Raw genomic sequence first — 53,176 nt, forward strand, 5'->3', positions numbered from 1 at the left:
GCCGCCCACAACACCTACGCCGACGACGGCGCCATGATCGACAAAGGCGTCGCCTTCGCCTCCAGCCACCTCGACGCGGGCACCAGCAGCCCGGCGCAGGTTAGGGGTTTTTCCGGCTGAGCGATTGCTCAGCCGCCCTTGGCATTCAGGAAGGCCACGATCCCCTGGGTGACCGCATTGGCATAGCGCACGCGGCCGTCCGGGCTTTCCATCCGCGCGGCGTCCTCGGCGTTCTTCATGTTGCCGAGTTCGACGAGGATCGCGGGGTATTGGGCCAGGTTCAGCCCCGCGAGGTCGTCGCGGCCGTAGAGGCCGTTCGAGCCGATGTAGTTCGCCGGCTGGAAACCCGCCTGCGCCAAGGCATCCCGCATCGTGGTGGCCAGCTGGACGGCGGGGCCGGCCTGCGCGTCGTTCAGCGGCGGGCTGGAGTAGTTGACGTGGAATCCACTGCCGGCGGGTGGTCCGCCGTCGGCGTGGACGCTGACGATCGCGTCGGGGCGCATCGCGTTGGCCGCCGCGGCGCGGGCATCCACGCAGGGGCCGACGGAGCCATCGTCACCGCGCGACAGCTGGGTGCGCACACCCTGCTGGTTGAGCGACTGGTTGATCAGCGCCACGACCGCCCAGGTGAACGCGTGCTCGGGATAGCCGTCGTTAGCGGCCGCGCCGGACGTCTGGCACGCCTTAGTCCCGCCGCGGCCGTTGGGGACCTGCTGATTGATCGACGCGTCATTGACGGCGTTGTGGCCGGGGTCCAGGAAGACGGCCGACCCGGCGACGCCGGCGGCGGCGCGGGGCGCGGCCATGACTCCTCCCGCGCCGAGCAGCACCGGCGCCAATCTCAGCACGTCGCGGCGGGAAATGGCTTCCAGCCGAGCCGGGCGGTCAGTCACCGCGCGATGGTAACAATCGCGGTTGGTGCCGGGCTCAGACGTCGGTCAGCGCCCGGGCCGCTTCGCGGAACATGGTCTGCTTGATCGCGCCGAGCGTGCCGGGATCCTTGCCGCCCAGCGGACGCAGCAGGTCGGTCGCCGCGGCCGTCACCTCGGCCTCCGGGGCGGTCGCGTCGACGATGCCGAATTCGGCGGCCTCTGCCCCACCGAACCGCCGCCCCGTCGTCATGGAGGCCACCGCGGCGCGGGGCGTGAGCTTGGCCTGGATCAGCGCGGCCATGCCGTCGGTGAACGGGATGCGGATGTCCACCTCGGGGAAGCAGAAGAATCCGCGGTCGGCGCGCATCACCCGCACGTCGTGGGCCATGGCGAGCATGGCGCCGGCGCCGAAGGCGTGCCCGGTCACCGCGGCGGCGGTCGGCATCGGGAAGGTGAGGACGCGGGCCAGCAGGGCCTGCACCCGCGCGACGTAGGACTGGGTCTGGTCGGCGTGCGCGCCCAGCCAGTCCAGGTCCAGTCCGTTGGTGTAGAACTTGCCGGCCGCGGTGGTGACCAGCCCCTGCGCGCCGGTCTGCTGGATTTCGTCGAGCTGCTCGTTGATCGCGTCGAGAAACTCTGGGGAGAACCGATTCTCGTCCTCGCCAAGGCCCAGGATCGCGATCTTGTCGTCCCAGCGCAACGTCGGTGTCATGTCGTGGCCCTTTCTTTGGTTCTGCGTGGGGGCGCGCCGGCGTCGAGCACCGCGGTGACCGCCGCGCGCAGCCGTTCGCGCGCCTCGGGGTCGTCGATCCGGTTGCGGCGCAACAGGATCACGGTCGGCAGGTCGACGACGCAGGTTGTGATGACGTCGACGGCCGCCGCGTCCTTGCGGTCCCAGAGGCGGCGGGCCAGTCGGATCATCGTGTCGACCAGTAGCCGGTCCAGGTCGCGCAGTTGTGAGTCGATGTCGGGCGGTGTGTCCGGACCGAGCAGCTCGTCGCGGCGCACGGTCAGCAGGAGTTGCGACGATTCCGGGTGGGTTTGGGCGAAGACCGCCGGCGCCTCGGCGGCCGCCACCACGGCCGCGACGCCGTCCAAGTCCGCGACGGAGTCGATCAATTCGCCTTGCGCACTAAGGAATCGGTGGCCGGCCCGTATCCAGGCGCGCCCGACGAGCCCCGCCCGTGAACCGAACGTGTGGTAGAGCGCGCCATTGGATACGCCGGTCGCCTCTCCGACGGCTCGGATCGTGACCGATGCCGGGCCGGACCGCACGGCCAGCCGTTCGACGGCGTCCAGGATCTGATCCTGGTCGTGAACCCGGGGGCGCGGCATGCGGACATAGTAACAGAGCGATTGCTCTGTTATAGATGTGCGGGCCCGTTCACGCGATCGCAACGCCCTGTTAGCGGGATAGCGGCCAGAACCCGTTTGGCGGCACGCGGTGATCGGGAACCCCGTGCTCATGGGCAAGGTCACGCAGGTCAACGAAGAAGCGCTGTTAGCGGACCTCGGCCGGCAGCTCACCGGTGAGTTCCCGCGAATCCCGTCAGAGGTCGTCGACGCCCTCATCCGCGAAGGGCATGCCCGGTTCGCGCACAGCCGCGTTAGGGACTTCGTTCCGTTGTTCGTGGAAAAGCACACGCGCGAGGAGCTGAGGGCGCGGTCCAACTAGCTACTTCAGGTTGTATGCCTCGCGCGAGAGGCGGAAGAAATGACCGGTGCCAGAGTCGGCAGCCCGGTGCCGCGGGTGGTGTCCGTGGGGCAGACCATCGCCGGCAAGCTCCCCTGTACGAGATCGACCTGATCGCCGATGGCCCCCACGCAGGACCGCGGGCGCTGCAGTCCTTTCGGATGCCGGGTGAAGGCGCTCGCGCAAACTTATTTCGGGATTATCCGTCCGGTCCAGCGTCGCAAGAGCTTACGCTCAGCAAATGATCGGGCGGGTACCCTTGGTTGTCATCGCCGTTACGGCTGTTGCCGCGGCGCCGACCGCACGCGCGGACGCCCAGGACTTCCAGTCCCCGTCCGGGAACATCTACTGCGTCCTGCGCAGCTTCGGCGTCGCGTGCGACATCAGCGACTTCGATTACCAGCCGCCGCCGCCCCCCGAATGCGGCAAGCACCTGCCCGGGGGCAACCGCTTCGTACTGAACGCGGGTGAGCTCGCCACCATCCACTGCCACGGCGACACGCTGCGCGTCGACGGCGAGCCAACCCTCGACTACGGGCAGACCATGTCCGCGGGCACGGTCCGCTGCGAAAGCGAGCCGTCGGGCATGACGTGCACCGACAGCAGCACCGGCCATTACTTCCGCGTGTCGCGGGATTCTTACGACCTCGGTTGAGAGTCGTTCCGCTCGAACCGGTTACGCCCGTCCCGGGTGAATTCCTCCCGAACATGCGGCGAACCGGTGGGTCTGACTACGGCATGCGTGTAATGTCCGAGTTTGCTAGCCGAGAAATTCCTGTTAACTCTTGGTCGCTTTGCTCGGCCAAAGGATCAGGGGGTGCCGTGACCGACGTGTCCGAGCTGTCGGCGGCGATCGAGGCCGACGAGGTCGTGGTGTCGTTGCAGGACGAGTCTTTGCTGCTGGGCGGCGACCCCACCGCCGTCGAGTCCTACCTGTGTCGGCTGCGCGCGACCGCTGGGCACGGCTTGCGGGTCGCCGGCATCGACAGCGCCGCGCTGGCGAACGCGGCGATCGCCGGGCTGGCCTCGCTGCTGGCCGACTCCGGCAAGTACGTGCAGCTGCATCGCGACGCCGTCGCCGTGTTGAGGGAAGGCAACCTGGTACCCGTCGCCGACGGTTTCTTCCGGCTGACGACGGGCGTCGACGCCGGCGAGATCTTGGCGCAGCTGCAATGGCGACCGGAACTGCTCGGCCCGGAGGTGATGCTTTCGGCGCAGATGCTCGCGGTGCAGATGGCGTTGAAGTCCGCGGTCGCAGAGGTCGAGGACGCCGTCCAGCGGGTGGAGGACAAAGTCGAAGCGGTGCTCGAGGTGGCCCGGGCGCAGCGCGCCGGCGACGTCCTGGGCAACAGCCTGACGGTCTCGCGCATGGTCGACTCGTTGGACAAGTATGGGTCGCTGCCCGACGCCTACTGGGATTCGGTGGCCCCCCTGGGGCCGGCGCTCAACGTCGCCGTCGAGCAGCTGCGCAACCATGTCGGCCGCATCCTGTCGTCCTTCGACCATGAGTTGCCCGTGCATCAGCGCGCCGGAAAGCTGCGAAATGCCATAGACGACAACCGGCTTGGCGACACGCTGAGCCTGCTAGTGATCGCCGAGGAGGCGCTGCACAAGTGGCAGCGGCTGAACCTCGCGCGCATCGAAGCCACGGAGCCCGAGCAGCTGCTGCGGGCGATCGACGAGGCCCGCGAGCTCGTCGACCACCATCTGCGCGAGGACCTCGACATCTATCGGAGCGCGAAGGACGTGCTCGACCGGTTTGGGCAGTCTAAGGCGGTTGACGGCTTCCGGTTCTGGGCGGTGCGCGAGCTGGCCAAGCAGCGCGTCGCCCTCCGCGACGAGTTCGATCGTTTCGCCAAGGCCCGCCAGCACCAGGTCGAGATCTGGGAGGACTTCCACATCCCGAGTGTGCTCGACGCCGCCGTCGCCACGTTGGGAGCCGTCGGAAGCGTGACTGGCCAGGCACTTGTAGGCGTGGGCCGCGGGATCGTCTGGTTGGGCGGGCAGGTCGTTCGGCCGTTTCGGGGTGTAGATGGCGAAGAAGCGTCTCAAGCAAGCAGCTCGGCAGCCGGCCGGCATGATCACGACGCGGTCGCGTATTGCAGCACCGGTTCCGACGAATCGACGTGGCTGCCACTGATGATCCGCAGCCGGTTTGGCCGCACCTCGTAGAGGACGCCATCGACTGGGTTGGTGACATCGAACCCGTCTCCCGCGCGCTCGGCATTGGAAAGCTCGATGTGCGCGCCGTCGCTGATGCGCTCGCCGCGGTAGTAGTAACTGCCGCTGAGGTTTTGGCACACCACGGCCAGCGACTTGGCGGTCCGCACCACGGCGGCCGGCGGGTTCCCCGGATCGCAGCGGGCTGTCTCGCCGACGAACCCCAGCCCGTCGGCGCCCCGCACCGGAGCCGAGAGCGTCGGCGTCTTCGGCGGCGGCGGACTCGACGGCGGGGGCGATGGCGCCTGGGCCGTCCGAGCAGGCGGCGGACCGCCACCCGTCAACGCCGACACCAGCGCCACGATCAGCCCGGCGATCACCAGCACCACCGCCGCCCCGGTCGCCACCAGCGGCGCGCGGCCGCCAAAGGGACGGGAAGGCGTCGCAGGCTCCGGATCGACGACCGGATACGGCCTGTAACCGGTGTCATCCGGGTTCGGGTAGACCGCCTCGAACGGCCGGGTGCGCAGGGGCGCCGCGCCGGCGCCGACAGCGACCGACTCGTAGGCCGCGTTCACGGCCTCGCTGGCCGCCCGGGCGAGTTCACCGGCGGAAGCGAACCGCGCCGTCCGCTGTTTGGCCATGCCGAGGGCGATCACGTCGTCGAAGGCCCGGCCCACCCCGCGGCGCATGATGCTGGGTCGCGGCGCAGGCGACAACATGTGCACGCGCTTCAGCTCGTCGGGGTCGGCGCTCTCGAACGGCGGTTGGCCGGTGAGGCATTCGTAGAGCAGGCAGGCCAACGAGTACACGTCGGTCTGCGGGCCGACCCGGCCGGTGGTGAACCGCTCGGGCGGCATGTACACCCGCGACGGCTCGGCGCCCGCAATGCCGAAGTCGACCAGATACGCGAAGTGATCGGGGGTCAGCAGCACGTGCTCCGGCCGGACGCCCAGGTGCAGCAGCCCGGCGGCGTGCGCGGCATCCAGCGCCCGCGCCACCTGCGCGACGATCGACGCGGCGCGCGACGGTTCCAGCGGCCCCCGTTCGCGCAGCAAGTCCTTCAGACTTCCGCCCTCGACCAGGTGCATGTCGACGAAGAACACCTCGTCGATCGAACCAAAGTCGTGCACCGGGATAACGTGGGGTTCCTGCAGTCGCGCGGCGATCCCACACTCGCGCTGAAAGCGTTGCTGGAAGCCGGGATCCGCGGCTATCGAGGCAGGCAATAGCTTGATCGCGACCGCCCGGTCCTTAACCATGTCGTACGCCCGGTAGACCTCGCCCGTCGCGCCCGCGCCGATCAGCGATCGCAGCTCGTAAGGCCCAAACCGAGTGCCAAGCCGCGAGGTCAATGGGCAGTCCTTCCGCTAGGTCGATCGTGTCCAGCCCGCCGGGTTCCCACATTCGCCGCCGACCTAACGTGCGGCGGCTCACGCGTGCGGCGGCACGGGCATCAGAACAGGCCGCGGTTGAAGCTGGGCGGGCCAGCCGGCGGCGTCCGCCGCCCGCCCCACGCCGATGCCGGCCGTCAGCAGCGCGCCGGCCATCCACTTCTTATTCATGCCGCAAGCACACAACGGGCGGCGGGCTACCGATCCATATCGGGCTCAGCCGCCGTGCCCGCCCTTGTGGTTGTTAGTCGGGCGACCTGGGAGCGGCATCGGCTGCGGGCGCTGCGCTCAACGGTCGAACTACTGCCCGCCTTTCAGTGACTCGGCCAGTTTTTCGCCCTCGGGCGTCAATTGGAACCAGACCGCCAAATCCCACAGCGCGGGCTCGTCGTAGTGGCCGACGAAAAGATCGCGAAGGCGCTCCATGGCGGCATCGATCGAGAGATCCCAAGGCACCACTCGTTCATCGGAAGCGCCCAGTATGTCCCCAATCTTCATGAGGCCGTCGTCGAGCAGGGATTGAATCGTGCGCAGCACCAAGTTTTGCTCGTCCTCGACGGTATCGGCGAGGTGGTGACGTCTCATGATGGACGTGACCTGCGCCATCGGGACACACATTGCCGTCCCGTCGAGCAGCAACTCCTTGCGCAGGAACTCTTCGGCGTTAGTTCCGGGCTTGGTGTGCCCTAGATGCCGGTCATCGGGCTGGGTCATCATTTTCTCCGACGTAGCAGTTCTTTAGGTTGTTAGCTTCGGTCGTCATTCTTGTGGGCCTTCGAATTCTTCGGGGATCTCGCCTAGCAACGGCCACTTGTGATCCAAGGTGTGCGGGATATGGATCGGGTGAGGACCTGTTGCGGGCGAATTAGGCGGCAGCCCGCCGAAACCTGGCATTGCTCCCCCGCCCTCTGGGGCGCCGGGGGCGGGCTTAACAGCGGGCGGGGCTTCGACGGGCGCACGGACCGGTGCCTGCGGGGTGACAGCAGGTTCTCCGGACGCAGGGCCAGCAGGACGCGGTGGGGAGGGCGCTATTTCCGGTACACCACCTCTCGGGTTGATGTGAACTTTTGTATAGCCACCTTGACCGGGAATGTTGATGTCCACAACCGGTTTTCCGTTCGACTCGGCGGTCCAGCGCTGTCCGATCGTCGTGCCGTCGGGTAGCCGGTATCGAATCCCTTTTTTGGGGTCGCCGTACCCGTTCGGCATTTCGACTCCGTGCTGTTTGGCCCAATTCCACAGGTTCTCGAGATCTTGCGGAGAACGCACTTCCCTGACGTCGGGTCGGTCTCCGACCGGGAGTTTGTCAAGCACCCGACGGATATCGTCACCGCCGGGGGCGCCGGTGGGCCCGGGATTCGGTTCGCCGTTGCCACCGTCTTGTTTCCAAACGCGATCGACGGCGTAGATATGGCCATTGCGGGCTGGCGGAGGGTCGATAGAGGCGGGAGGTTGCGGGAACGTGTCGCGGATTCCGGCCACGGCGGCCGTGATTTTGCTGGCGACTTGCTGATCCAGACGAACCAGTTGCGCGGCGCTTTGACGGACTTCGCCGGCGAAGGCCTGTGCTGCGGCGTGCCGGGCGGCCCGCTCCGCGACTGACCCGCCACCCACGCGGTCGATAACCGAAAGGTCCTCGCCCACTTCGAATCCCGCCGAACGAGCGTCATCGACCGCGTAGCGAACTCGGGATCGGGCCGCATACAGATCCGAGGCCCCGCTGCGAGCGACCCGCGATGCCGCCTGTAGTTGGTCGACGGCTGCGCTCGTGGCTTGTAGGTCGGCATGCGTCGCGCTACGTAACGCGTCGGCGGCTTCGCCGCGCCAATCGACCGAGACACCGTCGCGCCAGACCTGGTGGACCACCCCATAGCTACGCTCGCCAACGGCCTCCCACTGAGCGGCCGCCTCGGTGAGATGGTCGGTGGGCCAGGCCAACAACGCCGACAGATTAGGAGCCCCTCCAACCGCCATTGCTACACGCTGGTCACCGAGAGAGCCACCGCAGCGAAGTCGGTGGCAGATTCAGCTTCGTTGGCAATGTAGCGCGTATCGGCTTGCCCGACGCCGATGGCGCGTGCACGCACCTGCGCGGCCAGCCTGGCGGTGAACGCCGCGACATCGACATGGGCACCGTTGACGGCGGCCGAGCTGGGCTGACACGACAACCCCAGCCCCGTCGCCGCGGCCGTGCTGTCTAGACCGTCCACCAATACACCCCAGCGGGCCGCCATAGCCTTGACACCGGCGCTGTCCACACGCATCGTTTGCCGCACAGTGCGACCTTAGGTTGCACGTCAGGCGCCTGCCAGTCACTCAGATGCCCCCTGGCATCCAACAAAATCACCCCACCGACAAGGGTCCACAACTCTTGTCTCGCAACGCATGTCGACCTCAGCCGCCGTGCCCGCCCTTGTGCTTTTTCCCGGGAGGACCCGGCGGGGGCGCCGGCTGCGGGGTGCTGCTGGCTGCGGTGGTCGTGGTGGCGGTGGTCGGCGCCGGCGTGGTGGTCGTGGTCGTGGGCGCCGGCGGTGGCGCCGAGAACGGCCGATCGATCGCGAAAAGCAGCAGCGCCAGCAGGAACGCGGCGACGATCGCCGCGATCCACCACTTAGGCCGCGGACTGTTCGGCTCCAGCCGCGCGGGCGTATACGTCAGGACGGCGGGCGGCGGCGCCTCCATGACCCGGGTGTGGGTGGGCCTCGCCGGCGGTGCGGCGCCCACCAGCGCGGCTCGCATCGCGGCTGCCCGGTCGAACCGCCACGCGGGGTCGCGCGCCATCGACCGTTCGATCGCGACGGCGAGGAGCGGTGGCACGTCCGGGCGCAGCGCGGCCAGCGGCGGCGGCGACTCGTTCAGGATCGCGTGCGCAAGCGGGCCCAAGTCCTCCTGCGGGAACGGCCGCCGCCCGGTCAGCGCCTCGTAGCCCACCACGCCGACGGCATACAGGTCGTCGAGCACCGTGGCCGGCTTGGACGTCAGTCGCTCGGGGCTCAGATAGGCCATGCTGCCGACGACTTCGCCCGCCCTGGTGTAGGCAGCGCCGGACGTCTTGGCGATGCCGAAGTCGGCGAGCTTGGGTTCGCCCGCGGCGGTGAACAAGATGTTGCCGGGCTTGACGTCGCGGTGCAGGATGCCGGCGTGATGCGCCTCCGCCAGGGCGTCCAGGACGCCGTCGAGCACGGCGTGCACGAACCGCGGGGGCAGCGGCCCGCGGGCGATGTGGTCGGCTAGCGTCACGCCCGGCAGCCGCTCCATGACGATGAACGGCAACCCGTAATGCTCGCCGACGTCGTGCACCACCACGACGTGCGGGCCGGTCAGCCGCGCGGCCACCCGCGCCTCGGTGTCGAACCGCACGCGGCTGTCCGGCCGGTCGGCCACCCCGGGACAGAGCAGCTTGATCGCGACGGGACGGTTCAGCTTCCGGTCCCACCCGTCGCGCACCTCCGCCATCGCACCGCGGCCCAGGACACCCCCCAGCTCGTACCGGCCGTCACCAAGGAGACCGCCCGGCACCAGGAGCACTCCGTTACTGCCCTGGCCGCGGTAGGACTGAGTTCCTTGGAGGTCCGTGTCGATCTCCTGTCAGAAAGCTGACTTACCTGCTGACTCCGGATAGCCAGGCAATCGGGGATCGAAACCCGCTACTCGACAGGCGTCGAACACCCGCCCGGCGTCGAGGTCACCACGGGTCCCCCGACGATTGCGGACCGATCGTTCGAGGTCGTATGCGAGCACCCGTCGATCACCTCACCCCGGCGATAGGCTGAATCTTCATGAGCTCCATGACGGCACGCTTCGCCGAGATCGTCGGCCAGCACAACCTGCTGGCCGGTGACGCCATCCCCGAGGACTACTGGCACGACGAGGTGTTGACGAAGCCGGCGCAACGGCCGGCGTACGTCGCGAAACCCGCTTCCGCGGAGGCGGTTTCGCAGCTGCTGAAGGCCGCCTCGGACAACCGCGTGCCGGTGACGGCCCGCGGCTCGGGCACCGGCCTATCGGGTGCGGCGATCCCGCGGACCGACGGACTGCTGATCTCCTTCGAGCGGATGAACGCCGTCCTCGAGGTGGACACCACCAACCAGGTCGCCGTCGTGCAACCCGGGGTCACGCTCACCGAGCTGGACGCCGCGACCGCCGACAGCGGCCTGCGCTACATGGTGCACCCCGGCGAGCTGTCGTCCAGCGTCGGCGGCAACGTCGGCACCAACGCCGGCGGCATGAACGCGGTCAAGTACGGGATCGCCCGCCAGAACGTGCTCGGGTTGCAGGCGGCGCTGCCGACCGGCGAGCTCATCCGCACCGGCGGCAAGATCGCCAAGATCTCCACGGGTTACGACCTGACCCAGCTCATCGTCGGCTCCGAGGGCACCCTGGCACTGGCCACCGAGGTGACCGTCAAGCTGCACCCGCGGCTCGACCACAACGCCGCTGTGCTCGCCCCGTTCGCCGACTTCGATCAGGTCATGACGGCGGTGCCCAAGATCGTCGGAAGCGGCCTCGCGCCCTACATCCTGGAGTACATCGACAACGTGACGATGGCCGCGCTCGTGCACACCCAAAATCTGGAGCTGGGCATCCCCGACAACGTCCGCGACAGTTGCGACGCGTATCTGGTTGTGGCGCTTGAGAACCGCACCGCGCAGCGGCTGGATGAGGATGTGGAGAAGGCCGGCGAGCTGCTGGCCGAGCTGGGCGCCGTGGACGCCTATGTGCTGGAAGGCGGTTCGGCGCGCAAGCTGATCGAGGCGCGCGAGAAGGCGTTCTGGACGTTGAAGGCAGTCGGCGCCGACGACCTGATCGACACCGTGGTGCCACGCGGCGCGATGCCCAAGTTCTTGTCCGCCGCGCGGGGCCTGGCGGCGGCCGCCGGCGGCGCCGCGGCGGGCTGCGGGCACGCCGGCGACGGCAACGTGCACCTGGCCATCTTCTGCAAGGACCCCGACACGCGCAAGAAGCTGATGACAGACATCTTTGCGCTGGCAATGGAATTGGGCGGGGCGATCTCCGGCGAACACGGCTTGGGCCGCGCCAAGACCCCCTACTTCCTCGAGCTCGAAGACCCGGTCAAGGTCAACCTGATGCGGCGCATCAAGCGGAGCTTCGACCCGGCGGGCATCCTCAACCCCGACGTCGTGTTCGCGGGATCCTAACCGAAAACCGGAAAGTGTCGTTGGGCGGCAAGGGCTTTGAGCCCTTTCTGCATCGTCCAGCGTACGTGCGCGTCGAGCCTCTTGATGTCGGGTGCGTCGCCGAATCTGTGAAGTTCGATCGGCCGCAACACCTCGGTGACGATCTTGGTGGGCAACGGCATGTTGACCGGCGCGAGGACGCTGAGCCCGAACGGGAAACCGAACGTCACCGGCATGATGTTCGTTCGGAAGAACCTGCGCTCGAACTTGGTGAGCCGAAGCAGGCGCGCCAGCCACTGCCCGCGCGTCAGGAACAGCTGGCTCTCCTGCCCACCGATCGAGACGGCGGGCACGATCGGAACGTCTGCCTCCAGCGCGGTGCTGATGTAGCCGGTCCGGCCGTCGAAGTCGATGACGTTCTCCTGCAGCGTCGGCCGATACACGTCGTAGTCACCGCCCGGGAAGACCAGCACGACACCGCCGGATGCCAACGCCTTCGCCGCGTTCTCGCGCGTCGCCCGGATCACCCCGGTGCGCCGGAAGAACTCGGCGGCCGGCCCGGAGAAGATGGTGTCGAAGGCCAGCGCGTAGAGCGGCCGGTCGTAGCCGAAGGTGTCGTAATAGTCGACGGCGAACACCGACAGGTCGAACGTCAGCATGCCGCCCGAATGGTTACCCACCACCAGCGACGGGCCTTCGGGAATGTTGTCCAGGCCGCGCACCTCGGACCGAAAATACCGTTTGACGATCGGCCGGGTCAGCCCGATGACGTGTTCGGTCAGGTCGCGGTCCCACTTGTCGACGTCGGTCAAGTCGGTATGGGTGTCGTTCATGTCTTTGCCCTCGCTCACCGTTGAGCGTGAGCTGATGGTACGCCCACCGATCCACGGCGACGTCCGTTTCGCGGCACGGAGTTCCGCCGGCGAATTGGGAGGATATGGCGAAGTGCCCGCCTCGCAGCGACAACCGTCCGCTGAGCTTATCCGGCGGCGCGGCCACCGCACGTTGTCGCTGTGAGGCGGGCACTTTGGACACCTCTCCCGGGCCGGGGACTCCTGTGGCGCGTGTGACGTCGCCGGCGACCCCTCACATCCCGAAGTGCGTGCGACGCACCGCGGCGACGGCCTCGGGCGGTCCACTCACCGCGACCTCTGCCGCGCCGACGCGGCCAAACAGGTACAGCAGCAGCTCACCGGGCGCACCGCTGAGCACAGCCGCCGGTGCACCCGGCCGCACCGTCGCCAGCTCGCCGGCGCCCACCCACTCGACCGCAAGACCGCAACCAGAAAGCCGCCGCCCCAAGAACCGACCGCCGCGCCGCACGTTGCGCCACAACGCGGCGTCCAGCTCGGGCGCCAGACGGCGTGGCCCGAGCCCGTTCGCCCGGCGCAGATCCTCGTGGTGGACGAAGAACTCGTTGAGATTCGCCAGCGCCCGAACCCAGCCGACGCGGAAGAACCCAGGGGGCGGCCCGGAGCGGATCGTCGAGACGAGCGACGCGAAGTCCTTGCGCCGGGCCAACATAACCCGGTGCCGCTCGGCGAACCGTTGAAAGCGGCCCGGCAGCACCAGGCACGGGCCGGCCACCAAATCGTGTTCCCGTAACACGAGGTGGGCGGCGAGATCGTGAGCGGTCCAGCCCTCGATCAGGGTGCGAGCAGACGGGCCGAGCTCGGCGAAAAGGTCACACAGCGCAGCGCGCTCCCCGGCGTCTAGCGAAGGCCCAGCCACACCCGCAGGCTACTGCAATCACGCTGCGCGCCAAACCAATAAACGTGAACCGGCACACACAACCAACGGTTGTGCCCTCACAACGGTGCGACCTCTACTCCCCTATGCCTGATCCCGGCACTATGAAGCGATGAGACGTGGGTGCAACGGAGCGCCCGCGCTCACCTCTGACTGACAACATCATCGCGTCGATGCCGCGGCCCGCAGCCCCAGAGCCGTCCCCGCACCGCGAAGGAGATATCAATGACCACAGCACGTCCCGCCAAGACACGCAGCGAAGGCCAGTGGGCGCTGGGTGATCGCGAGCCGCTCAACGACACCGAGAAGATCAAGAACGACGATGCGCCGCTGAACGTGCGCGACCGCATCGTCAACGTCTACGCCAAGCAGGGCTTCGACAGCATCGACCACTCCGACCTGCGCGGGCGCTTCCGCTGGATGGGCCTGTACACCCAACGCGAGCAGGGCTACGACGGCAGCTGGACCGGCGACGACAACACCGACAAGATCGAAGCCAAGTACTTCATGATGCGCGTCCGCACCGACGGCAAGCCGTTGACGGCGCAATCGATGCGCGTCCTCGGCCGGGTTTCGACCGAATTCGCCCGCGACACAGCCGACATCAGCGACCGGGAAAATCTGCAGCTGCACTGGATCCGCATCGAGGACGTCCCCGAGATCTGGCGCCGCCTGGACGAAGTGGGCCTGCAGACCACCGAGGCCTGCGGCGACTGCCCACGTGGCATCCACGGTTCGCCGCTGGCCGGCGACGCGCTCGACGAGGTGCTCGACCCGACACCCGCGATCGACGAGATCGTCCGGCGCTCCCTGAACAACCCCGAGTACGCGAACCTCCCGCGCAAATACAAGACCGCGGTGTCCGGCCTGCAGGACGTCTCTCACGAGACCCACGACGTCGCGTTCGTCGGCGTCAACCACCCCGAGCACGGCCCCGGCCTGGACCTGTGGGTGGGCGGCGGCCTGTCGACCAACCCGATGCTGGCTCAGCGGGTCGGCGTGTGGGTTCCGCTCGACGAGGTGCCCGACGTCTGGGAGGCCGTGACCCGGGCCTTCCGTGACTACGGCTATCGGCGGATGCGCGCCAAGGCGCGGCTGAAGTTCCTGATCAAGGACTGGGGCGTAGACAAGTTCCGTGAAATTCTTGAGACGGAATACCTCAACCGCCGGCTCATCGACGGCCCCGCCCCCGCGCCGGTCAAGCACACCATCGACCACGTCGGCGTGCAGAAGATCAAGAACGGGCTCAACGCGATTGGCGTCGCCCCGATCGCCGGACGCGTGTCGGGCGCGACGCTCTCGGCGGTGGCCGACCTGATGGAGAAGGTCGGCTCCGACCGCGCCCGGCTGACCCCGTTCCAGAAGCTGGTCATCCTCGACGTGCCCGACGCCAAGGTCGACGAGACGGTCGCCGCGCTGGACGCGCTGGGCCTGCCGTCGCGTCCCTCCGCGTGGCGCAAGAACACCATGGCCTGCACCGGCATTGAATTCTGCAAGCTGTCCTTCGCTGAAACCCGAGTGCGCACACAGACTCTGGTGCCCGAGCTGGAACAGCGCCTGGCTGACGTCGACTCCAAGCTCGACGTGCCGATCAGCGTCCACCTCAACGGATGCCCGAACTCGTGCGCCCGCATTCAGGTCGCCGACATCGGCTTCAAGGGCCAGTGGATCGACGACGGCCAGGGCAACTCCGTCGAGGGCTTCCAGGTCCACCTCGGCGGCGGCCTCGGCGAGGCCAGCGGGTTCGGTCGAAAGTTGCGTCAGCACAAGGTGACCAGCGACGAGCTCGGCGACTACATCGACCGGGTGACCCGCAAGTTCCTCGAGCAGCGCGACGGCGACGAGGCTTTCGCGTCCTGGGCGCTGCGCGCCGACGAGGCCGACCTGCGATAGGAGCTGAGAACCACGCCATGGTCGCGATCAACTTCACCGAAGGCCAGCCGCGCAAAGTGGCGCAACGCGGCGCGGCCGAAATGGCAAACGCCACCCGCGCCAACGGCCCGCTGGTGGGGACGAAACAAGATCGAATGCGGGTTACACGCGTCATGAGCACGCTCGTACTCACCGCCCACGGCAGCCGGGATCCACGTTCGGGTGCCAACGCGCGCGAGCTGGCCGACAGGCTGGCCTCGATGCGCCCCGACCTCGACGTGCGGCTGGCGTTCCTCGAGCTCAACGAACCGAATTTGGTCGACGTCCTGGCCGGCCTCCCGGACAGCCGCCAGGCGGTGGTGGCCCCGTTCCTGCTGGCCAGCGCCTTCCACGCACGCCTGGACATCCCCCAGCAGATCGCCGACGCCGGGGCCCACGGCACCCGGCAGGCCGACGTGCTCGGCGAAGACGAGCGGCTGGTCTCGGTACTGCGCGAACGCCTGGCCGAGGTCGGGGTCTCCCCGGACGACGGCGAACTCGGGGTGATGGTCGTCGCGATCGGCTCGTCCAACGCCGCGGCGAACGTGCGCACCGCGAAGGTGGCGTCCAGGCTGGCGGTCGGCACCCGGTGGGCCGGGGCGACGACGGCGTTCGCCACCCGGCCCGAGGCGTCGGTGCACAAAGCCGCCGCACACCTGCGCCGCCGGGGAGCGCGACGGCTGGTCATCGCGCCGTGGTTCCTGGCGCCGGGCCTGCTCACCGACGGCGTCTCAACCTTCGCGCGGGACAACGGCATTCCGATGGCCGCGCCGCTGGGCGCGCATCGCCTGGTGGCCGAGACGGTCCTGGACCGCTACGACGAGGCGCTGGCAGCCGACGCCGCCGCCTGAACGTCGATGTGTTGCGGGTAAACCTCGCGGGAACTCGACGTTCGCGGAAGAGTTACGTCCGGGTGCGACTGACGACGTGGCTCAACATGTCTCGCACGGCCCCGGCCGGCGGGTTGCGCCCACCCACCCAGATGGCGCGAAACTTGCGGCGCAGGTCCAACTTCGGGATCGTGACCGCGCTCAGCCGCCCTACCGCCAGGTCGTCGGCCACCGCGAGCCGGCTCATCGCCGCAGGTCCCGCACCGGCGAGCACGGCCGCGCGCATCGCGGCCGCCGACGTCAATTCCAGCACCGGCGCAGCCTGCTCCATGTCGTCGCCCAGCACCCGACGCAGCGCCACCGTCAGCGAATCCCGAATGCCCGAATGCGGTTCGCGCGCAACCAAAGGTGTTTGCGCGAGTTCCCGAGCACTCACGCTACGTCGCGTCCACTTGTGGCGCGGCGGCACCACGATCACCAGTTCATCCTGCCCCACCACGCAGGTGCCCAATCCCGTTGGAGTTCCTGGGTTTTCGACGAAACCCAGATCGACGCTGCCGTCGCGGACCGCGGTGATGGCGTGCTCGCTGTTGGTGGCGGTCAATATCACCTGCGGCGCCGAGCCGCCGCGCCGCGTCGCCTCGGCCTGCAGGGACAAGAGCCAGTGCGGCATCAGCTGCTCGGAGATCGTCTGACTCGCCGCAACCCGTACCCGCTCACGGCCCTCCTTGCGCAGCGAGCCCATGCCGGCGTCGATCTCGGTGGCGACCTCAAGCAATCGTCTCGCCCAGTCCGCGACGATCAGGCCCGCCGGCGTCAGCTGCGAGCCGCGCGTCGTACGCACTGCCAGTGTGACCCCGATCTGGGCCTCCATCGACGCCAGCCGCCGCGAAATTGCCTGCTGCGTCAACCCGAGTTCGCGCGCGGCTCGGCCCAGGCTGCCGGTCTCGGCGATCGCCAGGAACACCTCCAACGAGGCGAGCTCGGGCATCCGGGGGCTGAGCGGCATGGCTGATCACATCACAATCAATTCGTGTGACACAACGATAGCTTGTGACTCCACAACACCGCGTGCCCTACTGGCGCCCGGTTGCGACTAGAACGATGGAAGCGATGGCCCTGGCCGGTAGCGCGCGTCTGCCGCGCTAAATTAGCCAGCCGGACAAGGAAGGACAACGCTCGTGGCTTATGTGATCGCCGAACCCTGCGTCGACATCAAGGACAAGGCGTGCATCGAGGAATGCCCTGTCGACTGCATCTACGAGGGCGCGCGGATGCTCTACATCCACCCAGACGAGTGCGTCGACTGCGGCGCCTGCGAGCCGGTCTGCCCGGTTGAGTCCATCTACTACGAAGACGACGTGCCCGCCGAATACGGCGCGTACACCCAGATCAACGCCGACTTCTTCGCCGAACTCGGCTCCCCCGGCGGCGCGACCAAAGTCGGGCTGACCGAGAACGACCCCGCCGCGGTCAAGAACCTGGAAAGCCGGGCCGAGGCCACCTAGGCCGACTCACGCCAGCAACGATGCGAATTCGCCACGCGGTACCGAGAGCCGCTGGGGGCCGTCGACCTGGGCGAGCCCTGGCCCTGGTTGAAGAAGATGATCACGCCGTCGTATATGCATTGGCGTCGTCGGCGGCCGCGGCTGTCGTCGGCATAGCCGCCACACCTCGTAAGGTGAGCCCATGCAGACAGGTCGAATCATGCATGTCATCCGGCAGATAGGTTCGCTCGTAGTCACGGCGGTGACCGCGGCATCCACGCTCAACGCCTACCGGCCGCTGGCGCGCAGCGGGTACGCCTCGCTCTTCTCCTTCATGTTCGGTGTCGTGGTCACCGAGTTGCCGCTGCAAACGCTCGTCAGCCAGCTCGGCGGTTTGGCGTTGACGGCCCGGCGGCTCACCCGGCCGGTGCGATTTGCGGCGTGGACGGTGGCGGGCCTGTCCGCGCTGGGCCTGCTGAACTTCAGCCGCGCCGGGCACAAAGCCAATGTTCCGCTGACCGAGGCGTTAGACCAGGGCCTGGGCGCATCCCGGCTCACCGAATCGGGAGACCTGTGGCGCCGGCCGGCCGGGCCCGGCATCGCCAAGGCGCCGGGCTTGTTGCGGATGTTCCGGATCTACCGCGACTACGCCCACGACTCCAACATCAGCTACGGCGAATACGGCAGCGCCAACTACCTGGATATCTGGCGTCGTCCCGATCTGGACCCCGCCGGCAAGGCCCCGGTGCTCTTTCAGATCCCGGGCGGCGCCTGGACGACGGGAAACAAACGCGGGCAAGCCCATCCGTTGATGAGCCACCTCGCTGAGCTGGGCTGGGTCTGCGTGTCGATCAACTATCGGCACAGCCCGCGCAACACCTGGCCCGACCACATCGTCGACGTCAAACGCGCCCTGGCGTGGGTCAAGGCGCACATCGCCGAGTACGGCGGCGATCCCGAATTCATCGCCATCACCGGCGGTTCGGCCGGCGGCCACCTCTCGTCGCTGGCCGCGCTAACGCCCAACGACCCGGAGTTTCAGCCCGGCTTCGAGGACGCCGACACCCGGGTGCAGGCGGCGGTGCCGTTCTACGGGATCTACGACTTCACCCGGTTCAACGACGCGATGCACCCGATGATGCCGGCGCTGTTGGTCAAATCCGTTGTCAAGCAACGGCCGTCGACCAACATGCAGCCGTTCATCACCGCGTCTCCGGTCAATCACATTTCGGCCGACGCTCCCCCGTTCTTCGTCCTGCATGGCCGCAACGACTCGCTGGTGCCCGTCGAGCAGGCGCGCGCGTTCGTCGAACGCTTGCGCAAGGTCAGCAACCAGCCCGTGGTGTACGCCGAATTGCCGTTCACGCAGCACGCTTTCGACATCTTCGGTTCGGCACGCGCGGTGCACACCGCGGTCGCCGTCGAGCAATTCCTAGCCGAGGTGTACGCGACGCGCCAGCAGGCCAATGTGGCCTAGCCGCCGAGCATTTGGGCCACCACACCGGCGATGATGGCCTCGGGTTCCTGCTCGATGCCGACGGCTTGTAGCTCGCCGCCGATCGCCAGGGACGCGACGCCGTGTACCAGTGACCACAGCGGTGCGGCGAGTTCGCCCGGGTCCCGACCTTTCACGACGCCCGCCGCCTGACACGCCGCGATCGCGTCGATCAGGTCGCCGAACGCCTGCTCGCCGGCGGCGGCCAGGTCTGGGTGGTCGGCCTTCGACAGTTCGGCGCCGAACATCACCCGATAGTGGTCCGGGTGGGCGACCGCCCAGCGCACGTAGGCGCGGCCCAGGTCGACCACCCGGTCCTGGGGCTGCTTGGCGGCGGCAGCTTCGGTCAGTTCGTCGTGCAGGTCGCGGAAACCCTGCTCGGCCACGGTCGCCAGCAGCGCCGCCTTGTCGGCGAAGTGCCGGTAGGGGGCGGCGGCGCTCACCCCGGCGCGCCGCGCCGCCTCGGTCAGCGTGAAACCCTTCGGCCCCTTCTCGGCCACCAGCGACAGCGCGGCGCTGGTTAGCGCCCGTTTCAGGTCCCCGTGGTGGTAGCGGTCCCGACGCTTTACGCCGGTCGGCGATTTTCGCTCGCGGCCCATGTTGACGAGATTAACATTCCGGGCTATGTTAAGGCCATTCACATGTTGGGGAAGGGGACGAAATGGACCAGCAACTCATGGCCCCCCGCGTCGGCGACCGCGACCGGGAGAGGGCGGCCGCACGCCTCGGCCAGGCCCTCGCGCAGGGCTACCTGGATCTGGGTGAGTACGACCAGCGGGTGCAGGCCGTGTTCGGTGCGCACACCACCGCCGAGCTCCGAGAGCTCCTCGCCGACCTACCGCTCGAGCGGATCCGGCGCGCGGACCCGCGCCGCCGCGCCGCCCGCGCCGAGGCCGCCCGCCGCAGCGTGCGCATTCACCTCGCCGGCTACCTCGCGATGACGGTCGTCGTGCTCACCGTGTGGGCGGCCGTCGCCGCAACCACGGGCGCCACCTACTTCTGGCCGATCTGGCCCATCCTGGGCGCCGGCATCGGTCTCGTCAGCCACGCATTGGGCATTCACCCCGCCGGAAAACGGTTGGGAAGTAATGTCTGTCGCTAGTCCTTAGGACGCACGCCGACCGCCCGGTACACGAACACCGGCTGCACCGGAAATCGCAGCGTCATGACCGGCAGCTTTGCCAGCACGTCGTCGGGGATTGCCTTGCGGTAATTGAGCTTCATCGACCCGCTGAAGGCAGGATCGACGCCGTGCAAATCGATTTCGAGCTTGAGGCCCTTGCGGGTGATCGTGGCCCTGCCCGGCCCCTTGCTGGTGTCCCACGGGCAATCGATCGAGCGCAGGGTGGAGTCCCCGCGCGCGGGAAACGTGGCGAGGATCCGCGCGGTGGTGAAAGCGAACGCGCCCGTGTAGCGGGCCACTCCCGAGGCCGAATAGACGCCGGGCACATGGCCGCCGAAGTGCCGGCTCACCCCGACTTTGCCCGCGCTGAAGATCAGCCCCTCGGCTTCGAGTTCGTCGCGCAGCGGCGCGGGCAGTTTGCCGATCTCGGACAAGTTGCGGAGAAAGCCCAACACGTCCAAGACCGTAGCCAAAGCGCGACGCGCTCGCATCGGTTCGCCAGAGCGTTTACTGCACCGTGACGTTGGCCGTGTACGTGCACGACGGTTGGGTGTCCTTGCCGACGAAGCTGCTGTAGGCGGTGCCGATCGTGGTGGTCCCCGGCTTCAACGCCGTGAATTTCCACACCTCAGTGCCGGGGGCTCCCAGCGCGTCCGAGCTCGGCGGTACAAATTGGTGACTCTCCTGCTTGAGGACGCCGGGGTCGCCGATCTTCATCTCCGGCGCCCACCGGTACGGGGTGGTGTAGTTCGAGCCCAGCTTCACGACGAGCGTGTTGCCGACGGCCAGGGTGATGTTCTGCGTGACGACGCTCTGGGTGAGCACCTCGTTCATCGGCACCTCGAGCGTCTTGGTCGACGGCGGGTTCCTGGATGCGAAATGGCAGCCCACCAACATCGGCGAAACGAGCATCGCGACGGTCACCAAGAGCTTGATCTTCCCGACAGTCATCGAGCCCATTATGACCCGGAGCCCTGTTGGCCTGCCGCCGCCTACGAGAGCAGCCCATGCTCGGCGTTTCGATCGCGCGTTTGCTGTGGGTCCGGTAGCTTCTGTGCATGTTTGGCATCATCCGGCCCTGCCGTCACCGGCTCGGCGGCGAGCTGGCGGCCGCCTGGACAGCCCAATTGTGCGGATTGTGTCTCGCGCTGCGTGACGATTACGGCCAGGCCGCCCGCATCGCCACCAACTACGACGGACTTGTGGTCTCATTGCTGGTTGAAGCGCAGTCCCCCGGGCAGCCGGCCCGCCGCGCCGCCGGGCGTTGCCCCCTACGCGGGATGCGGCGCGCGGACGTGGCCACCGGCGACTGCGTGCGACTGGCCGCGGTGGTGTCGCTGGCGCTGGCGGCGGCTCGGGTCCGCGACCACGTAGACGACCGCGCGGCATGGTCGGCGTGGCCGGAGTGCGGCCGGCGGCCCGGCGCATCGCCGAACGCTGGGTGCGCCAGGGCACCGACACCGGTCACACCCTGGGCTTCGACACCGGCGTGCTGGTCGCCGCGATGGACCGCCAGGCCGCGCTCGAGGCTCAGGCCTGTCCGGGCAGCTCGCTGTTGCTGGTGACCGAGCCCACCGAGACCGCGGTCGCCGAGGCGTTCGCGCATACCGCCGTGCTGGCCGGCCGCCCCGCCAACGCGGCACCGTTGCGCGAGGTCGGGCGGTTGTTCGGCCGGGTCGCGCACCTGCTCGACGCGGTCGAGGATTACCGCGACGACGTGGCGAGCGGGAAGTGGAACCCGTTGGCGGCGACTGCAACTCCCGTGGCGGCGGCGCGCACCCTGTGTGACGACGCGGTGCTCGGCATCGAACTGGCGTTGGCCGACGTGTCGTTCAGCGACGGGCGGCTGGTCGATCGGCTGTTGACCAGCGAGGTGCGCCGCGCGATCAAGCGCACCTTCGCCCGGGCCGGTTTCAGCGCGCAGAACGGAACGCCGCGCGGTCAGCAGGAGCCGATCCACTTCGGTGACCAGCCGATCCAGCCCGGGGACGACGAGGGAACACCGAACCCGGGGCGCAAGTCGCGGCGCGGCGGCGACGGGACCGGTTGCTGGTGCTGCTGCGAGGGCTGCGATTGCTGTTGTGACTGCGATGACTGCTGCTGCGACTGCACCTGAATCTGCAACCGGTGCATGCTTCTCGAATTTGATATCGCCGGCGCTATCACGTCCGGGTGTCACCACTTACCTCCAGGTGCGTGAGACCACCCGTACGGCGGGCTGACCGCAGGACCGGCCAAACCCCAAGCCACGCAATCCGATCATGTCCGGCAGGATGGGCTGGTGTTTGGCCTCGTCCTGATCGTCGCGCTCGTCTCCACCGTCATCCTCGGGACGGTTCTCGGCCGGCGTTATCGCGTCGGTCCCCCGGTGCTGCTCATCGTGCTCGGCACATTGCTGGGACTCATCCCGAACTTCGCGCATGTGCACGTCAACGGCGAGATCGTGCTGCTGCTGTTCCTGCCGGCGATCCTTTACTGGGAGGGCCTGAACACCAGCTTCCGCGAGATCCGGGCGAACGCGCGCATCATCGTGTTCCTCAGTGTCGCGCTGGTGATCGCGACGGCCGTCGCGGTGTCGTGGACGGCGCGGGCGCTGGGCATGGACTCCCATGCGGCCGCCGTCCTGGGCGCGGTGCTCTCCCCCACCGACGCCGCCGCGGTGGCCGGCCTCGCAAAGAAGTTGCCCCGCCGGTCGGTGACCGTGCTCAAGGCCGAGAGTCTCATCAACGACGGCACCGCCCTGGTCCTGTTCGCCGTCACGGTCCATGTCGCGATCGGGGGTTCCGCGATCACCCCGATCGATCTGGTGGGCCGGTTCGTTGGCTCCTATTTGGGCGGTATCGCGGCCGGGCTATTGGTCGGCGGGGCGGTGACGTTGCTGCGCAAGCGGATCGACGCGCCCCAGGAGGAAGGGGCGCTGAGCCTGGTGACGCCGTTCGCGGCGTTCTTGCTGGCGCAGAGCATGGAGTGCAGCGGGGTGGTCGCCGTCATGGTCTCCGCCCTGGTGCTCGCCTATGCCGGGCCGGTGGTGATCCGGGCACGCTCGCGCCTGCAGGCGTATGCCTTCTGGGACAGCGCGACGTTCCTGCTCAACGGCTCGTTGTGGGTGTTCGTCGGCGTGCAGATTCCCAACGCGCTGCGCGGCATCGTCGGCGTGGACGGCGGGGTGCGCCACGCGTTGTTCATCGCGCTCGCGGTGACCGCCGTGGTGATTCTGTCGCGGATCTTCTGGGGCGAGATCACCGTCGTGCTGATCCGGCTGATCGATCGTCGCGAGGCACAGCGCGAACGCCGCGTCGGCTGGCGTCAGCGCTTCGTCACGGCCTGGGCCGGATTCCGCGGCGCGGTGTCGCTTGCGGCGGCGCTGGCCGTGCCGATGACCACCCTCAGCGGCGCGGCCTTCCCCGACCGCAGCCTGCTCATCTTCATCGTGGTCGTCGTAATTCTGACCACCGTCCTGGTCCAGGGCACCACGCTGCCCGCGGTGGTCCGCTGGGCGAAGATGCCCGATGACGTCGCCTACGTCGAGGAATTGGGCCTCGCGCGGACCAGGGGTGTCCAAGCGGCGCTCAACGCACTACCGACGGTCGCCGACGAGGTCGGCGTCAGCGACGAGCTGCGTCAACGGCTGCAGAAGGAATACGAGGAGAAGGCCGCGCTGTCCCTGGCCACCGAGGACGGCTCGGCGGACGGCCACCTCGCCAAAAAGAAGGAGCTGGTCCGGCGGGTGCGGCTGGGCGTGCTTGAGCAGAAGCGACGTGAGATCACCGCGCTGCGCAACCAAAACCTGATCGACGACATCGTCCTGCGCGAACTGCAGAACGAGATGGACCTCGAGGAAGTGCAGTTGCTCGACGCGGCGGACGAGGAGTAAGGCCCGTCGGTCGTCGACCGTACAGTCGGCCCCATGTTGCAGACGGTGGCGATCCGCGGCTATCGCTCGCTGCGCGAGGTGATCCTGCCGCTGGGTCGGCTGTCGGTGGTCACGGGCGCCAACGGCGCAGGCAAGTCGTCGCTGTACCGCGCGCTGCGGCTGCTGGCCGATTGCGGCCGCGGGGAGGTGATCGCCTCACTCGCCCGCGAGGGCGGGTTGCAGTCCGCGCTGTGGGCCGGACCCGAGGAGCTCAAGGGCGCCCGCCGGACGGGTAAGGCCCAGGGCACGGTCCGAACCCGGCCGGTATCCCTCGAATTGGGCTTCGCCTCAGACGATTTCGGCTATCTGGTCGACCTCGGCATTCCGCAGATGGCCGGGATCAAGTCGGCGTTTGGCCGCGACCCCGAGATCAAGCGCGAGGCGTTGTTCGCCGGGCCGGTGCCGCGCGCCAGCGCGACGCTGGTGCGCCGCACGCGCGACTTCGCCGAGGTGAGCACGGAATCCGGCCGGGGCTTCGACGAGCTGTCCCGTTCGTTGCCGTCCTACCGCAGCGTGCTGGCCGAATACGCCCACCCGCATGCGCTTCCCGAACTCGCGGCGGTGCGCGAGCGGCTGCGCGGCTGGCGGTTCTACGACGGCTTCCGCGTCGACGCCGGCGCGCCGGCGCGGCACCCGCAGGTGGGCACGCGCACCCCGGCGCTCTCCGATGATGGCAGCGATCTGGCTGCCGCGATCCAGACGATCATCGAGTCGGGCTTCGACGACCTGAGCCGCGCCGTCGCCGCCGCGTTCGACGGCGCCACGGTCTCGGTCGGCGTCCATGACGGGCTGTTCGACCTGCAGCTGCGGCAGCGCGGCATGCTCCGCCCGCTTCGGTCGGCCGAATTGTCCGACGGCACACTGCGATTCCTGCTCTGGGCCGCGGCGCTGGCCAGCCCGCAGGCGCCGTCGCTGATGGTGCTCAACGAACCGGAGACGTCGCTGCATCCGGACCTGGTGCGGCCGCTCGCGGGGCTGATCCGGACCGCCGCCGCGCGGACGCAGGTCCTGGTGGTCACCCATTCCCGGGCGCTGCTCGAATACCTGGACACCGTGCCGGTGGCCGACGCCGACGGCAGTGACCGAGCGGTCGAGATCGAGCTGTACAAGGAGTGGGGCGAGACGCGTGTGGTCGGCCAGGGCCTGCTGACCACGCCGCCGTGGGACTGGGGCGGGCGCTAACTGGCCGTCGCGCCCCGTCAGACCGCAATCGCGTGTGCTTCTATGTCGGCCTCGCTCGGCGTGTCGACGCCCTGGGTGCACACACGACACCCACAGCGCACACTCCAAACTTGCCCGCCGAGCAATATTGCCCACTGGGCAAGTTTTGCGTACGGTGGTCGTCATGACCGAACCTCCTGGCGGTTTGCGCGAGCGCAAAAAGGCCGACACGCGGCGGGCGCTCAGCGACGCCGCGCTCAACCTCGCCTTCGAACGCGGACTCGACAACGTGACGCGCGAGGAAATCGCGAACGTGGCCGGAGTTTCGCTGCGCACCTTCAACAATTACTTCGCCGGCAAATACGAGGCACTTGCCTACCGACAGACCGAGCGCATTCGCCGCAGCATTGCCGCGCTGCGGCAACGCCCGGCCGACGAGCCGCTGTGGACAGCGATCGCGCACGTCGTGCTCGAGCCGCTGGAAGCCGACTTCGGCGAGGTGTACGGGGAGCAAAACCAGGTGCCGAACCGCCAGGAGCTGGTCGAGGTTCGCAAGATGTTGATGAACCCGCAGGTGCGTAATGCGTTGCCGCAGGAGCTATTCGACGAATGGCTCGCGGTGATCGCCGAGCGCACCGGCACCGATCCCGAGCACGACCTGTACCCACGGTTGGTCGTCGCGATCGTGCGCGCCGTCGGCGACGCCGCAGCGGAGGCTTACGTGCGCGCCGACCCGCCGGTCCCGATCACCGACCTCATTCGTTCCGGCTTCGCCGCCGTCATCGCGGGCCTGCCAGAGCCGGCCAGGCGCAAGGAGGAAACCCATGACTGACGAACACGCCGACATCGTCATCGCGGGCGCCGGTCCCAACGGGCTGATGCTGGCTTGCGAGCTGGCGCTGGCCGGCATCCGGCCCGTCGTGCTGGACCCGTTACCCGGGCCAAGCTCCGAGCCGAAGGCCAACGGCCTGATCGGACAGGTGGTTCGGACACTCGATATGCGTGGACTGTATGAGATGGTCACGGGTGACCCCAACCCGCCTCAGCCGGTCTACGGGTGGATGTTCGCGGCCATGACGCTGAACTTCCTCGGCATACCCGACAACCCGATGTACGCGCTGCCCATCCAGCAGCCCAGCCTGGTGCGGCTGCTGGAGAAGCGGGCACGCGATCTCGGAGTCGACCTGCGCTGGGGGCACGAACTCACCGACCTGCGCCAGGAGCCGAATTACGTTGAGCTGACAGTGTCCTCGACAGAACGCGAGCACCGGATCGCCGCCGGTTTTCTGGTAGGCGCCGACGGCGGGCGCAGCCTGGTCCGCAAGACGGTGGGCATCGATTTTCCCGGCTACACATCGCAAACCGTCGGGAGGCTCGCTCACGTACACATCCCCGACGAACTCCGGCGCACCGACGGCAGTATCGACGTCCCAGGATTCGGTCAGATCGCGTTCGGTCACAATCGGTTTGACACCGGTGGCGTCATCTTCGCCGAGTTCGAACCCGGCCGCTCGCTGTTCGGCACCATCGAGTTCGCGCCGCCGGTCGAGGACAAGGCTATGACCCTGGCCGAACTGCGCGACAGCGCGCGTCGCGTCCTCGGCGTGGATCTGGCTTTGGAGGAACCGAAAGGCCCGGGGCCGCATGCCCTTCGCCGCATCAACGGCCAGAACACCCGGCACGCGGAGCACTATCGCGACGGACGAGTCCTGCTGCTCGGCGACGCCGCTCACGTCCACAGCGCCATGGGTGGGCCCGGCCTGAACCTGGGCCTGCAGGACACGATGAACCTGGGCTGGAAGCTCGCGGCGCATCTCAACGGCTGGGCGCCCGCCGGATTGCTCGATACCTACGAATCCGAACGCCACCCCGTGGGCGAGCGGGTCATGATGCACTCGCTGTCGCAGACCGCCCTGATGGCGCCGGGACCCGAAGTCGCCGCCCTGCGAACACTGTTGGGTGAACTCTTCGCCTTGCCCGACGTGGCCAGGCATATGGCGGCGTTGCTGGCCGGCACCGACGTCCGGTACGACGTCGGTGACGACCATCCCTTGTCGGGCTGGCCCGTGCCCGAACTGACGCTCGCGGACGGCCGACGCATCACCGAACTGTTGCACGCCGGGCGCCCGGTGCTCCTCGACTTCGACGGCGGCGTCGCGGCCACGGCGTCGAGCTGGGCCGACCGGGTGGACATCGTGACCGCGACGGTCGACCACCGGCCCGCCGCGGCGCTGCTGATCCGGCCCGACGGATACGTCGCCTGGGCGACGAGCGATTTCGGGCCAGGCGACCAAGTAGGCCTGCGCGCCGCGCTGCGCCGCTGGTTCGGGAGCGAGTCCGGCGGTTAATTCACCGTATCGCCGTCGCGTGTGCGTGCTGGGCGGCGCCGCTCGGCGTGTCGCCGCCCTGGACGCACAGGCAAAACCCCCAGCGCACATCCGGTCGGATCGCAACACCCCGCGACCCGTGCTTGGCTGGATGGATGGCCCCCACGCATCACGATGACGCCGTGCGCAGCGCGCAGCGGGTCGTCGACGTCCTGTCGGCGCAGGGTGTGCAGTACGTATTCGGCGTGCCGGGCGCGAAGATCGACGCCGTCTACGACGCGCTGCTGGACTCCGGCCCGCAGCTGGTGGTGTGCCGCCACGAACAGAACGCCGCCTTCATGGCCGGGGCGATCGGCCGCCTCACCGGCACCCCGGGCGTGGTGCTGGTGACATCTGGCCCCGGCACCACCAACCTGGCCACCGGCCTGTTGACCGCCAACACCGAACAGGATCCGGTGGTGGCGCTGTGCGGCGCGGTGCGTCGCGTGGATCGCCTCAAGCGCACGCATCAGTCCATGGATGCGGCCGCCATGCTCAGGACGGTCACCAAGTTCACGGGTGAGGTCAGCGATCCCGACAACGCCGCCGAGGCCACCATCGGCGCGTTTCGCGCCGCGCTCGGCGAGCCGCGCGGGGCGGCCGCCGTCGTCCTGCCCGCCGATGTCTTGGCCGCGCCGACCACGGCGCGCATCCCGGGCCGGCAGCCGATTCCCCCGTTGGGCGCCGCCCCCGCCGCGCCCATCGCCGAGGTGAGCGAACTGATCCGCGACGCGCGCCGACCCGCCCTGTTGGTCGGCATGCGCGGCGCGGACCCCGACAGCTGCCTGGCGCTGCGCGCCCTGGTCTCCACGACCGGGCTGCCGGTCGTGGAGACCTTCCAGGCCGCGGGGGTGATCTCCCGGGCACTGGAGGACAACTTCCTGGGCCGGGTGGGGCTGTTCCGCAACCAGCCCGGCGACGTGGTCCTGGCCCACGCCGACGTCCTGGTCACCGTCGGGTACGACTCGGTCGAGTACGACCCGGTGCTGTGGAACGACGACGCAGAGCGCACCGTCGTGCACATCGACTCGGTCCCCGCCGACATCGACAACCACTACCAGCCGGCCGTCGAGCTGCTGGGCAACATCGCGGCGACGCTCACCTCGCTGACCGACAAGCTGGCCGGCCTGACCCTGACCGACACCTATCAGCGCGAAATCGCCACGCAGCGAAAAGCGTTGAGCGACATCGACGCCACCGCCGGCGGGACCACGCCCGAAGGCCCGGGCCTCAACCCCGTCGCCGTCTTGCTCCGGCTGCGGGACGAACTCGACGACACCGCCACGGTCACCTGCGACGTCGGTTCGGTGTACATCTACCTCGCCCGCCATTTCCGGGTATACGAGCCGCGGCGGCTGCTCTTCTCCAACGGCCAACAGACCCTGGGCGTCGCGCTGCCCTGGGCGATGGCCGCCTGCCTGGTGCGGCCGGGAACGCCCGTCGTGTCCGTCTCCGGCGACGGCGGATTCCTGTTCTCCGCCCAGGAACTCGCGACCGCCGCCCATCTCGGTCTTACCTTCACCCACATCGTGTTCCGGGACAACAGTTATGACATGGTCGGCTTTCAGGAAGTCCTAAAGTATGGCCGCAAATCCGGTGTGCAACTGGGTGATTACGACCTTGTCTCCTACGCGGCGGCGTTCGGCGCCCGCGGCTACCGGGTGACGACGCTGGACGACTTCACCGCCACCCTGCGCCAGGCGCTGACCGAGGACGGGCCGTCGCTGATCGACGTTCCCGTCGACTACAGCCACAACACCGACCTCGCCGCCCAGCTGCACGACGACCCCTTCGAGTAAGGATCATGGACACACGCTCGAGCGCCTACGATCGCTTTCGACATTGGGCCACAACGCTTCTCACGCATCAACGCGCGGACGAAGCCGAGGTCTATCAGTTCTCGACGATCGGCGCGCTGCTGGAGGGTGTGTACGACGGCGACGTCACCGTCGCCGAAATCCTGCGGCACGGCGACTTCGGGCTGGGCACCTTCAATCATCTCGACGGCGAGATGGTGATCCTCGACGGCATCTGCTACCGATTGCGCGCCGACGGAACCGCCAGCCGGGCCGCACCGACCGATCGCAGCCCCTTCGCTGCGGTCACCCGGTTCCACACCGACTTCGAGATCGCAATCCAAACCCGCACCGGTCGCGCCGACGTGATCGCCGCGATCGATCGCCAGATCGCCAGCGCCAACTTGATCTACGCCATCCGGATCAGCGGGCACTTCGCCGAGCTGCACACCCGCACGGTGATGGCGCAGAAGCCGCCCTACCCGCCGCTGACCCAAGCCACCGAAGAACAGGCCGAGAAGGTCTTCACGGACGTGTCGGGCACCGTGGTCGGGTTCCGTACCCCCGACTTCGAGCAGGGCATCTCGGTGGCCGGTTATCACCTGCACTTCCTCAACACTGACCGCACCGGCGGCGGTCACATCCTCGATTTCACCCTCGACCGCGGGCACGTCGCGGTCAGCGGGGCCTCGCAACTGCATTTGAGCCTGCCCACCTCCGGTGACTTCCTCGGCGCCCAGCTGTCGCGCGCCGACATCGCCGAGCGGATCAACAAAGCCGAAGGCCCGAAAGGGGGCTCAAAGTAACCGGCCGCGCCGGAATTCATGGACTGTTCAGGCCAGCGTCAAGTCCACATTGTTGAGTGCACACGCGCGCCGCGTGTCCTCACGTTATGCGTGTTGTACAGGTCGCCAACTTCTACGGCCCTCGCTCGGGCGGCCTGCGCACCGCGGTCGATCGGCTGGGCGCCGAATATTGCGCCGGCGGCCACGAGGTCTTCCTGATCGTTCCCGGCCAGCGCGCCGAGCGCAGTCAGCTGCGCACCGGTGTGGTACGAATCACCCTGCCAGCCCGGCTGATTCCCCTCACCGGCGGCTACCGCGCCGTGCTGCCCGGGCCGGTCAAGGCGCTCCTGGAGGCCCTGCGACCCGACGCGCTGGAGGTGTCCGACCGGCTCACGCTGCGGTCACTGGGTCGGTGGGGTCGAGACCACGGCGCCACGACGGTGATGATCTCCCATGAGCGACTGGATCGTCTTGTGGGACAAGTACTTCCGCGTCGCGCCGCGGTGAAGTTCGCCGACTTGGCCAATGCCCGCACCGCCGCCGACTACGACACGGTGGTATGCACCACCGGTTTCGCGCGTGAGGAATTCGACCGCATCGGCGCGACGAACACCGTGACCGTCCCGTTGGGCGTGGACCTGCAGACGTTTCACCCGCGCCGGCACTCCTACCTGCTGCGGCGCCGCTGGGCCGCACCGACGCAGCTGCTGCTCGTCCACTGCGGTCGGTTGTCGGTGGAAAAACGCGTCGACCGCAGCATCGACGCCATCGGCGAGTTGTGCCAGGCCGGGGTCGACGCCCGACTTGTCGTCGTGGGTGAGGGTCCATTGCGGGCCAGGCTGGAGCGCCAGGCCGCGCGGCTGCCGGTGGACTTCACGGGTTTCGTCTCCGACCGGCACACGGTGGCCGGCCTGCTGGCGTCCGCCGACGTGACGCTGGCGCCCGGGCCGCACGAGACGTTCGGGCTAGCCGCGTTGGAATCGCTGGCATGCGGGACGCCGGCCGTCGTCTCGCGCACCTCGGCGCTGACCGAGATCATCACGCCGGACAGCGGCGCTTCGGCGGACAACCACCCGGCCGCCATCGCGCGGGCCGTCAGCGCCGTTACCAGCCGTCCGGAGCACCACCGTCGCGTCTCGGCACGGCGCCGCGCCGAGGACTTCACCTGGCATCGGGCGGCGACGGGCATGCTGGCCACGCTCGGGGCGCCCACGGTGGATGACGGCGGCGCCGAACACACGGCTTGACTATCCTTGTGGCGCTTCGGCTTCCAGCCGACGTAGGTCAGGTACGCCGGGTTTTCGGCCGTTCGGATGCGCTCATGTCGGTGAAATCCTCAGAAGTCGGAGGCAGCCCACGATCCGGGCGGGTACGGCGGAACCGCGCCGGTGAAGGCGCCATCGGTGAGCCTGCACAGTGTGTCGGAAATCGTTCCGGCGTTGGCCAATACCTTCGGGTCGCCGCCCGGTACGACGCGCGCGACCACCGCCTGCCAGGAATATCCCACGCCACCGTGCTCGTACCAGACGAACCAGTCCGCATCTTGGCTGCCCGCGCGGATCAGCCGGCGGAACGGCAACGTCGGATCGCTGACCGAGTCGGTCGCGTTGAAGGGCGCGCCGATGTCGGCGATGGGCGGGAGAAGCTTGAGGAGTTCGGGGGGCAGCTGGGACACGTGCTGCACTTCCTGAACGGGTGTCGTCAGGGTGCAGCGGGTGTTTGGTATCGCGTTGGCGGGCGCGACCGCCAGCAGAGTCGACGCGACCACGAGGCCCCCGGTGAATCCATAGCTGATGCGCGCCATGACATTGCTCCATCCGCCGTACTCCTCAGCAGGACGCTACGCCAATGCTTTGCGGACCGAGGCCGCTTTTCGCGCGGCCGCTAGGCTGAACCGGTGGAACCGCGGGACCAGGTTTTGATCACCGTCACGGAGTTGGCCGGCCTCATCGAGGTCCATGCTCCGATGTCCATCCTTGACGTCCGCTGGCGGCTCGACGAGCCCGACGGGCGGCCCGCCTACCTGGACGGCCACCTACCCGGCGCGGTGTATGCGTCGCTTGAGGACGAGTTCAGCGACCACTCGGTCACCGGCCGCGGTCGGCACCCGCTGCCGTCGGGGAGCCGCCTGCAGGCCGCCGCCCGGCGATGGGGTGTCCGGCAGGACTCGCCGGTGGTGGTTTATGACGACTGGAATCGCGCCGGTTCGGCGCGCGCGTGGTGGGTGTTGACGACGGCCGGCCTGCCCGACGTCCGCATTCTGGACGGCGGCCTGGCGGCCTGGCGGGCGTCCGGCCGGAGCCTCGAAACCGGGCCGGTCACAACGCAACCCGGGAATGTGACGGTGCCCCACGACGATCTGTACGCCGGTCGCCGTCCCACGCTGACGGCCGAGCAAGCGGGCGCCGGGGGCGTGACGTTGCTCGATGCTCGGGCGCCCGAGCGCTTCCGCGGTGAGGTCGAACCGCTTGACCCCGCGGCCGGCCACATCCCCGGCGCGACGAACCTGCCCAGCACCGCCTTCCTCGCCGCCGACGGCACGTTCGTCGGGGACCATGCCCTCACCCGACTGCTCGCCGAGCGCGGGATCGAACGCGATGGCCCCTTGGGCGCCTACTGCGGTTCGGGCGTGACGGCCAGCATCACGGTCGCGGCGCTGGCCGCACTGGGCGTGGACGCGGCGCTGTTTCCCGGGTCGTGGTCCGAGTGGTGTTCGGATCCGGGGCGCGCGGTTGCCGTCGGCTCCGACTGACGGTCACGCACCGCCCCACCTTTGCAGGAACGCGGCGGTCACCCGGGCGGCGTTGTTCGCCGCGACCCGCTTGTAGCAGAAGAACTGAAATGGAAAGCCCGGCAGGTGAAGCGGGTCACCCGGCCCGTCGGTGATCCCCCGGATGCCGAGAAACGGGACACCGTGCGCGTCGGCCACCGTCTGGGCGGCAGCGGTTTCCATCTCGGTCGCGTCGAAGGCCGCCTCCGCCGCCGCGACGATCTTCAGGTTGCTGATCAGGGCGCTTCGCGCCCACCGGCCCGCCGCCTGCCGGAAGTTGCCGGTGTACCGGAGTGACCGATCTGGCGCGCTGCGGGGTTGGCAGCCGAAAACGTCGCCCCCATTCGGGATGCAGGGGAACGCCACGCCGTTGTTGTTGTCCCAGCTGCAGCCGTCGCCACCGACCGCGACTTGCGGCCGGCGGCGCAGGTCGATCCCGCCGGCGACGCCCGAAAAGACCACCGCGCCAACCCCGAAGCGCGTCAAGGCGGCCTCGGTGGTGTCGGCGGCGTTCACCAGGCCGACGCCGGTCATCGCCACGATCACATTCTTGCCCGCGATCGAGCCGAGGTAGAAGCGCCGGCGATCGACAATTACCACCGGATCGGGATCGAGCGTGTTGTGTGACAGCACCGCGTCGGCTTCGGCCGGAAAGGCCGACAGCACCAGCGTGCGTCGCCCGCCATCTTCACCCACCGCACCAGTAAACGCTACGAGGACTCCGTGGCTTCGCCGATTCCCGTCCGCCACGAGCACGTCAGCGGCTAATCTCAGCGGCGTTGCAGCCAACCCGGGGGGGCGGGGCCCGACGAGGAGTCACGCTCATGCTCGAAGTGATCGAAAGAACGCCGGGCGGCGAATCCCACAAGCCGCCGGTGCTATTCGTGCACGGCACCTGGTGTTGGGACGAGCATTTCCTGGGGTTCTTCGCGGACAACGGACACCGGCCTGGGACCCGTGCTCGGCTCGGTGTTCGTGCGGGAGGCCCCGGGGTACTGCTGGCAGCGCGACGCGAACAGCTCGTGCGCGAGGCTGCCCACGCGGCCGGCCCCGGACCCAACGCGATGCGCGCCGGCGTGACCGACGAGCGTGACGTCGCGGCCGCGCGCTGCGCGAGAACGGGCGGTTCGCCGTCGTCCGGCCGTCGCTGCAAGTGGCCGGCCTGCGCCTGCTGCAGTGGCAATCGGCACCGCATGCGCTCGTCTCCGCCGAGGTGGTGCCGTTTCGGCCGCACCGCGGCGTCGTCCTCATTGTCGAACAACCCGTCGACGGGCGCCGCCCGGACGAGTGGCTGCGATGGCTGCACGCCGATCACCATCCCGCGCTGCTCGCCACGCCGGGGACTGCCGGCGCGTGGACCTTCGGCACTAGCACCGGCTGGAGCCACCTGCCACGCGGATGGCACACGGACTTCCAATACGTCACCGTGGTTTACCTCGACGCCGACCCGCTGACCACCACCGACCGGCTGGCGCCCCTTCTCGAGGACCGGTGGCAATCGGGCGCCGTGCGGCCCTCGTTTGCCGGACCGCTACGCAGCATGGTCGAGTGGGAAGCCTGGCGATAAACAGTAGGGGTCAGTTCAATCATCAGGCCGGCACCCCGCGATGCTTCACTTCTGCGAAAGGCGATGCGTGTGAACCAGATCCGAGTTGGCCTAAGCACCCAGCTGCTCAATTCCCGGTATTCCGCGACCATGCTCGCTCGCACCACCGTACGGATGGCCGCGGCCGGCGGTGTGGACTCCTACTGGGTGGCCGATCACCTGAATTCGCTGTACCCGCGCTCCATCGCGACGTCGGACTACCTCGGTGTCGCCAAATTCGTCCCGAAGGTCGACGCCCAACTCGAACCGTGGACGATGCTTGGATACCTTGCCTCCCGCAACGGCCTTGGACGGTTGCGGCTAGGTGTCGGCGTCACCGATGCCAATCGACGTCACCCAGCAGTCACCGCGCAGGCTGCGGCCACGTTGCACCTGATGAGCCGCGGCCGCGCCATCCTGGGCATCGGCGTCGGAGAGCGAGAGGGCAACGAGCCCTACGGGGTGGACTGGACCAAACCGGTAGCGCGCTTCGAAGAAGCGATCGCCACAATCCGTGCGCTCTGGAACTCCGGCGGCGAACTCATCTCGCGTGAGTCGCCGTACTTCCCGCTGCGTAACGCGGTGTTCGACCTGCCGCCCTACCGTGGCAAATGGCCCGAGATATGGATCGCCGCCAAGGGGCCGCGGATGCTGCGAGCGACCGGGAGATATGCCGACGCCTGGTTCCCCGGGCTGATTTCGCGGCCGGGAGACTACGCATCGGGTCTCGAAGCGGTGCGAACGGCGGCGTCCGACGCCGGGCGCGACCCTGGATCCATCACGCCGGCGCTGTCAATCTTTGTCGTCACCGGACGTAGCCGCGACGACGTGGAGGAGACGCTGAACTCGGATGCCGCGAAAGCCTTCGCGCTCATCATTCCCGGCCAGGTATGGGCCGACCATGGCGTGCGACATCCCCTCGGACATGATTTCTCGGGCGCCCAGGACCTGATCCCGCAAACGCTGGACCAGCAGACGGTGTTGTCGTACATCAAAGACGTCCCGGCATCAATGCTCAAAGAGGTGCTGCTGACCGGGACGCCCAACGAGGTCATCGATCGGGCCGCGCAATGGCGCGACCACGGGGTGCGCTACCTGGTCGTCAACAACCTGAGTATCCTGCAGCCGACCCTTCGGAAAGGCCTCGCAACTTACGCGCAATTCTTGAAGATTCTCCGCGGGCTCAAGAAACTGTGAATCGCGCCCAGCGAACGGAACCTTGTCCGACGGTTGGTGCCGGCACGCCGAAACCCGCCCGCTTCAAGAGATTTGCCGTGACGCCGCGGAAACTCGGTAGCCATAGCGGTCAATGACTTCTCCCCAGCGGTCATCGAGGACCGCGCGCTGCTCGGCGGTCAGTTCGTAGGTGTTTGTCGCGTAGTGCTCGTGGTCGGCGAGATACTGTCGCAGGCGCGGCAGGTACTGCTCGAAACCCCCAAGCCCCAGGTGCTCGTACAGGCGGCGCAGCTGCTCCTCGGGATCCTCGATCAACTCCTCATAGCGCAGTTCGTAAAAGCGCGAGGGGTCGACCAGTGCTCGCCCCTCGTCTACCTTGCGATACAGGTCTACATAGGTCGCGAGAACTCTCTCGTCCAATCCCTCGAATGTCGGTTTCTGCAGGCTGTGTACGCGGGATAACGACTTGAGGAGATGAATGCTCGACGGATAAACCACATACGGGTCGCGGACGATATGAATGAACTTCGCTTGCGGGAAGATCTCCAGCAGCACCTTCATTCGGAAGCTGTGGTTTGGATTTTTCAGGATCACGGTCTTGCGGCGGCGGAAGTACAGCTGCTGGACGAATCGGTAGAAGGGCCGTTTCCAGGCTTCCAGCTCGTGCGCCGTCAACTGCTCTAAATCCAGATACCGCTCATGCTCTGGCGGCCGGTTCGGGAACGCCAGCGTCAGGTACGGCGATGGCTGCCCCTGCATGATCCAGACGAACTCGTCTTCCTGTGGGTGATTCAGGCTTGAATCCATGTTGTCCATGGCCCGATGCTTCGAGACCATAAAGCCCACCAACGGCGCGAACCGCTCGGTCAACAAAAAGTGTTGTGGTGCTACGCATTCGTAGCCCGTGGGACCGATGTGCCGATCGTCGAGAACCAACAGCTCGTGCAACAACGTAGTGCCGGTGCGCCAGTGGCCGACGATGAAGATGGGCGGATCGGCGATCGGCGTGTTGGCCACTCGCCTAGCGAACACAACATTCTGCACAAGCCCGAGGCACGAATTCACAACGCTGACAAGGGTGTAAAGAACGGCGTAGTGCCAGCGACTCCAGTGCACGGCGAAACGGTTGCGGATCAGCAGGCGCATCCATGCCGAGAAATTGCAACCGATCCACACCGGCGCCGCCCACTCACGCCACCTGACGAATAGCGACGCCGAGCCGGGATGTCTCATAGCTGGCGAAGATCTCTATACAGTTTCGCGAGGCGTCACGGCGACCCGGAGCCGGGTCAGGCCATGGAGGTTGGCATTGGCCGTCCACTCCGGCGGACCCAGCACCTCTATCCGGTCGATGTTGGCGACGATCTCGCCCAGTACCGCCTGGCCCTCCATCCGCGCTAGCTGGCTCCCGGGACACGAGTGGATACCAGAGCCGAATGCGAGATTCCCGGTCGGATTACGGTCGGCGCGAAAGACATCGGGGTCCTCGTATTGCCGCGGGTCACGATTGGCTGCGGCCCACGCAAGCATCACCAGGGAGCCCGCCGGGATGACGGCGTCGCCGACGGGGTAGTCGACGCGTGTTGTGCGGCAAATGTTTTGGACTGGAGACATGAATCGAAGCTGCTCCTCGATCGCCGAGGGGATCAGATCCGGTCGCTGCGCAAGGAGCCTGAATTGGTCTGGGAAGTCGGCCAGCGAGAGGAACAAGGTGCTGATCATGTTCGCCGTGGTCTCATATCCTGCAACCAGCAACAACGCGGCGAACAAGGACAATTCGCTGTCGCTGAGCCGACCGTGCTCGGCGTGCTCGGTGAGCTGCCCGAGAATGCCGGACTCGCTCAGCAACCCGTTGTCACGCCGATGGGTGAACAGGGCACGCAATTGCCGAAATCCGTTAAACCCCCGTACCAACGCAACCAGACCCGGAGCCGACAGATTGACGTCGGTGATGCAAATCGCCTGGTTGGACAAACGGCGGAAAGCGGACTCGTCACCGCCCGCTATGCCGAGCACGTTGGTGATGGTGCGCATCGCCATCGGTGTGGCCAGGGCGGAGACGACGTCCGCGGATTGCTGTGCCACTAACCCGCTGACCAACTCCCGAGCAAGGTGGTTGACCATCGGGCGCCACGACTCCACCGCGCCGCGTGTCAAGCCCGGTGTCAGCTGCTTACGCATCCCGGTGTGCACGGGCGGATCGGACGTAGGGAGGAAAGGGGGCGACCCCTGCGAAAAGGTCACGCCACCGGCGCTGGACAATGCGTCATGGTTACGCGCAGCCTCGCGGACGTCGGTGTGTCGACTCAAGATGTAAACGTCACGCCTGGGGTTGTACTGCACGCGCTCGCCCGCCAAAAGCTTTCGGTAATGCGGGTACGGGTCGCGTGCGATAGCGGGGTTCAACGGGTCAAACTCGGTGAATTGCACATGCTTCGGGTCAGGGCTGCCGGCCAATCTCGCTCGGGCCTTCCCAGCGGCGGCCGCAAGTGCCTGTGCCACCATGGGCGCGCACGCCCGCGCAAGCTGTGCGTCACGCCGCATCGTTGCAGCCACGGGATAGCCACGCCGACTTCGCACGCGCCGACTCGCGAGATCATCAGTGCGCGCCGTCGCGTCGTGTGTGGGACGCGCAGAGTACGACGTGCTGCCCTGGAACGGGCATTGGCCGTGCGGTATCCAGTCCTGTGCTGCTTGGGAACCGGATGCTGTTTCCATCATCGGCTCCCGGATGTCAGGTGGTGAGATAACGACAGTGTGAAGGGTACCGGCGCGCATCATTGCTCGCGCGCCGTTTGCCGTTTGTCACCGTATGTGAATCCGACGCGGCTCGCAGTGCAAGCACTCTCGGCGAGATGGACCGAGGCCACTGCGCGCACCGCTGACCAGCAAGAATGCGCGGTAACACGCGGTCACGAGGGGCTTCACGTTAAACTGCTGGGCGCCGAGCTGGGGATGCGGTGCCCGTGGCGCCCACTTCATTTCGCACAACGCGGCCCCGGAAACGATACGCGAGGACAGGCAATGAAATTTGTGCTTGCGAGCTGGGGCAGCCGCGGCGATGTGGAGCCCTGCGCCGCCGTCGGCCGTGAGCTGCTGCGCCGGGGACACGACGTGCACATGGCAGTCCCACCCGACATGGTTGGTTTCGTCGAGTCGGCTGGGCTTACGGCGGTCGCTTATGGACTGGATACCGAGGCTTGCGTGGAAGCGTTGCGCAACTTCTGGGCATGCCTATTCGACGGCTTCTGGAGGGTCCGAAACCTGATCACGTTGTGGCGCCAAGCTCGGGATCTGGCTATGCGGTGTCGGAGCGAGCTGAGCACGACGCTGACGTCTCTGGCGGACGGGGCCGACATGCTGTTCACCGGCCTGGTTTTCGAGCAGCCCGCGGCCAATGTCGCGGAATATTACGACATTCCGTTGACCACTCTGCATTACTTTCCGGCGCGCGCTAACGGCCAGCTCGTTCCGATCCTGCCGCCGCGGTTGATCCGCTCCGGAACGACGGTGTTCGAGTGGCTCGTCTGGCGCATGATGAAGAAGGCCGATTGCGCGGAACGCCGGAAACTGGGCTTACCGAAGGCAACAGGCCCGGCGCCGCAGCGGATCGCCGAACGCGAATCCCTGGAAATTCAGGCCTACGACGAGGTTTGCTTCCCCGGGTTGGCAGCCGAATGGGCGAAGTGGGATGGGCGACGTCCTTTTGTCGGTGCGCTGACGATGGAGCTGATGACGGATGCCGACGATGCCGTCGCTTCGTGGATTGCCGCAGGCACACCGCCGATTTGCTTCAGTTTTGGCAGCATGCCGGCCTGCTCCGCCCTCGAATCACTCGCCGACACGGTGGGCATGATCAGCGCGGCCTGCGAGCAGTTGGGCGAGCGGGCGTTGGTTTGCTCCGGCTGGGCTGATTCCAGCAACCTCCCACATTTCGACCACGTCAAGGTGGTGGGAGCGGTGAATTTCGCGACGACCTTTCCCAGCTGCCGTGCGGCTGTCCACCACGGCGGTGCGGGCACCACGGCAGCAGGCCTACGCGCGGGAATCCCCACGCTAATCCTCTGGACGCTGCCCGATCAGCCGATGTGGGGCGCTCAGCTCAAACGACTGAAGGTGGGTAGCGCCCGGCGCTTTTCGGCAACTACCGTCGCCTCGCTGGTCGCCGACCTGCGCCAGATCCTGGCCCCCGAATACGTCGACCGAGCCCGCGAGTTCGCCAGTCACATGACTAAACCCGCCGAGAGCGTTGGCCGCGCCGCCGACCTCGTCGAAAACTTCGCACACTCGAGGCGTGTTGGCTCATACTGACCCACTGTCCGATAAACCCGACAGTCGACTGGTCGCCAGAGAAATGAGACCTTCCCGAAAGGAATGGGACCTATAGTCCTCGCTGACATAGGAGTGAGATGACGAATCGATACATCCTCACGGCCGCTGGGATCGTGTTGGCCGCCGATCTGTCCGGCTGTTCCGGCAAGGACAACCATGCGGCACCGACCGCGAGTTCGACTCCCGCTGCGGTAACCACCACCGTCATGATCGACGGGAACAAGCACACCATGACCGCGCGGGTTGAATGCAGCAGTTCGGCGGCGCAACCGAACGCGTCCCCGCCGGAATCGGGGGACCTCACCACCCGTATCGCCGTGCACGATGATACGGCTTCGGTGTCACTGGCCGTTTCCGACGAGAACCCGCCCATGGTCGACGGATTCGCGCTTTCGCTCACGCTGGCCACCGGCCAGTACCAACTCCCCTATCAGGCCACCAAGTCCGCAACTCAGGTCCAGGCGACCAAGCAGGGCAAGGGCTACACGATCACCGGGACCGGCGAGGCGTCGACCCCGGGCCAAAGCGGAACGCGTCCGGTGACTTTCGGGGTGCACGTCACCTGCCCGTGACCGCGGCGCAGCGGAAGGCCGTCGTCATCTTCCGCACGCGAAGTGGTTGTCTACCGCGACCGCCTCTGCGATGCTGGCAGCTTGGACATCTTCGCGGAGTGGCAGAGCGGCGGCACGCAACTGCGTTGGCGGTCAACGACCGCCGCCAACGATGGGCACGAGGTCGCGGTGTTCAGCCGACGCTGCGGCACACCGGACGCGCCCGCACTGGTGCTCGTGCACGGCTTCCCGACGTCGAGCATCGACTTCTCCGCGTTGGTGAACGACCTGGGCTCGGAGTTCGACATCTACCTGCTGGACTTCCCCGGCTGCGGCCTGTCGGACAAACCGGCTGAGCCGTACGTCTATTCGCTCTACGACGACGCGCGTCTGCTCGTGTACGCGATCACCCAGGTGTGGAACCTGACCGCCTACCGCATGCTCACCCATGACCGCGGCAGCAGCGTCGGCATGATTGCGGTGGAGATGCTGGCGGCCCTCGATCCGCCGGCCGTGCCGATCGACCTCATCGTGACGAACGCCAACATCTACCTGCCGTTGTCCAACCTCACCGGCTTCCAGACCGCGCTGCTCGATCCCGCGACCGGGCGGGCCACCGCGGCGGCGACGACGCCGGAGACGCTGGCCGCCGGCCTGGGCGCCAGTACTTTCATGCCGCGGCGAACGCTGGATGACCCGGAGATCGCCGCGTTGGCGAAGTGCTTCGCCTACAACGACGGAATCCGGGTACTGCCCGACACCATTCAATACCTCCACGAGCGCGCCGCAGACGAAACCGGTTGGCTGGAAGCGCTTTCCAAGAGCACGATCAACGCCACCTTGGTGTGGGGGTTGCACGACAACGTCGCACCGCTGCGCGTCCCCAACCATGTCTGGCAGACGTACCTGAAGCCCAAGCCCGGCCGCAACCGCTACTGGGTGGTGCCCGGCGCCGATCACTACCTGCAATGCGACGCCCCCGGTCAGCTGGCCGAGATCGTTCGTCTCACCGCCCAGGGCGGTGACATCCCGCTGCAGACCCTCGGCAACCGGCCCGACGGCGCGGTGTTGGTCGACCAAAGCGCCTCTTAGCGTTGCCCCTCCCGCCGAGTGTGCGGCCAGCCGCACACCCGCCCCAGTGTGCGGCCAGCCGCACACTCGAGCCAGAAAGAAGCCGGTCAGCCCGTGACGGCGGGCAGGCGCGCCCAGCCGCGCACGCTTGCGGTGTGCGCCCGCGGCGCGTTGGTGTGGTCGACCTACCCCTCACGATTCCATAGCACGCGTTCGCCACTTAGTCTGCCCGAGTGACGTTTAACCCACTCGAGGAAGTCGCGCTGCCACAGCTCCGGCTGCGCACCAGCATGAAGTGGCGCGCGTACCCGGACGACGTGCTGCCGCTGTGGGTTGCCGAGATGGACGTCAACCTCGCCCCGACGGTGGCCGACGCCCTGCGCCGGGCCATCGACATCGGTGACACCGGATACCCGTGCGGCACCGTATTCGCCGAAGCGGTCAGTGAATTCGCCTCGCATCGTTGGCAATGGCACGACCTGGAGGTCAGCCGCACGGCGATCGTCCCGGACGTCATGCTCGGCGCCGTCGAGGTGCTGCGCCTGGTCACCGACCGGGGCGACGCGGTAATCGTCAACCCGCCGGTGTATGCGCCGTTCTACGCGTTCGTGTCGCACGACGGGCGCCGGATCATCGAGGCGCCGCTGGATGCTGGAGGCCGAATCGATCCCGCCGCTTTGGCGGAAGCCTTCGCGCGCGCCCGCGCGGGAGGTGGGAAGGCCGCGTACCTGCTGTGCAATCCGCACAACCCCACCGGGACGGTGCACACGGCCGAGGAACTCGGCACCGTCGCCGAGCTGGCCCGCCGGTTCGGTGTCCGGGTGGTGTCGGACGAGATTCATGCGCCCGTCGTCTTGCCCGGCGCGCGGTTCACCCCGTTCCTGACGGTGCCCGGCGCGGAGAACGCCTTCGCCCTGACGTCGGCCTCCAAGGCCTGGAACCTGTCCGGCCTCAAGGCGGCGCTGGCCGTCGCCGGACGGGAGGCGGTCGCGGACCTGCACCAGATGCCCGAGGAGGTCAGCCACGGGCCGAGCCACTTCGGCGTCATCGCCCACGCCGAAGCGTTCCGAACCGCCGGCGATTGGCTCGACGCACTGCTGCGCGGCCTGGACGAAAACCGGACGCTGCTCGGTGACCTGGTCGCCGAGCATCTGCCGGGGGTGAAATATCAATGGCCGCAAGGGACTTATCTCGCTTGGCTGGATTGCCGAGAGCTCGGATTTGCCGAAGAGGCCGTCACGGGCCTTGCGGTGGTTGCCGACTTGTCCGGGCCTGCCCGGTGGTTCCTCGACCACGCTCGGGTGGCGCTCAGTTCCGGTCACGTCTTCGGAACCGGCGGCGCCGGCCATGTCAGGTTGAACTTCGCGACCTCGCGGTCCATCCTCACCGAGGCCGTGTCGCGGATGGGCGGGGCTCTCGTCGACGCCCACTAGGCGGGAATCCAGCCCAGTAAATCTCCCACTAGACGAACTCACGTTGTCGCGAGAGGCTAGCAGAGGCGCCCGCCCACCGGAGGAGCTGAATATGCATGTGCTACGAACCCCGGACTCCCGATTCGAAAACCTGGAGGGCTACCCGTTCGTAGCGAACTACGTTGACGTCGCCGCAAGCGACACCCGGCCGCTGCGCATGCACTTTCTGGACGAGGGTCCTGACGACGGGGCGCCGATCGTGCTGCTGCACGGGGAGCCCACCTGGAGCTACCTGTACCGGACGATGATTCAGCCGCTGGCCGACGCCGGGAACCGCGTGCTCGCGCCCGACCTGATCGGCTTCGGCCGCTCCGACAAGCCCGGCCGGATCGAGGACTACACCTATCAGCGGCACGTCGAATGGGTGACGTCGTGGTTCGAGCGGCTGAACCTCAAGGACGTGACGCTGTTCGTGCAGGACTGGGGATCGCTGATCGGGTTGCGCATCGCCGCCGAACAAGGTGACCGCATCGCACGGCTCGTGGTGGCCAACGGCTTCCTGCCTACCGCCGACCGACGCACCCCGCCCGCCTTCTACGCCTGGCGCGCGTTCGCGCGCTACTCCCCAGTGCTGCCCGCGGGCCGCATCGTGTCGGCGGGGACCGTGCGCCGCGTTTCCGCGCGGGTCCGGGCGGGCTATGACGCGCCGTTTCCCGACAAGACCTATCAGGCCGGTGCGCGGGCCTTTCCGCAGTTGGTGCCGACCTCACCGGGCGATCCGGCGATCCCCGCCAACAGGGCCGCGTGGAAGGCACTGGGCCAATGGGAGAAACCCTGCCTGGCCATCTTCGGGGCCCGCGACCCGATCCTCGGCCACGCCGACCGTCCCCTGCTCAAGCACATTCCCGGCGCCGCGGGCCAGCCACACGCCCGCATCAATGCCAGTCACTTCATCCAGGAAGACTCCGGACCCGAACTGGCCGAACGCATTCTGTCCTGGCAGCAAGCGCTGCGCTGATCGACACCGGCTTGCGGCTCACTCGTAGTCCTTGCGCCAACGTCGATTTCGACGAAGGAACTCGAAATCCCTTGCCGCCCAAAGATAGACGGGCGGGCTGAGCTAGCGCGTGACGGCCAATACCGCTTCCGCCAACTCGGGCCGGCAGACCACCAAATCCGGCAATTTGGGATCCGAACGGTTGTAGGCGAGGGCGGAGCCGTCGATGCGGGAGGTGTGCAGGCCGGCCGCTCGGGCCACGGCCACCGGCGCGGCCGAGTCCCATTCGAATTGGCCGCCGGCGTGCACGTACACGTCGGACAACCCCTGGACGAGCGAAGCAACCTTGGCCCCGGCCGAGCCCATTTCCACCAGCACCCCGTCCAGGGCATCGCGGACGGTCAACGCAATGGCCGGCGGCCGGGTGCGCGACACCACGATGCGCGGCTTGCCCGGCGCGGCGGGCGGCGAGTCGACCTCGGGGGTGGCCAGGGTGATCTCCTGCGCCGGCAGCGCCACCGCGCCGGCGACCAGCTCTCCGGCCTCCCACAGCGCGACGTGCACCGCCCAGTCATCGCGGCCGAGCTCGGAGAATTCCCGTGTCCCGTCCAGCGGATCCACGATCCACACCCGCTCCGAACGCAGCCGGACCGGATTGTCGACACCCTCCTCGGACAGCACCGCGTCGTCGGGCCGCTCGTCGGCGAGCGCCGCCATCAGGAAATCGTGGGATCGCTTGTCCCCCGCAGCTTTCCGCTCGCTCGCTGCCGCGTCTGCGAACTCTTCTCGGACCGTGAGCAACAGCCGCCCTGCTTCGGTGGCCAACCGCGCGGCCAGTTCGTGGTCATCCGTCAGCTGCAGGGCCATCACAATCCTTAAGTTGGCAGTGTTGACCAACTTTACCCTGCCATCGCGGGCCCGCCGGGCAGCCCCCCTCGAGGAACGATCCGGCCGTAATCTGTTGATCGTGAGCGGGGGCAACGTTCCTTTTTTGAGTCGGTTGGGACGCATTCCACGGGGGCGTCTGATCGTGATCGGTATCGTCTCTGCGCTTGCGCTGGGCAGCATCCTGGCCTTTGGGGCGCTGAGACTGAGCCAGGGTGACCAGGGTGCCAAGCCTCCCACCGCCCAGCCGGCACCACCGCAGATCTTCGCGATCCCGGGCTGTTACAACCTGTCGGTTCCGCCCGTCGAGCGGCCGAAGCGGCTGAACGTGCTGGGCTGTGCGAGCGTCGCCGTTGCGCTGCAAGACATGTCGTGGAGTTCGTGGGGTCCGCACGGCGCCGACGGCACCGGCACGGCCGTCTTCAAGGTCTGCGACCCGAATTGTGCGGCCGGGTATCAGCTCACCGAGCCGGTAATCGTCCACGCGTGGAACCCGCAGCCGCCGCGGCGCGAGGCCATCTGCCAGGTCGGTTTGAACATCTTCGCCGACATGATCCTGGCCTTTCCCAAGGGTGTTCCCCCGCCGACCGTGCAGAAGATGAACGCCGAGTACAACGGGCAGCCGGCGGTGCACTTCGCCAACTACTCGAGCGGCGACACGCGCGGCACCCAATTCATCGGCTACACGTATTGCAATTAGCGCTCGCGATCGCCCCTAGACCTCGATCACCACGGCGCCGCCCTGGCCACCGCCCGCGCACATGGCCGCGACGCCGATGCCGCCGCCGCGGCGGGCCAGCTCGTAGACCAGTGTGGTGACCATGCGCGCACCCGAGGCCGCGATGGGGTGGCCGAGGCTGCAGCCACTACCGGAGAAGTTCACCTTCCCCTCGTCGATGCCGTACTCGCGGCACGCCGCGATCGGCACCGACGCGAACGCTTCGTTGATCTCCCACAGCGCGACGTCGTCGACCGACAGACCTGCCCGCTGTAGGACTTTGCCGATGACCTTGACGGCCCCCAGCCCGGTGTCCCGGGGGGCGACACCCGCGGCGGCCCACGCCCGGACGGTGCCCATGACGTTGAGGTTCTCGGCGGCGGCGTAGTCGCGGTCGACGAGGGCCACGGCCGCGGCCGCGTCGTTGGTGCCGCTGCTGTTGCCCGCCGTAATCGAGAAACCCTCGATCTCCGGGTGCAGCACCTTGAGCCCTGCGAGCTTCTCCACGGTGGTGTCCCGGCGAGGGTGCTCGTCGACGGAGAACTCGGTGACCGAACCGTCGAACTGGGTGACCTTCAGCGGAATTATCTCGTCGACGAACTTGCCCGCGTCCATGGCCGCGATGGCGCGCTGATGTGACCGGGCCGCCCACGCGTCCATCTCCTCGCGCGTGATCCCGACCGCCTGCGCGGTGTTCCAGCCCACCGTGATCGACATGTCCTTGGCGGGCGCGTCTGGGCTCTCGACGTGCGTCGGGGGCATCCAGCGTTCCTCGAACTTGAGCTCAGGGCCCGGGATCCGCCAGTTGGTCAGCGGCGTCATAGACAGCGACTGCACGCCGCCGGCGATGAGCACGCGTTCCATCCCGGAGCCGATCTGGGCCGCGGCGTTGCCGATGGCGGTCAGGCTGCCCGCGCAGTGCCGGTTCACCGACTGGCCGGGAATGTCCTCCATGCCGGTCGCGGTGGCGGCGTACCTCGCCAAATCCCCGCCACCGTAGTGCGATTCGGCGAAGATGATGTCGTCGATGGCGGACGGGTCGACGCCGGACCTGCGCACCACCTCCGGAAGTACCGTGGTGATCAGCGTCTCGGGGGGTGTGTTGACGAGCGTGCCCTTGAAGGACCGGCCGATCGCCGTCCGAACCGCTCCGACAATGACGGGTATAGCCATGCTCTCAACCTCGAACGGTCTGGCTGCGGTCGGCAGCGCGGGTGTCAGCAGATGACGCGAATCGTAACAGATACCGTATGGCCAATAGTAACTAGCCTAAGTTCACCTTGAGCAGGTTCCTGGAGGACCGCAACGTCCGCGGCATCATCCGCTACACCGATGCCGTCCGCGCGTGACAGGACACAATGGGCCGATGACAACCAGACCAGTCGCCGTGCGTGACACCACCGAGCTGACCGCCTACCGCGTCGCGGCGATGCTCCTGGGCGTGGGGACGCTGCACTTCGTGGCGCCCAAACCGTTCGACGCGATCGTTCCCGCCGAGCTGCCCGGAAGCGCCCGCTTCTACACCTACGCGTCGGGAGTGGCCGAGGTGGGCATCGGCGCGGCGTTGCTGCCGCGACGCACCCGGCGACTGGCCGCGCGCGCCGCGGCCGTGTTGTTCGTCGGCGTGTTTCCGGCCAACGTCAACATGTGCCGGTTGTGGTGGAACAAGCCCTGGCCGATGCGGCTGGCCGCCCTGGCCCGACTGCCCCTGCAGATCCCCATGATCACCACCGCTCTCAAGATCAGCCGCAACAGCTGAAGCCCGGTCACATGCCCCGCAGCCGTGAAGGCGCGGGGACTGGTGCCACCCTGTGAACGCCTGTGCCGCAGGACAACTCAGGGACCGACGTCGACCGAGCGGCCCAGGTACGCCATGAGCCGTGCGGTCGGCGTCGAATCGACCGGGGCGGGTTGGGCCGGTCCGAAGCCGCCCGGCCGCCGCAGTAGGTGCTCGGGCACCGACCCCACCAGCCCGCGACACAGCCCCACTAGGTGCGCGGGCAGCTCGATCAGCCGCCCTTGCGAGCGATGGATGTCCCAGGCGTGCATGGCCAGGTCCGACACCGGATAGGTCAGCGCCCGCCGCAGCGGAACCTCACCTTCGGGCGATGTCCGCGGCCCGTCGAGGTCGGCGCCGGGCAGTGCGCCCTCCAGCCGCGTTGCCAGCTCGCGAAGCCGCCGGCCCGGGTCGTCGCATATCCAGTCCGAAGGCTGCGACGGGCGGTTCCACAGCTCGCCGTCTTCGACCAGGGTCACGACTTTCGCGGCGCTGCCGGTGACATGGCCAACCAGCTCGCGCACGCTCCAGCCCTCGAGGTTGGACGGCTGGTCCCACCGCTCCGGGGGAATCTGGTCGACGGCGTCGATGAGCAATCCGATTGCCTCGGTGGCCAGCACGCCGATCCGGGAGTTCGTGTCGTTCATGGCGTGCATCCCCTCGAAACGCCGTGTCGCGTACCGTCCAGAAAGTCTAGGGTCGCATCGCGCGTTACACAGGAGGTCCGCTTGAGCAAGACGGATGTCGCGGCGATCCTCGCGGTCGCGTCCGCCCTGATGGTCGGTATCGGAGACGTCATCCAGCAGCGATCCGCCCAACAGGTCACCGACGAGCCGGTTGGCACCATGGCCTTGTTCCGCCAGCTCCTGCGCGATCGCCAATGGTGGACGGGCAGCCTGGTGGCCGCCGGCGGATTCGGATTGCAGGCCGCGGCGCTGGACCTGGGTTCGGTGGTGCTGGTGCAGGCGCTGTTGGTGACGTCCTTGCTGTTCGCGTTGCTGATCAGCGCACGGGCGAATCACCGGCGAATCACGCCGCGGCAGGCTATTTGGGCCGTATTGCTGGCGGCGGCGGTCGCGGTGGTTGTGACGGTCGGCGACCCCCAGGAGGGGACGCCGCGAGGGTCTGTGCATACCTGGACCATCGTGGTGTTGGTCATGGGTCCGGCGCTGATCCTGTGCGTGATCGGCGCGCGCATGTTCCCCGGCACGGTCGGCGCGCTGCTGCTGGGTCTGATGTCGGGTTCGCTGTGGGGATTGTTTTCGGTGCTGACGAAGGGTGTGGTCGACCAGCTGGACCGCGGCATTCCCGGCCTGCTGCGCCTGCCCGAGATGTACGTGTGGGTGGTGGTGGCCATCGCAGCGACGGCCTGGGAGCAGTCCGCCTTTCGGGCCGGCCCGCTCACCGCGTCGCTTCCGGCCGTCACCGTCGCCGAGCCCGTCGTCGGGTCGGCGCTCGGCGTCACCGTACTCGGTGAGACGCTGCGCACCAACGACATCGGCCTGGTGGCACTGGGCCTGTCGGTCGCGGTGATGGCGGCGGCGACGGTCGCACTGGCCCACAGCCAGGCCGTCGGGGCCAAGCCGGACGACGAAACGCCCTCGGTATCAGGCTGATCGGATGCGCGAGCCGACCCGGTGAGCGGTGCCGTCCGAATCGACGTAGGCGAATTCGCGCAGACCATAGGGAGTGTCCTGCGGTGGAACCAGGCGGCCCGCAAGGTCTTCCAGTGCAGCCCACTCCGCGTAGAGCACATCGGCATCGCTGACGTAGAGGTACACGCTTGCGGCAGTGCGCAACGGGTCGTGCTCGTTCCATTCGGTGAGATGCATGGATACGGATCCGCGGTCGACGAACCCGTAGCGGTCTGGCCCGTCGTACGCGCGCACAGCGAAGCCCAGTCGTCGGTAGCGATCCAGGGCGACGTCGAGATTTCGTACCGGGACGATCGGCGCTACCGAGGTGAAGTGGACTGCGGTCACGCCGCGAACATATCGCTTGTCCCCGAACTCCCTCGCGGCACCCGTCCGCGGGAGTACGCTGCATCGGACCAACTTCTGAATAGGGGGCGCGCTGGGGGTGCGCGAAAAGGCTTGCCTAGGCAGGAAAGGCACTCGACATGCGCCAGCTGACAGCTTCAGTCGCCATCGCCGCCGTCGGACTACTGCTCGCCGGCTGCGGCCACGACGGCGGGGGCGCCGCCTCCTCGTCGTCGTCGACCAGCAGCACCGCGGCTGCTGCCAACACGCCCCTTACCAAGGCCCAGCTGCCCGACCTCATGCTCAGCCCGAACGATATCGACACGGTGCTGGGGGTCACGGGCACGTCCAGCGACCCACCAAAGACCGCGCTGGAAGAAGATGCCGTCAAGCGCAGCGATTACACGCTGCCCGCCGAATGCAAGTACGCCATCCACGCGGCACTGGCACCCGTTTACGCGGACAGCGGTTATACGGCGGTTTACGGCTATCACGACCTCGCACCCACGCCCCCGGGCGCGGATGAGCTGGAAAGCCCTGACGTGTACCAGTTTGTCGTGCTGTTCCCCGCGCCCGACCAAGCGAACGCGTTCTTCACCACCTCGTCCCAGCAATGGCCCGCCTGCGCCAACCGCTTGGACACCGTACCCGCCGACGGCACCCACCCCGAACTGCAGTGGAAGGTCGGACCGATTTCCAACGCCAATGGGGTGCTGAGCACAACCGTCACGCTGACCTTCAGCCGAAACGGCGTGAACCTAACCGTCCCGTGTCAGCGCGCGTTGACCGTCCGCAGCAATGTCGTCGTCGACGTCGACGCGTGCCGCAAGGACGCGGGAGACCTTGGCGTCAACATCGCCAATCAGATCGCCGGGAAGGTCGCCAAGCAGTAGCTGTCACTGCCGTATTCGACGTGCCACCTCGCCGTACCGCTCGAACCGCTCCGGATCGCCCACGGCGTTGTAAAGCACCAGGCGCATGGCCTTTCCGGCATATTTGTCGACCAACGCGTCGGCGAGCCCGTCCCACGTCGACTCGGTCGCGAACACACCGATGTGGTCGTCGCTGATCTGGGCTGCCATGCCCGCCATGTCGCCGGCCTTCTGACGCTCGCGGATCCGGGCAGTCGTGCCCTCGAACCCCGCCTGGTCCCAGATGAATGCGTAGTTGGGGGTGCTGCCGTAGAAGGCCATGCTGGCGCGCACGACTTCTCGTTGCTTGTCGCGCTCCTCGTCGGTGTCACCGACGATCGTCATCACCGGCACGATTACCGCGATGTCGGCCGGGGAACGTCGCGCCTTCGCCGCCCCGTCGGCGACGTTCGGCAACACGTGCCGGGCGATGTAGCCGGGCTCGCCGAGCGGGTGCACGTGCACCCCGTCGGCCACCTCGCCCGCCATCCGCAGCATCCACGGATTGACCGCTGCGATATCGACTTTCGGGTCGGGCGCGTCGATCGGCCCCGGGCTCCATTGCGGGGTGATGAAGTCGAGGTCGTAGAAGTCGCCGTGATGATCGAGCGTCCCGGAGCGGAACGCGGCGAAGCACGCCTTGACCGCGAACAGGTAGTCGCGCAGGCGCGGTCCGGGCCGCTCGAACGCCACGCCGTAGCGGCGGACGACGTGGGTGCGCACCTGCGTGCCCAGACCCAGCCGGAAGTTCCCGCCGGTCGCTTCCTGAAGCTCCCAGGCGGTGGCCGCCGTGACGAAGGGGCTGCGCGGGAAGGCCACCGCCACACCGGTGGACAACTCGAGGCCGGGCGCGGCCTGCGACGCCACGGCGGCGTTGAGATAGGCGGTGCGGCCCGTCTCGGTGAACAACAAACCGGAGAAACCCGCGGCTTGCGTTCGCCGGGCGAGGTCGCCGATCTGGTGTAGCGGCTGCGGGACCGTCATCGCGTCGACGCGCATGAGCGGAGCCTACGTGGACTCGCCTCTTGCTGGGCGACCGCGTCACGGTGTTAGCTCTTTGGTTGTCAGCAACCAAAACCCGATTCCCTAACAGGAGGCTCGCCAACATGCTTCGTGGATGGCTCATCGCTGGAGCAATTGCCGTGGGGATTGCGGGAGCACCCGGGGCCGCCCAGGCCTCCCCATCGACTACGACCTCGCCTTCACCCGCGCCGACGACGGGCGCCAGCGTTTACTACCCGAACTGCAAGGCGGCGTGCGCCGATGGCGTGGCTCCGATCTACCGTGGGCAGCCGGGCTACCGCGCCGGCCTGGATCGCGACGGCGACGGCATCGCGTGCGAAGTATGCCACTGACCTCGGCGCGCTCGACGCCTGCGGTGATCCGGTTGGTCGCCGTCGTGTCGGTGGCCTGTGCCGGCCTCCTGGCTTGCGGCTCGCAGCACACCGCATCGCCGAATGCGTCCAATTCGAGCACGACGAATCCGTCGACGCCGCCCAGCTCGACCGTCCCGTCCAGCGCGTCACCCGCCACCAGCACGCCGGCGTGCGTGGGGCTATCGATATGCCCGCCACCGCCTCCGGACGCCGAGGGCAATCCGGCGTGCTACTACGCGGACGGGTGGCGCGGCGATTCCTCGGGCGCCGGGATCGAGGTGTGGTACTTCCGCGACCCGCAGAGCCCGCCGCACCCGGACAAGGTCACCGCGCTGGTGCGCAAGAAGGACGGCACCACCGAGTCGCAGGACGCCGACATCGCCGGCGACCAACAGGTGCATCGGTTCGGCTTTCCCACCGTCGCGCCGTCCGCGGTTCAAGAGGTGTTGTTCACCAGCGGCAGCGGCCGCTGCTTTGTCGTCGGGCCCTAACCGGATCAGCTTTTTCCGGGGCGGTGGCTCACCGGGGCGGTGAATCCCTGCGTGTCGTCGAAGTTGGCCCACTGGCCGTCGTCGTCGACCTCCATGCGCCAGCCAAGCTCGGTGCTGCCGCCGACCGAATGGATGAACCACGCGTGTGCGGACTCCGCGCTGGCAAAATCCTTCGTCGCAACGACGCGCCCATGTGGGTCGATGACGCGAAACTCGGCCATGGGATGTGGTTATCCCTGCGAGCGGGTTTTCAATCCGCCAATGTCCCATTTGCGCGCCAGGCCGACCGCGGACGCCCTGGCGCCAACGTGGCAAATCCCGGGCTACACGGTGCGGGTCAGCCGGTCGGCGAGCAGCTCGGCGAACCGGGCCGGATCGTCGAGCGCACCCCCTTCGGCGAGAAGCGCTGTGCCGTAAAGCAATTCGGCGGTCTCGGCGAGCGCGGCGAGCGCCGCGTCACCCTCCGCCTTCTTTTGCGCCTCACGCAGGCCCGTCACCAGCGGGTGGTTCGGGTTGAGCTCGAGAATCCGCTTGCCGACCGGGATGTCCTGCCCGGACGCACGGTAGAGCCGCGCGAGCGCCGGGGTGATGCCGAAGGCGTCGGTGATCAGGCAGGCGGGCGAGTCCGTCAGCCGGCTGGAGAGCCGCACTTCCTTGACGTGGTCGCTCAACGTCTCCTTCATCCAGGTCAGCAGGTCGGCGAAGTCCTTCTGTTGCTCCTCGCGCTCGGCCTCGCTCTCTTCGCCTTCGGAGCTCAGGTCCACCTCGCCCTTAGCGACCGACTGCAGCGGCTTTCCGTCGAACTCGGTGACCGTTCCGACCCAGACCTCGTCGACCGGATCGGTGAGCAGCAAGACCTCGTATCCCTTGGCTTTGAAGGCCTCCAGGTGCGGCGACTTCAGGATCTGTTGCCGCGTCTCCCCCGTGGCGAAGAAAATCTGCTCCTGCCCCTCTTTCATGCGCTCCACGTACTCGGCGAGGGTGGTGGCCTCCTCGTCGCTGTGCGTCGAGGCGAATGAAGATATCTGCAACAGGATCGGCAGATCAAGGCCATCCGCCGGCGGCTCACCAAGAAGGTGCTGTCCACCATCAAGGAGCTGCAGTCCGAGCGGCCCGACGACTACCGCGGCTTCTGGACGCAATTCGGCCGAGTCGTCAAAGAGGGGCTGCTGTCTGACTTCGACAACCGCGAGACCCTGTTGCAGATATCTTCATTCGCCTCGACGCACAGCGACGAGGAGGCCACCACCCTCGCCGAGAACGTGGGGATCG

The 53,176-nt window shown here is 67.7% G+C and carries 55 protein-coding genes and 5 pseudogenes; 34 read left to right on the forward strand and 26 right to left on the reverse strand.

Features of this window, described 5'->3' with window-relative positions; genetic code table 11:
- Positions 1-120: pseudogene (locus A5695_RS01275) on the forward strand (cutinase family protein); the annotation flags it as partial.
- An 8-nt stretch (positions 121-128) separates the two neighbouring features.
- Here the strand turns inward: A5695_RS01275 and A5695_RS01280 are convergent.
- The 3 genes from A5695_RS01280 to A5695_RS01290 form a co-directional block, all read right to left on the reverse strand.
- Positions 129-806 carry an Rv3717 family N-acetylmuramoyl-L-alanine amidase gene (locus A5695_RS01280; RefSeq protein ID WP_156749401.1) on the reverse strand — a complete coding sequence of 226 codons (678 nt, stop codon included), beginning with the start codon at positions 804-806 and terminating at the stop codon, positions 129-131.
- A 121-nt stretch (positions 807-927) separates the two neighbouring features.
- Complete coding sequence (locus A5695_RS01285) at positions 928-1,584, reverse strand: enoyl-CoA hydratase-related protein (RefSeq protein WP_068077280.1); 657 nt, start codon at positions 1,582-1,584, stop codon at positions 928-930.
- Positions 1,581-2,207 carry a TetR/AcrR family transcriptional regulator gene (locus A5695_RS01290; RefSeq protein ID WP_068077282.1) on the reverse strand — a complete coding sequence of 209 codons (627 nt, stop codon included), beginning with the start codon at positions 2,205-2,207 and terminating at the stop codon, positions 1,581-1,583. The genes A5695_RS01285 and A5695_RS01290 overlap by 4 nt, the downstream gene beginning before the upstream one ends.
- Before the next feature lie 109 nt (positions 2,208-2,316).
- On the opposite strand from A5695_RS01290, the gene A5695_RS01295 reads away from it, so the two are divergent.
- The 3 genes from A5695_RS01295 (at position 2,317) to A5695_RS01305 (ending at position 4,737) form a co-directional block, all read left to right on the forward strand.
- On the forward strand, positions 2,317-2,547 hold the full coding sequence (locus A5695_RS01295) for a three-helix bundle dimerization domain-containing protein (RefSeq protein ID WP_197515321.1): 231 nt from the start codon (positions 2,317-2,319) through the stop codon (positions 2,545-2,547).
- A gap of 259 nt (positions 2,548-2,806) precedes the next feature.
- On the forward strand, positions 2,807-3,220 hold the full coding sequence (locus A5695_RS01300) for a DUF6636 domain-containing protein (RefSeq protein ID WP_068077284.1): 414 nt from the start codon (positions 2,807-2,809) through the stop codon (positions 3,218-3,220).
- A 167-nt stretch (positions 3,221-3,387) separates the two neighbouring features.
- On the forward strand, positions 3,388-4,737 hold the full coding sequence (locus tag A5695_RS01305) for a hypothetical protein (RefSeq protein ID WP_231974679.1): 1,350 nt from the start codon (positions 3,388-3,390) through the stop codon (positions 4,735-4,737).
- Here the strand turns inward: A5695_RS01305 and A5695_RS27040 are convergent.
- The 6 genes from A5695_RS27040 to A5695_RS01335 all read right to left on the reverse strand — a co-directional run bounded on the left by A5695_RS27040 (position 4,647) and on the right by A5695_RS01335 (position 9,638).
- Positions 4,647-6,080, reverse strand: a complete 1,434-nt coding sequence (locus A5695_RS27040) for a serine/threonine-protein kinase (protein ID WP_082945778.1) — start codon at positions 6,078-6,080, stop codon at positions 4,647-4,649. The genes A5695_RS01305 and A5695_RS27040 overlap by 91 nt on opposite strands.
- Before the next feature lie 78 nt (positions 6,081-6,158).
- A complete protein-coding gene (locus A5695_RS29980) occupies positions 6,159-6,290 on the reverse strand; it encodes a hypothetical protein (RefSeq protein WP_255398562.1) in 132 nt (43 codons plus the stop codon).
- Positions 6,291-6,419: 129 nt separating this feature from the next.
- Entirely contained in the window at positions 6,420-6,833 is a 414-nt protein-coding gene (locus tag A5695_RS01320) for a hypothetical protein (protein ID WP_156749395.1), read from the reverse strand.
- A gap of 45 nt (positions 6,834-6,878) precedes the next feature.
- Complete coding sequence (locus A5695_RS29315; protein WP_369830143.1) at positions 6,879-8,060, reverse strand: hypothetical protein; 1,182 nt, start codon at positions 8,058-8,060, stop codon at positions 6,879-6,881.
- A gap of 35 nt (positions 8,061-8,095) precedes the next feature.
- The gene (locus tag A5695_RS01330) at positions 8,096-8,395 is read right to left on the reverse strand and encodes a hypothetical protein (RefSeq protein ID WP_231974681.1); all 300 of its coding nucleotides are present in this window, start codon (positions 8,393-8,395) and stop codon (positions 8,096-8,098) included.
- Between the two features lie 118 nt (positions 8,396-8,513).
- The gene (locus A5695_RS01335) at positions 8,514-9,638 is read right to left on the reverse strand and encodes a serine/threonine-protein kinase (RefSeq protein WP_068077360.1); all 1,125 of its coding nucleotides are present in this window, start codon (positions 9,636-9,638) and stop codon (positions 8,514-8,516) included.
- Positions 9,639-9,898: 260 nt separating this feature from the next.
- Here A5695_RS01335 and A5695_RS01340 point away from each other — a divergent pair, with 260 nt between their 5' ends.
- Entirely contained in the window at positions 9,899-11,278 is a 1,380-nt protein-coding gene (locus A5695_RS01340; RefSeq protein ID WP_068077292.1) for an FAD-binding oxidoreductase, read from the forward strand.
- On the opposite strand, the gene A5695_RS01345 is transcribed toward A5695_RS01340, so the two are convergent.
- Entirely contained in the window at positions 11,275-12,090 is an 816-nt protein-coding gene (locus A5695_RS01345) for a lysophospholipid acyltransferase family protein (protein ID WP_068077362.1), read from the reverse strand. The genes A5695_RS01340 and A5695_RS01345 overlap by 4 nt on opposite strands.
- Positions 12,091-12,343: 253 nt before the next feature.
- Positions 12,344-12,988 carry a TIGR03085 family metal-binding protein gene (locus tag A5695_RS01350; protein ID WP_068077294.1) on the reverse strand — a complete coding sequence of 215 codons (645 nt, stop codon included), beginning with the start codon at positions 12,986-12,988 and terminating at the stop codon, positions 12,344-12,346.
- A 243-nt stretch (positions 12,989-13,231) separates the two neighbouring features.
- Between A5695_RS01350 and A5695_RS01355 the strand changes: the two genes are divergently transcribed.
- Complete coding sequence (locus A5695_RS01355) at positions 13,232-14,899, forward strand: nitrite/sulfite reductase (protein WP_068077295.1); 1,668 nt, start codon at positions 13,232-13,234, stop codon at positions 14,897-14,899.
- Positions 14,900-15,051: 152 nt separating this feature from the next.
- Positions 15,052-15,768, forward strand: coding sequence for a sirohydrochlorin chelatase (locus A5695_RS01360; protein WP_068077363.1), 717 nt, complete (start codon positions 15,052-15,054; stop codon positions 15,766-15,768).
- Between the two features lie 52 nt (positions 15,769-15,820).
- Here A5695_RS01360 and A5695_RS01365 read toward each other — a convergent pair whose 3' ends face one another.
- Positions 15,821-16,756, reverse strand: a complete 936-nt coding sequence (locus A5695_RS01365) for a LysR family transcriptional regulator (protein WP_068077298.1) — start codon at positions 16,754-16,756, stop codon at positions 15,821-15,823.
- A gap of 172 nt (positions 16,757-16,928) precedes the next feature.
- Between A5695_RS01365 and fdxA the strand changes: the two genes are divergently transcribed.
- Together fdxA and A5695_RS01375 are read left to right on the forward strand one after the other, a co-directional pair.
- Positions 16,929-17,255, forward strand: coding sequence for a ferredoxin (gene fdxA / locus A5695_RS01370; RefSeq protein ID WP_068077300.1), 327 nt, complete (start codon positions 16,929-16,931; stop codon positions 17,253-17,255).
- A 181-nt stretch (positions 17,256-17,436) separates the two neighbouring features.
- Positions 17,437-18,711, forward strand: coding sequence for an alpha/beta hydrolase (locus tag A5695_RS01375; protein ID WP_068077302.1), 1,275 nt, complete (start codon positions 17,437-17,439; stop codon positions 18,709-18,711).
- Here the strand turns inward: A5695_RS01375 and A5695_RS01380 are convergent.
- Positions 18,708-19,328 (reverse strand): TetR/AcrR family transcriptional regulator, encoded by a 621-nt coding sequence (locus tag A5695_RS01380; RefSeq protein WP_068077304.1) that lies wholly within the window; start codon positions 19,326-19,328, stop codon positions 18,708-18,710. The genes A5695_RS01375 and A5695_RS01380 overlap by 4 nt on opposite strands.
- 62 nt (positions 19,329-19,390) lie before the next feature.
- Here A5695_RS01380 and A5695_RS01385 point away from each other — a divergent pair, with 62 nt between their 5' ends.
- On the forward strand, positions 19,391-19,831 hold the full coding sequence (locus A5695_RS01385) for a DUF1707 domain-containing protein (protein WP_068077306.1): 441 nt from the start codon (positions 19,391-19,393) through the stop codon (positions 19,829-19,831).
- Here A5695_RS01385 and A5695_RS01390 read toward each other — a convergent pair.
- Positions 19,828-20,307: a hypothetical protein gene (locus A5695_RS01390; protein WP_156749397.1), complete on the reverse strand. Its 480-nt coding sequence runs from the start codon at positions 20,305-20,307 to the stop codon at positions 19,828-19,830. The two genes, A5695_RS01385 and A5695_RS01390, sit on opposite strands and share 4 nt — an antisense overlap.
- A gap of 52 nt (positions 20,308-20,359) precedes the next feature.
- Positions 20,360-20,812 (reverse strand): protease inhibitor I42 family protein, encoded by a 453-nt coding sequence (locus tag A5695_RS01395; protein ID WP_082945781.1) that lies wholly within the window; start codon positions 20,810-20,812, stop codon positions 20,360-20,362.
- A 98-nt stretch (positions 20,813-20,910) separates the two neighbouring features.
- Between A5695_RS01395 and A5695_RS29985 the strand changes: the two are divergent.
- The 9 genes and pseudogenes from A5695_RS29985 to A5695_RS01435 all read left to right on the forward strand — a co-directional run.
- A pseudogene (locus tag A5695_RS29985) lies at positions 20,911-21,183 on the forward strand (DUF5685 family protein); the annotation flags it as partial.
- A 56-nt stretch (positions 21,184-21,239) separates the two neighbouring features.
- Complete coding sequence (locus A5695_RS01400) at positions 21,240-21,968, forward strand: DUF5685 family protein (RefSeq protein ID WP_231974682.1); 729 nt, start codon at positions 21,240-21,242, stop codon at positions 21,966-21,968.
- Positions 21,969-22,133: 165 nt separating this feature from the next.
- Positions 22,134-23,726 carry a Na+/H+ antiporter gene (locus tag A5695_RS01405; protein WP_068077310.1) on the forward strand — a complete coding sequence of 531 codons (1,593 nt, stop codon included), beginning with the start codon at positions 22,134-22,136 and terminating at the stop codon, positions 23,724-23,726.
- A 33-nt stretch (positions 23,727-23,759) separates the two neighbouring features.
- A complete protein-coding gene (locus A5695_RS01410; protein ID WP_068077312.1) occupies positions 23,760-24,947 on the forward strand; it encodes an AAA family ATPase in 1,188 nt (395 codons plus the stop codon).
- A 163-nt stretch (positions 24,948-25,110) separates the two neighbouring features.
- Entirely contained in the window at positions 25,111-25,758 is a 648-nt protein-coding gene (locus A5695_RS01415; protein ID WP_068077365.1) for a TetR/AcrR family transcriptional regulator, read from the forward strand.
- Positions 25,751-27,274, forward strand: coding sequence for an FAD-dependent monooxygenase (locus tag A5695_RS01420; RefSeq protein WP_068077313.1), 1,524 nt, complete (start codon positions 25,751-25,753; stop codon positions 27,272-27,274). The genes A5695_RS01415 and A5695_RS01420 overlap by 8 nt, the downstream gene beginning before the upstream one ends.
- A 134-nt stretch (positions 27,275-27,408) precedes the next feature.
- Positions 27,409-29,091: an acetolactate synthase AlsS gene (gene alsS / locus A5695_RS01425; RefSeq protein WP_068077315.1), complete on the forward strand. Its 1,683-nt coding sequence runs from the start codon at positions 27,409-27,411 to the stop codon at positions 29,089-29,091.
- A gap of 5 nt (positions 29,092-29,096) precedes the next feature.
- Positions 29,097-29,894, forward strand: coding sequence for an acetolactate decarboxylase (budA, locus tag A5695_RS01430; protein ID WP_068077317.1), 798 nt, complete (start codon positions 29,097-29,099; stop codon positions 29,892-29,894).
- Between the two features lie 86 nt (positions 29,895-29,980).
- Positions 29,981-31,120: a glycosyltransferase gene (locus tag A5695_RS01435; protein ID WP_068077319.1), complete on the forward strand. Its 1,140-nt coding sequence runs from the start codon at positions 29,981-29,983 to the stop codon at positions 31,118-31,120.
- 89 nt (positions 31,121-31,209) lie between these two features.
- Here the strand turns inward: A5695_RS01435 and A5695_RS01440 are convergent, their stop codons facing one another.
- On the reverse strand, positions 31,210-31,677 hold the full coding sequence (locus A5695_RS01440; protein WP_231974683.1) for a hypothetical protein: 468 nt from the start codon (positions 31,675-31,677) through the stop codon (positions 31,210-31,212).
- 93 nt (positions 31,678-31,770) lie between these two features.
- Here A5695_RS01440 and A5695_RS01445 point away from each other — a divergent pair, with 93 nt between their 5' ends.
- A complete protein-coding gene (locus A5695_RS01445; protein WP_068077321.1) occupies positions 31,771-32,625 on the forward strand; it encodes a sulfurtransferase in 855 nt (284 codons plus the stop codon).
- A gap of 3 nt (positions 32,626-32,628) precedes the next feature.
- On the opposite strand, the gene A5695_RS27050 is transcribed toward A5695_RS01445, so the two are convergent.
- A complete protein-coding gene (locus A5695_RS27050; protein WP_231974684.1) occupies positions 32,629-33,339 on the reverse strand; it encodes a hypothetical protein in 711 nt (236 codons plus the stop codon).
- Positions 33,340-33,742: 403 nt separating this feature from the next.
- Between A5695_RS27050 and A5695_RS01455 the strand changes: the two are divergent.
- Positions 33,743-34,210, forward strand: a pseudogene (locus A5695_RS01455) (hypothetical protein); the annotation flags it as partial.
- A gap of 69 nt (positions 34,211-34,279) precedes the next feature.
- Positions 34,280-35,425, forward strand: a complete 1,146-nt coding sequence (locus tag A5695_RS01460) for an LLM class flavin-dependent oxidoreductase (protein WP_369830144.1) — start codon at positions 34,280-34,282, stop codon at positions 35,423-35,425.
- Between the two features lie 63 nt (positions 35,426-35,488).
- Here the strand turns inward: A5695_RS01460 and A5695_RS01465 are convergent, their stop codons facing one another.
- Together A5695_RS01465 and A5695_RS01470 are read right to left on the reverse strand one after the other, a co-directional pair.
- Positions 35,489-36,637 carry a sulfotransferase gene (locus A5695_RS01465; protein WP_068077325.1) on the reverse strand — a complete coding sequence of 383 codons (1,149 nt, stop codon included), beginning with the start codon at positions 36,635-36,637 and terminating at the stop codon, positions 35,489-35,491.
- Positions 36,638-36,652: 15 nt separating this feature from the next.
- Positions 36,653-38,185, reverse strand: coding sequence for a cytochrome P450 (locus A5695_RS01470; RefSeq protein WP_231974685.1), 1,533 nt, complete (start codon positions 38,183-38,185; stop codon positions 36,653-36,655).
- Between the two features lie 243 nt (positions 38,186-38,428).
- On the opposite strand from A5695_RS01470, the gene A5695_RS01475 reads away from it, so the two are divergent.
- From A5695_RS01475 to A5695_RS01495, 5 genes are all read left to right on the forward strand, one after another.
- Positions 38,429-39,715: a glycosyltransferase gene (locus tag A5695_RS01475; RefSeq protein ID WP_068077329.1), complete on the forward strand. Its 1,287-nt coding sequence runs from the start codon at positions 38,429-38,431 to the stop codon at positions 39,713-39,715.
- 98 nt (positions 39,716-39,813) lie between these two features.
- The gene (locus A5695_RS01480) at positions 39,814-40,308 is read left to right on the forward strand and encodes a lipoprotein LpqH (protein WP_068077331.1); all 495 of its coding nucleotides are present in this window, start codon (positions 39,814-39,816) and stop codon (positions 40,306-40,308) included.
- A gap of 81 nt (positions 40,309-40,389) precedes the next feature.
- On the forward strand, positions 40,390-41,379 hold the full coding sequence (locus A5695_RS01485; protein WP_068077370.1) for an alpha/beta fold hydrolase: 990 nt from the start codon (positions 40,390-40,392) through the stop codon (positions 41,377-41,379).
- Between the two features lie 269 nt (positions 41,380-41,648).
- Positions 41,649-42,791 carry a MalY/PatB family protein gene (locus A5695_RS01490; protein WP_369830145.1) on the forward strand — a complete coding sequence of 381 codons (1,143 nt, stop codon included), beginning with the start codon at positions 41,649-41,651 and terminating at the stop codon, positions 42,789-42,791.
- Between the two features lie 91 nt (positions 42,792-42,882).
- Entirely contained in the window at positions 42,883-43,788 is a 906-nt protein-coding gene (locus A5695_RS01495; protein WP_068077335.1) for a haloalkane dehalogenase, read from the forward strand.
- A 102-nt stretch (positions 43,789-43,890) separates the two neighbouring features.
- Here A5695_RS01495 and A5695_RS01500 read toward each other — a convergent pair whose 3' ends face one another.
- Positions 43,891-44,634 carry a 3'(2'),5'-bisphosphate nucleotidase CysQ gene (locus tag A5695_RS01500; RefSeq protein ID WP_068077337.1) on the reverse strand — a complete coding sequence of 248 codons (744 nt, stop codon included), beginning with the start codon at positions 44,632-44,634 and terminating at the stop codon, positions 43,891-43,893.
- A 163-nt stretch (positions 44,635-44,797) separates the two neighbouring features.
- On the opposite strand from A5695_RS01500, the gene A5695_RS01505 reads away from it, so the two are divergent.
- The gene (locus A5695_RS01505) at positions 44,798-45,352 is read left to right on the forward strand and encodes a hypothetical protein (protein WP_082945783.1); all 555 of its coding nucleotides are present in this window, start codon (positions 44,798-44,800) and stop codon (positions 45,350-45,352) included.
- A 15-nt stretch (positions 45,353-45,367) separates the two neighbouring features.
- On the opposite strand, the gene A5695_RS01510 is transcribed toward A5695_RS01505, so the two are convergent.
- Positions 45,368-46,543 (reverse strand): thiolase family protein, encoded by a 1,176-nt coding sequence (locus A5695_RS01510; protein WP_068077339.1) that lies wholly within the window; start codon positions 46,541-46,543, stop codon positions 45,368-45,370.
- A gap of 193 nt (positions 46,544-46,736) precedes the next feature.
- Between A5695_RS01510 and A5695_RS01515 the strand changes: the two genes are divergently transcribed.
- Positions 46,737-47,129, forward strand: a complete 393-nt coding sequence (locus tag A5695_RS01515; protein WP_068077341.1) for a hypothetical protein — start codon at positions 46,737-46,739, stop codon at positions 47,127-47,129.
- A gap of 77 nt (positions 47,130-47,206) precedes the next feature.
- Here the strand turns inward: A5695_RS01515 and A5695_RS01520 are convergent, their stop codons facing one another.
- Complete coding sequence (locus A5695_RS01520; protein WP_068077374.1) at positions 47,207-47,794, reverse strand: TIGR03086 family metal-binding protein; 588 nt, start codon at positions 47,792-47,794, stop codon at positions 47,207-47,209.
- An 81-nt stretch (positions 47,795-47,875) separates the two neighbouring features.
- Between A5695_RS01520 and A5695_RS01525 the strand changes: the two genes are divergently transcribed.
- A complete protein-coding gene (locus A5695_RS01525) occupies positions 47,876-48,763 on the forward strand; it encodes a DMT family transporter (RefSeq protein WP_068077343.1) in 888 nt (295 codons plus the stop codon).
- Here the strand turns inward: A5695_RS01525 and A5695_RS01530 are convergent.
- Entirely contained in the window at positions 48,755-49,129 is a 375-nt protein-coding gene (locus A5695_RS01530) for a VOC family protein (RefSeq protein ID WP_068077345.1), read from the reverse strand. The genes A5695_RS01525 and A5695_RS01530 overlap by 9 nt on opposite strands.
- A 137-nt stretch (positions 49,130-49,266) precedes the next feature.
- Here A5695_RS01530 and A5695_RS01535 point away from each other — a divergent pair, with 137 nt between their 5' ends.
- Positions 49,267-50,019 carry a sensor domain-containing protein gene (locus A5695_RS01535; protein WP_068077348.1) on the forward strand — a complete coding sequence of 251 codons (753 nt, stop codon included), beginning with the start codon at positions 49,267-49,269 and terminating at the stop codon, positions 50,017-50,019.
- Between the two features lie 3 nt (positions 50,020-50,022).
- On the opposite strand, the gene A5695_RS01540 is transcribed toward A5695_RS01535, so the two are convergent.
- Positions 50,023-51,036, reverse strand: a complete 1,014-nt coding sequence (locus A5695_RS01540) for a TIGR03617 family F420-dependent LLM class oxidoreductase (protein ID WP_068077350.1) — start codon at positions 51,034-51,036, stop codon at positions 50,023-50,025.
- A 107-nt stretch (positions 51,037-51,143) separates the two neighbouring features.
- On the opposite strand from A5695_RS01540, the gene A5695_RS30140 reads away from it, so the two are divergent.
- Positions 51,144-51,392 carry an excalibur calcium-binding domain-containing protein gene (locus A5695_RS30140; protein WP_082945786.1) on the forward strand — a complete coding sequence of 83 codons (249 nt, stop codon included), beginning with the start codon at positions 51,144-51,146 and terminating at the stop codon, positions 51,390-51,392.
- Positions 51,383-51,904 (forward strand): hypothetical protein, encoded by a 522-nt coding sequence (locus tag A5695_RS01545; RefSeq protein WP_197515319.1) that lies wholly within the window; start codon positions 51,383-51,385, stop codon positions 51,902-51,904. Before A5695_RS30140 ends, A5695_RS01545 begins: the two co-directional genes overlap by 10 nt.
- Before the next feature lie 5 nt (positions 51,905-51,909).
- On the opposite strand, the gene A5695_RS01550 is transcribed toward A5695_RS01545, so the two are convergent.
- Positions 51,910-52,125, reverse strand: a complete 216-nt coding sequence (locus A5695_RS01550) for a hypothetical protein (RefSeq protein WP_068077351.1) — start codon at positions 52,123-52,125, stop codon at positions 51,910-51,912.
- 102 nt (positions 52,126-52,227) lie between these two features.
- Positions 52,228-52,938, reverse strand: a pseudogene (locus A5695_RS01555) (molecular chaperone HtpG); the annotation flags it as partial.
- On the opposite strand from A5695_RS01555, the pseudogene A5695_RS27065 reads away from it, so the two are divergent.
- Positions 52,930-53,176 (forward strand): annotated as a pseudogene (locus A5695_RS27065) (molecular chaperone HtpG); the annotation flags it as partial. The pseudogenes A5695_RS01555 and A5695_RS27065 sit on opposite strands and share 9 nt — an antisense overlap.

It is taken from the genome of Mycobacterium sp. E1747, from assembly GCF_001667775.1.
GTDB lineage: Bacteria > Actinomycetota > Actinomycetes > Mycobacteriales > Mycobacteriaceae > Mycobacterium.

Coding starts and splice junctions, on each gene's coding strand:
- A5695_RS01280 (WP_156749401.1), bottom strand. CDS start 806: ATGGCCGCGCCCCGCGCCGCCGCCGGCGTCGCCGGGTCGGCCGTCTTC.
- A5695_RS01285 (WP_068077280.1), bottom strand. CDS start 1,584: ATGACACCGACGTTGCGCTGGGACGACAAGATCGCGATCCTGGGCCTT.
- A5695_RS01290 (WP_068077282.1), bottom strand. CDS start 2,207: ATGCCGCGCCCCCGGGTTCACGACCAGGATCAGATCCTGGACGCCGTC.
- A5695_RS01300 (WP_068077284.1), top strand. CDS start 2,807: ATGATCGGGCGGGTACCCTTGGTTGTCATCGCCGTTACGGCTGTTGCC.
- A5695_RS29980 (WP_255398562.1), bottom strand. CDS start 6,290: ATGAATAAGAAGTGGATGGCCGGCGCGCTGCTGACGGCCGGCATCGGC.
- A5695_RS01320 (WP_156749395.1), bottom strand. CDS start 6,833: ATGACCCAGCCCGATGACCGGCATCTAGGGCACACCAAGCCCGGAACT.
- A5695_RS01340 (WP_068077292.1), top strand. CDS start 9,899: ATGAGCTCCATGACGGCACGCTTCGCCGAGATCGTCGGCCAGCACAAC.
- A5695_RS01345 (WP_068077362.1), bottom strand. CDS start 12,090: ATGAACGACACCCATACCGACTTGACCGACGTCGACAAGTGGGACCGC.
- A5695_RS01355 (WP_068077295.1), top strand. CDS start 13,232: ATGACCACAGCACGTCCCGCCAAGACACGCAGCGAAGGCCAGTGGGCG.
- A5695_RS01360 (WP_068077363.1), top strand. CDS start 15,052: ATGAGCACGCTCGTACTCACCGCCCACGGCAGCCGGGATCCACGTTCG.
- A5695_RS01365 (WP_068077298.1), bottom strand. CDS start 16,756: ATGCCGCTCAGCCCCCGGATGCCCGAGCTCGCCTCGTTGGAGGTGTTC.
- A5695_RS01375 (WP_068077302.1), top strand. CDS start 17,437: ATGCAGACAGGTCGAATCATGCATGTCATCCGGCAGATAGGTTCGCTC.
- A5695_RS01380 (WP_068077304.1), bottom strand. CDS start 19,328: ATGGGCCGCGAGCGAAAATCGCCGACCGGCGTAAAGCGTCGGGACCGC.
- A5695_RS01385 (WP_068077306.1), top strand. CDS start 19,391: ATGGACCAGCAACTCATGGCCCCCCGCGTCGGCGACCGCGACCGGGAG.
- A5695_RS01395 (WP_082945781.1), bottom strand. CDS start 20,812: ATGGGCTCGATGACTGTCGGGAAGATCAAGCTCTTGGTGACCGTCGCG.
- A5695_RS01400 (WP_231974682.1), top strand. CDS start 21,240: ATGGTCGGCGTGGCCGGAGTGCGGCCGGCGGCCCGGCGCATCGCCGAA.
- A5695_RS01410 (WP_068077312.1), top strand. CDS start 23,760: ATGTTGCAGACGGTGGCGATCCGCGGCTATCGCTCGCTGCGCGAGGTG.
- A5695_RS01415 (WP_068077365.1), top strand. CDS start 25,111: ATGACCGAACCTCCTGGCGGTTTGCGCGAGCGCAAAAAGGCCGACACG.
- A5695_RS01420 (WP_068077313.1), top strand. CDS start 25,751: ATGACTGACGAACACGCCGACATCGTCATCGCGGGCGCCGGTCCCAAC.
- alsS (WP_068077315.1), top strand. CDS start 27,409: ATGGCCCCCACGCATCACGATGACGCCGTGCGCAGCGCGCAGCGGGTC.
- budA (WP_068077317.1), top strand. CDS start 29,097: ATGGACACACGCTCGAGCGCCTACGATCGCTTTCGACATTGGGCCACA.
- A5695_RS01435 (WP_068077319.1), top strand. CDS start 29,981: ATGCGTGTTGTACAGGTCGCCAACTTCTACGGCCCTCGCTCGGGCGGC.
- A5695_RS01440 (WP_231974683.1), bottom strand. CDS start 31,677: ATGGCGCGCATCAGCTATGGATTCACCGGGGGCCTCGTGGTCGCGTCG.
- A5695_RS01465 (WP_068077325.1), bottom strand. CDS start 36,637: ATGAGACATCCCGGCTCGGCGTCGCTATTCGTCAGGTGGCGTGAGTGG.
- A5695_RS01470 (WP_231974685.1), bottom strand. CDS start 38,185: ATGATGCGCGCCGGTACCCTTCACACTGTCGTTATCTCACCACCTGAC.
- A5695_RS01475 (WP_068077329.1), top strand. CDS start 38,429: ATGAAATTTGTGCTTGCGAGCTGGGGCAGCCGCGGCGATGTGGAGCCC.
- A5695_RS01480 (WP_068077331.1), top strand. CDS start 39,814: ATGACGAATCGATACATCCTCACGGCCGCTGGGATCGTGTTGGCCGCC.
- A5695_RS01490 (WP_369830145.1), top strand. CDS start 41,649: ATGAAGTGGCGCGCGTACCCGGACGACGTGCTGCCGCTGTGGGTTGCC.
- A5695_RS01495 (WP_068077335.1), top strand. CDS start 42,883: ATGCATGTGCTACGAACCCCGGACTCCCGATTCGAAAACCTGGAGGGC.
- A5695_RS01500 (WP_068077337.1), bottom strand. CDS start 44,634: ATGGCCCTGCAGCTGACGGATGACCACGAACTGGCCGCGCGGTTGGCC.
- A5695_RS01510 (WP_068077339.1), bottom strand. CDS start 46,543: ATGGCTATACCCGTCATTGTCGGAGCGGTTCGGACGGCGATCGGCCGG.
- A5695_RS01515 (WP_068077341.1), top strand. CDS start 46,737: ATGACAACCAGACCAGTCGCCGTGCGTGACACCACCGAGCTGACCGCC.
- A5695_RS01520 (WP_068077374.1), bottom strand. CDS start 47,794: ATGAACGACACGAACTCCCGGATCGGCGTGCTGGCCACCGAGGCAATC.
- A5695_RS01535 (WP_068077348.1), top strand. CDS start 49,267: ATGCGCCAGCTGACAGCTTCAGTCGCCATCGCCGCCGTCGGACTACTG.
- A5695_RS01540 (WP_068077350.1), bottom strand. CDS start 51,036: ATGCGCGTCGACGCGATGACGGTCCCGCAGCCGCTACACCAGATCGGC.
- A5695_RS30140 (WP_082945786.1), top strand. CDS start 51,144: ATGCTTCGTGGATGGCTCATCGCTGGAGCAATTGCCGTGGGGATTGCG.
- A5695_RS01545 (WP_197515319.1), top strand. CDS start 51,383: ATGCCACTGACCTCGGCGCGCTCGACGCCTGCGGTGATCCGGTTGGTC.
- A5695_RS01550 (WP_068077351.1), bottom strand. CDS start 52,125: ATGGCCGAGTTTCGCGTCATCGACCCACATGGGCGCGTCGTTGCGACG.